This window comes from Paenibacillus allorhizosphaerae, from assembly GCF_042659105.1.
GTDB classification, from domain to species: domain Bacteria; phylum Bacillota; class Bacilli; order Paenibacillales; family NBRC-103111; genus Paenibacillus_G; species Paenibacillus_G allorhizosphaerae.
In genome coordinates this window covers 1,844,835-1,902,505 of the sequence record NZ_JBHSRV010000001.1, presented here as the reverse complement: position 1 = coordinate 1,902,505, position 57,671 = coordinate 1,844,835, and the positions used below count along the sequence as shown (strand labels likewise).

The 57,671-nt window shown below is 53.3% G+C and carries 51 protein-coding genes (1 of these 51 only partly in view); 43 read left to right on the top strand and 8 right to left on the bottom strand.

The window, feature by feature from the left end; all coding sequences use genetic code 11:
• Positions 1-92 precede the first annotated feature (92 nt).
• From ACFQI7_RS08350 to ACFQI7_RS08320, 7 genes are all read left to right on the top strand, one after another.
• Positions 93-860: an alpha/beta fold hydrolase gene (locus ACFQI7_RS08350; RefSeq protein WP_218098823.1), complete on the top strand. Its 768-nt coding sequence runs from the start codon at positions 93-95 to the stop codon at positions 858-860.
• A gap of 14 nt (positions 861-874) precedes the next feature.
• Positions 875-1,357, top strand: coding sequence for a GyrI-like domain-containing protein (locus ACFQI7_RS08345; protein WP_218098822.1), 483 nt, complete (start codon positions 875-877; stop codon positions 1,355-1,357).
• A gap of 114 nt (positions 1,358-1,471) precedes the next feature.
• On the top strand, positions 1,472-2,266 hold the full coding sequence (locus ACFQI7_RS08340; protein ID WP_218098821.1) for a Nif3-like dinuclear metal center hexameric protein: 795 nt from the start codon (positions 1,472-1,474) through the stop codon (positions 2,264-2,266).
• Between the two features lie 110 nt (positions 2,267-2,376).
• Positions 2,377-3,033, top strand: a complete 657-nt coding sequence (locus ACFQI7_RS08335; RefSeq protein ID WP_218098820.1) for a carboxylesterase family protein — start codon at positions 2,377-2,379, stop codon at positions 3,031-3,033.
• A 435-nt stretch (positions 3,034-3,468) separates the two neighbouring features.
• Entirely contained in the window at positions 3,469-7,914 is a 4,446-nt protein-coding gene (locus tag ACFQI7_RS08330) for a copper amine oxidase N-terminal domain-containing protein (protein WP_218098819.1), read from the top strand.
• 300 nt (positions 7,915-8,214) lie between these two features.
• A complete protein-coding gene (locus tag ACFQI7_RS08325; protein WP_218098818.1) occupies positions 8,215-8,649 on the top strand; it encodes an SRPBCC family protein in 435 nt (144 codons plus the stop codon).
• Between the two features lie 58 nt (positions 8,650-8,707).
• The gene (locus ACFQI7_RS08320; RefSeq protein ID WP_218098817.1) at positions 8,708-9,139 is read left to right on the top strand and encodes a VOC family protein; all 432 of its coding nucleotides are present in this window, start codon (positions 8,708-8,710) and stop codon (positions 9,137-9,139) included.
• 182 nt (positions 9,140-9,321) lie between these two features.
• Here the strand turns inward: ACFQI7_RS08320 and ACFQI7_RS08315 are convergent, their stop codons facing one another.
• A complete protein-coding gene (locus ACFQI7_RS08315) occupies positions 9,322-10,584 on the bottom strand; it encodes a 3D domain-containing protein (protein ID WP_218098816.1) in 1,263 nt (420 codons plus the stop codon).
• A 198-nt stretch (positions 10,585-10,782) separates the two neighbouring features.
• On the opposite strand from ACFQI7_RS08315, the gene ACFQI7_RS08310 reads away from it, so the two are divergent.
• Together ACFQI7_RS08310 and ACFQI7_RS08305 are read left to right on the top strand one after the other, a co-directional pair.
• Entirely contained in the window at positions 10,783-10,971 is a 189-nt protein-coding gene (locus ACFQI7_RS08310; protein WP_377516737.1) for a WG repeat-containing protein, read from the top strand.
• 263 nt (positions 10,972-11,234) lie between these two features.
• Positions 11,235-12,191, top strand: coding sequence for a Gmad2 immunoglobulin-like domain-containing protein (locus ACFQI7_RS08305; RefSeq protein WP_218098814.1), 957 nt, complete (start codon positions 11,235-11,237; stop codon positions 12,189-12,191).
• A gap of 42 nt (positions 12,192-12,233) precedes the next feature.
• Here the strand turns inward: ACFQI7_RS08305 and ACFQI7_RS08300 are convergent, their stop codons facing one another.
• Complete coding sequence (locus ACFQI7_RS08300) at positions 12,234-13,100, bottom strand: sigma-70 family RNA polymerase sigma factor (protein ID WP_218098813.1); 867 nt, start codon at positions 13,098-13,100, stop codon at positions 12,234-12,236.
• A gap of 202 nt (positions 13,101-13,302) precedes the next feature.
• Here ACFQI7_RS08300 and ACFQI7_RS08295 point away from each other — a divergent pair, with 202 nt between their 5' ends.
• Together ACFQI7_RS08295 and ACFQI7_RS08290 are read left to right on the top strand one after the other, a co-directional pair.
• The gene (locus ACFQI7_RS08295) at positions 13,303-13,755 is read left to right on the top strand and encodes a carboxymuconolactone decarboxylase family protein (RefSeq protein WP_218098812.1); all 453 of its coding nucleotides are present in this window, start codon (positions 13,303-13,305) and stop codon (positions 13,753-13,755) included.
• Between the two features lie 5 nt (positions 13,756-13,760).
• On the top strand, positions 13,761-14,402 hold the full coding sequence (locus tag ACFQI7_RS08290) for an NAD(P)H-dependent oxidoreductase (RefSeq protein ID WP_218099029.1): 642 nt from the start codon (positions 13,761-13,763) through the stop codon (positions 14,400-14,402).
• A 95-nt stretch (positions 14,403-14,497) separates the two neighbouring features.
• Here ACFQI7_RS08290 and ACFQI7_RS08285 read toward each other — a convergent pair whose 3' ends face one another.
• The gene (locus ACFQI7_RS08285; protein ID WP_230414906.1) at positions 14,498-15,046 is read right to left on the bottom strand and encodes an HXXEE domain-containing protein; all 549 of its coding nucleotides are present in this window, start codon (positions 15,044-15,046) and stop codon (positions 14,498-14,500) included.
• A gap of 152 nt (positions 15,047-15,198) precedes the next feature.
• On the opposite strand from ACFQI7_RS08285, the gene ACFQI7_RS08280 reads away from it, so the two are divergent.
• The 3 genes from ACFQI7_RS08280 to ACFQI7_RS08270 all read left to right on the top strand — a co-directional run bounded on the left by ACFQI7_RS08280 (position 15,199) and on the right by ACFQI7_RS08270 (position 19,358).
• Positions 15,199-15,930 (top strand): phytanoyl-CoA dioxygenase family protein, encoded by a 732-nt coding sequence (locus tag ACFQI7_RS08280; protein ID WP_218098811.1) that lies wholly within the window; start codon positions 15,199-15,201, stop codon positions 15,928-15,930.
• Positions 15,931-16,076: 146 nt separating this feature from the next.
• On the top strand, positions 16,077-16,934 hold the full coding sequence (locus tag ACFQI7_RS08275) for an AraC family transcriptional regulator (protein ID WP_218098810.1): 858 nt from the start codon (positions 16,077-16,079) through the stop codon (positions 16,932-16,934).
• Between the two features lie 78 nt (positions 16,935-17,012).
• A complete protein-coding gene (locus tag ACFQI7_RS08270; RefSeq protein ID WP_218098809.1) occupies positions 17,013-19,358 on the top strand; it encodes a polysaccharide lyase 8 family protein in 2,346 nt (781 codons plus the stop codon).
• 303 nt (positions 19,359-19,661) lie between these two features.
• On the opposite strand, the gene ACFQI7_RS08265 is transcribed toward ACFQI7_RS08270, so the two are convergent.
• Complete coding sequence (locus ACFQI7_RS08265) at positions 19,662-19,850, bottom strand: hypothetical protein (protein WP_218098808.1); 189 nt, start codon at positions 19,848-19,850, stop codon at positions 19,662-19,664.
• 97 nt (positions 19,851-19,947) lie between these two features.
• Between ACFQI7_RS08265 and ACFQI7_RS08260 the strand changes: the two genes are divergently transcribed.
• Together ACFQI7_RS08260 and ACFQI7_RS08255 are read left to right on the top strand one after the other, a co-directional pair.
• Complete coding sequence (locus ACFQI7_RS08260) at positions 19,948-22,602, top strand: OmpL47-type beta-barrel domain-containing protein (protein ID WP_218098807.1); 2,655 nt, start codon at positions 19,948-19,950, stop codon at positions 22,600-22,602.
• 18 nt (positions 22,603-22,620) lie between these two features.
• Positions 22,621-22,779, top strand: a complete 159-nt coding sequence (locus ACFQI7_RS08255; protein WP_218098806.1) for a hypothetical protein — start codon at positions 22,621-22,623, stop codon at positions 22,777-22,779.
• A gap of 148 nt (positions 22,780-22,927) precedes the next feature.
• Here ACFQI7_RS08255 and ACFQI7_RS08250 read toward each other — a convergent pair whose 3' ends face one another.
• Positions 22,928-24,646 (bottom strand): ABC transporter ATP-binding protein, encoded by a 1,719-nt coding sequence (locus tag ACFQI7_RS08250; protein WP_218098805.1) that lies wholly within the window; start codon positions 24,644-24,646, stop codon positions 22,928-22,930.
• Positions 24,647-25,311: 665 nt separating this feature from the next.
• Between ACFQI7_RS08250 and ACFQI7_RS08245 the strand changes: the two genes are divergently transcribed.
• The 6 genes from ACFQI7_RS08245 to ACFQI7_RS08220 are packed head-to-tail and all read left to right on the top strand — an operon-like array spanning position 25,312 to position 30,271.
• Positions 25,312-26,283 (top strand): iron-hydroxamate ABC transporter substrate-binding protein, encoded by a 972-nt coding sequence (locus ACFQI7_RS08245; RefSeq protein WP_230414904.1) that lies wholly within the window; start codon positions 25,312-25,314, stop codon positions 26,281-26,283.
• Positions 26,284-26,304: 21 nt separating this feature from the next.
• A complete protein-coding gene (locus ACFQI7_RS08240; protein WP_218098804.1) occupies positions 26,305-27,348 on the top strand; it encodes a FecCD family ABC transporter permease in 1,044 nt (347 codons plus the stop codon).
• Between the two features lie 2 nt (positions 27,349-27,350).
• Complete coding sequence (locus ACFQI7_RS08235) at positions 27,351-28,379, top strand: FecCD family ABC transporter permease (protein WP_218098803.1); 1,029 nt, start codon at positions 27,351-27,353, stop codon at positions 28,377-28,379.
• 23 nt (positions 28,380-28,402) lie between these two features.
• Entirely contained in the window at positions 28,403-29,254 is an 852-nt protein-coding gene (locus ACFQI7_RS08230; protein WP_218098802.1) for an ABC transporter ATP-binding protein, read from the top strand.
• A gap of 11 nt (positions 29,255-29,265) precedes the next feature.
• Entirely contained in the window at positions 29,266-30,027 is a 762-nt protein-coding gene (locus tag ACFQI7_RS08225) for a sucrase ferredoxin (RefSeq protein ID WP_329958229.1), read from the top strand.
• 40 nt (positions 30,028-30,067) lie between these two features.
• Positions 30,068-30,271: a hypothetical protein gene (locus tag ACFQI7_RS08220; protein WP_218098800.1), complete on the top strand. Its 204-nt coding sequence runs from the start codon at positions 30,068-30,070 to the stop codon at positions 30,269-30,271.
• Here the strand turns inward: ACFQI7_RS08220 and ACFQI7_RS08215 are convergent.
• Positions 30,249-31,169, bottom strand: coding sequence for an iron-hydroxamate ABC transporter substrate-binding protein (locus ACFQI7_RS08215; protein WP_218098799.1), 921 nt, complete (start codon positions 31,167-31,169; stop codon positions 30,249-30,251). The two genes, ACFQI7_RS08220 and ACFQI7_RS08215, sit on opposite strands and share 23 nt — an antisense overlap.
• A 205-nt stretch (positions 31,170-31,374) precedes the next feature.
• On the opposite strand from ACFQI7_RS08215, the gene ACFQI7_RS08210 reads away from it, so the two are divergent.
• From ACFQI7_RS08210 to ACFQI7_RS08155, 12 genes are all read left to right on the top strand, one after another.
• Complete coding sequence (locus ACFQI7_RS08210; RefSeq protein ID WP_218098798.1) at positions 31,375-32,424, top strand: NAD(P)/FAD-dependent oxidoreductase; 1,050 nt, start codon at positions 31,375-31,377, stop codon at positions 32,422-32,424.
• 46 nt (positions 32,425-32,470) lie between these two features.
• Positions 32,471-33,406, top strand: coding sequence for an ABC transporter substrate-binding protein (locus ACFQI7_RS08205; RefSeq protein WP_230414900.1), 936 nt, complete (start codon positions 32,471-32,473; stop codon positions 33,404-33,406).
• Positions 33,407-33,668: 262 nt separating this feature from the next.
• Positions 33,669-34,565, top strand: coding sequence for a MurR/RpiR family transcriptional regulator (locus ACFQI7_RS08200; RefSeq protein ID WP_218098797.1), 897 nt, complete (start codon positions 33,669-33,671; stop codon positions 34,563-34,565).
• Between the two features lie 42 nt (positions 34,566-34,607).
• Complete coding sequence (locus ACFQI7_RS08195; RefSeq protein WP_218098796.1) at positions 34,608-35,441, top strand: transporter substrate-binding domain-containing protein; 834 nt, start codon at positions 34,608-34,610, stop codon at positions 35,439-35,441.
• A 45-nt stretch (positions 35,442-35,486) separates the two neighbouring features.
• Positions 35,487-36,167: an amino acid ABC transporter permease gene (locus ACFQI7_RS08190; RefSeq protein WP_230414898.1), complete on the top strand. Its 681-nt coding sequence runs from the start codon at positions 35,487-35,489 to the stop codon at positions 36,165-36,167.
• Positions 36,164-36,937 (top strand): amino acid ABC transporter ATP-binding protein, encoded by a 774-nt coding sequence (locus ACFQI7_RS08185; RefSeq protein ID WP_218098795.1) that lies wholly within the window; start codon positions 36,164-36,166, stop codon positions 36,935-36,937. Before ACFQI7_RS08190 ends, ACFQI7_RS08185 begins: the two co-directional genes overlap by 4 nt.
• A 137-nt stretch (positions 36,938-37,074) precedes the next feature.
• The gene (gene solA, locus ACFQI7_RS08180; protein ID WP_218098794.1) at positions 37,075-38,211 is read left to right on the top strand and encodes an N-methyl-L-tryptophan oxidase; all 1,137 of its coding nucleotides are present in this window, start codon (positions 37,075-37,077) and stop codon (positions 38,209-38,211) included.
• A gap of 46 nt (positions 38,212-38,257) precedes the next feature.
• Positions 38,258-39,511 carry a Zn-dependent hydrolase gene (locus ACFQI7_RS08175; protein ID WP_218098793.1) on the top strand — a complete coding sequence of 418 codons (1,254 nt, stop codon included), beginning with the start codon at positions 38,258-38,260 and terminating at the stop codon, positions 39,509-39,511.
• Positions 39,512-39,567: 56 nt separating this feature from the next.
• Positions 39,568-40,887: an amidohydrolase family protein gene (locus ACFQI7_RS08170; protein ID WP_218098792.1), complete on the top strand. Its 1,320-nt coding sequence runs from the start codon at positions 39,568-39,570 to the stop codon at positions 40,885-40,887.
• A gap of 4 nt (positions 40,888-40,891) precedes the next feature.
• Positions 40,892-41,839 (top strand): agmatinase, encoded by a 948-nt coding sequence (speB, locus tag ACFQI7_RS08165; RefSeq protein ID WP_218098791.1) that lies wholly within the window; start codon positions 40,892-40,894, stop codon positions 41,837-41,839.
• Between the two features lie 283 nt (positions 41,840-42,122).
• Complete coding sequence (locus ACFQI7_RS08160) at positions 42,123-42,752, top strand: HutD/Ves family protein (RefSeq protein ID WP_218098790.1); 630 nt, start codon at positions 42,123-42,125, stop codon at positions 42,750-42,752.
• A gap of 392 nt (positions 42,753-43,144) precedes the next feature.
• Positions 43,145-47,152: a rhamnogalacturonan lyase family protein gene (locus tag ACFQI7_RS08155; RefSeq protein WP_329958228.1), complete on the top strand. Its 4,008-nt coding sequence runs from the start codon at positions 43,145-43,147 to the stop codon at positions 47,150-47,152.
• Positions 47,153-47,276: 124 nt separating this feature from the next.
• On the opposite strand, the gene ACFQI7_RS08150 is transcribed toward ACFQI7_RS08155, so the two are convergent.
• A complete protein-coding gene (locus tag ACFQI7_RS08150) occupies positions 47,277-47,807 on the bottom strand; it encodes a TlpA family protein disulfide reductase (protein WP_218098788.1) in 531 nt (176 codons plus the stop codon).
• 20 nt (positions 47,808-47,827) lie between these two features.
• Entirely contained in the window at positions 47,828-48,898 is a 1,071-nt protein-coding gene (locus ACFQI7_RS08145) for a YVTN family beta-propeller repeat protein (protein ID WP_218098787.1), read from the bottom strand.
• A gap of 139 nt (positions 48,899-49,037) precedes the next feature.
• On the opposite strand from ACFQI7_RS08145, the gene ACFQI7_RS08140 reads away from it, so the two are divergent.
• The 9 genes from ACFQI7_RS08140 to ACFQI7_RS08100 form a co-directional block, all read left to right on the top strand.
• Positions 49,038-49,991, top strand: coding sequence for a sulfurtransferase (locus tag ACFQI7_RS08140; RefSeq protein ID WP_218098786.1), 954 nt, complete (start codon positions 49,038-49,040; stop codon positions 49,989-49,991).
• 13 nt (positions 49,992-50,004) lie between these two features.
• Positions 50,005-50,400: a rhodanese-like domain-containing protein gene (locus ACFQI7_RS08135; protein ID WP_218098785.1), complete on the top strand. Its 396-nt coding sequence runs from the start codon at positions 50,005-50,007 to the stop codon at positions 50,398-50,400.
• The gene (locus tag ACFQI7_RS08130; RefSeq protein WP_218098784.1) at positions 50,397-50,657 is read left to right on the top strand and encodes a sulfurtransferase TusA family protein; all 261 of its coding nucleotides are present in this window, start codon (positions 50,397-50,399) and stop codon (positions 50,655-50,657) included. Before ACFQI7_RS08135 ends, ACFQI7_RS08130 begins: the two co-directional genes overlap by 4 nt.
• 25 nt (positions 50,658-50,682) lie before the next feature.
• Positions 50,683-51,795 (top strand): YeeE/YedE family protein, encoded by a 1,113-nt coding sequence (locus ACFQI7_RS08125; RefSeq protein WP_218098783.1) that lies wholly within the window; start codon positions 50,683-50,685, stop codon positions 51,793-51,795.
• Between the two features lie 371 nt (positions 51,796-52,166).
• Entirely contained in the window at positions 52,167-53,141 is a 975-nt protein-coding gene (locus ACFQI7_RS08120; RefSeq protein WP_230414896.1) for an ABC transporter permease, read from the top strand.
• 19 nt (positions 53,142-53,160) lie between these two features.
• On the top strand, positions 53,161-54,027 hold the full coding sequence (locus tag ACFQI7_RS08115; protein WP_218098782.1) for a carbohydrate ABC transporter permease: 867 nt from the start codon (positions 53,161-53,163) through the stop codon (positions 54,025-54,027).
• 56 nt (positions 54,028-54,083) lie between these two features.
• Positions 54,084-55,625 (top strand): extracellular solute-binding protein, encoded by a 1,542-nt coding sequence (locus tag ACFQI7_RS08110; protein WP_218098781.1) that lies wholly within the window; start codon positions 54,084-54,086, stop codon positions 55,623-55,625.
• Between the two features lie 85 nt (positions 55,626-55,710).
• Positions 55,711-56,637, top strand: coding sequence for a TauD/TfdA dioxygenase family protein (locus ACFQI7_RS08105; RefSeq protein ID WP_218098780.1), 927 nt, complete (start codon positions 55,711-55,713; stop codon positions 56,635-56,637).
• Positions 56,638-56,717: 80 nt separating this feature from the next.
• Positions 56,718-57,671 carry the 5' portion of a sulfatase gene (locus ACFQI7_RS08100; RefSeq protein ID WP_218098779.1) on the top strand. Its footprint extends 453 nt past the window's final position, so only the first 954 of its 1,407 coding nucleotides appear in the window; its start codon is at positions 56,718-56,720; its stop codon lies beyond the right edge, outside the window.

Sequence of the window (57,671 nt, the reverse complement as noted above, 5' to 3'; positions counted from 1 at the left end):
GAAGAGCTCGCCGCCTATAAAATCATTGACACAGGAACATCAGTTCGATATCTTGAAAATAAGGGAATAAATTACAAAGGAGTAAGTTATCCATGCCATATGTACAATGTAACAATCTGGAAATGTATTATGAACAAATGGGCGTCGGTGATCCGGTTTTATTCTTACATAGTGGATTTTCGCGAGGAATATTAGCTTTTGCAAGCCAAATACTAGACTTTCAAAGTAAGTATACATGTTATTTTCCGGACTTTCGAGGACACGGGCGAACGAGAAGTCACAGTCTTGAATGGAGTACACCGCAGCATTCCGAAGATATTATTGCATTCCTTGATCAGCTAAATATTCCCAAAGTGCATCTTATTGGGTATGGTATGGGAGGAGGTGTCGCGCTTTATTGCGCAGTTAATCATCCTCAAAGAATTGCATCACTAACTTCTATTGGCCAAAGCGGCTTTATCGCCTCAATGGGATCTGAAGAGTTCGAACCAGAGTGGCTGCTGCAAAACGATCGCAATGCATTTATTAATTTGATGAAAGAAAGACATATGGAAGCTCATCGAGGGAATTGGCAACAATTCTTGAGGCAAAAAGTAAGTGATTGGCGGACGTACCCGCAGCTCAGCGATGAGCAATTAAGCGACATAAGCTGTCCTGCCTTGTTTATTGCCGGACAGCATGATCCGTATGCTCCTGAGGAGGCACTTAAGCGGGTTACTACCTTAATTCGTGACTCTCGCTATGTTATTGTACCAGGTTGTGGCCATAGATCCCATATGAATAGAGAAAATCCCGTTTTTGTTAATGATACCATCTTGCAATTCTTAGAGTTACTAAAGAATGAAGTAAGGGCAATATAGCAGGAAAATAATGGATGTATCTGGAATTACAATTACAACCACGAATTGTAAAGGAGACTAACGCACGGATTGAAGTAGTTCAACTAGGTGAAAGAAAATATATCGGTACTGCGGTAACTTCTCCCTTAAAAAACGTTAAAGGTATCGGCGAAGCACGCCAACTTTTCATGGAAAGACAAGGAGAAATTCAAGGTAAGGCAGATGAAAGCACTTATGTTTGTGTTCATTTTGCAAACGAAGTGCTATTCACCTATATCTATTGTATGGAAGTCACTGAGCTACAACTAATACCTGAGGGGATGATTGGTTTTGAAGTGCCTAGTAACCACTATGTAAAAGTACAATCCTATGGCGAAGAACCTTATGGACTTATTGATAAGTTTTTACGGAACAAAGGAATGCGAAGTAATTTACATTCTGTGTCATTTGAAGTGTTTCAGTTTGGAAAAGAGGAAAGTAAGTATAATGCTGAAATATTAGTTCCAGTTGCTGTATGACGGGTCATTTCCAATTAGTGGAACCTACTTTTTCGTTCATGGAGGCGGTCCAGTAAAGGTAGTGCATACAGCCGTACATAAACAACATAATCCATTTATAAGGAGGTCTCACACATGATCATTACTGTGCAGATGGTGCTGAATCGCCTCATCGAACCGGTTGGCCATTTGGAACCTACAGTTGATACGCTGAAGAGCGGACGCTTGAATGCAGAGGTCCGGAAAGTGGCCGTTACGTTCATGGCGACTTATGCTGTAATCAAGCAGGCGGTTGAATCGGGTGTTGATCTGATCATCACACATGAGCCGACGTACTACAACCATAAGGATGAAGTGGAGTGGTTGGCAGGGGACCCTGTATATGAGAGGAAGCGGATGCTCATCGAGGAGTCAGGTATTTCGATCTTCCGACTGCACGATTATGTCCACAAATACAAGCCGGACGGCATTTTAGTAGGCATGCTTAAGAAGCTGAAATGGGAAGCTTACGCCAATCCAGAGAAGATGAATCTACTTACGATCCCCTCTGATGAGCAGCATACCGTCCGTACCATAGTCACTCATCTGAAAAATAAACTCGATATCGATAGCGTGCTGGTCGCCGGAGATCCGGAAATGCCAGTTAGGCGATTTGGATTGATGCCCGGTGCGTCAGGCGGCCGTTCGCATATCAAATGCTTTGAGAGCAAAAATATCGATCTCCTAATCGTTGGCGAGACGAATGAATGGGAGACGAACGAATACGTGAGAGATGCCATGGATATGGGACTTTCAAAGGCGCTGATTATTACAGGACATCAGAACAGCGAGGAGGCAGGGATGCTAACAGTCGTAGAGATGATGCGTGAAGCACTCCCTGATCTTCAAGTGGATTTTATCGCGAGCCCTCTCGCGGTAAAGCGCATTTGAGTGTTGACGGCGGCAATATTCTCAGATTTGTTATCGACGTAGATAGCTAGCTGGTGCACTAACATTCATTCTTATATTATTTTCGTAACGAGAGATAAGGGGAAAAAGAGATGCCAACATTACATCAATATCGAAAAGAAAATAGGCAAGAGTTAGGATATCAATTGTTTTTGCCAGCCAACTATGAAGAATTATACGAAAAAAAATGGCCTTTAATATTATTTCTCCATGGTTCCGGAAGAAGAGGAGCGGATATAAGAATTCTTGATGGTTATGGACTTAACGGGATTGCTGAGAATAATGAAGATTTTGAGTTTATTGTGTTGACCCCTCAGTGTCCTTCATCAGAGGTATGGGCGAACCAACATGGTTCGCTCTTGTATCTTCTAGATAATATAGTTTCAAAATACCGTGTTGATACAGATAGGATATATTTAACTGGTTTTAGTATGGGTGGTATTGGTTCTTGGAGTTTAGCTGCACATGCACCACAACGATTTGCTGCAGTAGCTCCAATTGCTGGTTGGTTTGAACCCGAGATGGCTCATAGTCTGATGAACGTACCTATTTGGAATTTTCATGGGCAAGAGGATGAAACAGTGCCGTTTCATAGATCAGAAAAGATCGTTTCAAGATTAAGTGAAATCGGTGGTAACGTTAGATTTACGAGATATCCAAATGCAGGACATGGGGTAATGAATGAAACATATAGAAACCCAGATTTGTATAAGTGGTTTTTAGAACATACGAAGAAAGTCACTTTGTAAGTAATTCAATGGAGGCATGGATTGAAAATAGGACAGGCTTAACCTGACGGGTAATACATAGCATAACAGCCTTTGGCTTTTCGCATAGACTTGAGGGAATGTAGTATCAAGCAGAGAAATAACAGATATATTTGTCAAAAAAAATGTGAATGTTCAGTAAGAAATAATTTCATTACAATGATGACGAGTCCGCCCCACAAATGAATTGAACGGTAGACGACTTGGGGACGGCGGGAGAAGAAGAAGGAGGGAGGCTGTACTATACGAAGCCGCGCCCAGCGGCAGCGGATGACATTCAGGTGATGGAAGGGCGAGCGGCGCTGCGGAAACGGTAAGATGTAAGCGTTTAACCGAAGCATGGATCAGATGAAAGCATGCGATGCGAAAAAGCCCGACTCCTATTCTGAACGTTTTTTTCAAGGAGGGAACCTATTAATGAAAAGAACGACGGTTTTGCTGCTCGTGCTATGTATACTGCTAGCCTTGCAAGGCTTCGGCTTTGTTCCCGTGATGGCTCAAACGAGCGATTTGAGCGAAGCGAGCGTCACCTCGCAGCTGCCCGATACGAAGCCGGACAAGCACTATATCGTGCTAACGGCGGCCAGCTTTGCTTCCCATATGGGCAACTGGACGAAACCGGCCGACAAGAGAGGAAGCCTGCTCCCGGATATTATGATGGGAGGGGCCGACGGGAAGGACCACAGTGCCACGCCCGCCACGGCAAAATACGGGATTCCGGCTGACGGCATTTATAAAATGATGGTGCATTCCCGCGATTTCTCGGTTAGCCCCGGCACCCGGCCGTTCAAGCTGAAGCTGGACGGGAGCGAGCCGGCGACATACGGTGCTCACGGCACGGAGGGTTGGCGATGGGAAACCGGTGGCCCGATGCCGTTGATCCGCGGAGAGTTTGACCTCTCGGCGATCGATTTCCGCGGGAACTTCGCGCGGTTCGACATGATCGTAATTACGGACGATTTGAGCTTTACGATCGAGGACAGTTCGACCGCGCTGCAATGGCTTGCCTCCCAATATACCTATGTGCCCGGCACGATCGTAAACGGGCAACCCGATCCGAACCGGCCGCCGGTTGATATTGCGATGAGGCTGAACGGGCAATACGTAAATTTGAACGCACAGCCCGTTCTGGAGCAATCGACGGTTATGGTACCGTTTGCGGAAATATTCGCTTCGCTGGGCGCGGCGGTCACTGTCGATGCAGCGACCTATCAGGAGACGGCAAGCAAAAATGGAAAGCGCTTTCGAGTTATAACGGGGCAGGATTCGGCCTCGATTAACGGCAAAAGCATTTTGCTGGAGAAGCCGGCGATGAGCCATGGGGGCATTACGCTTGTGCCGCTCAGCTTCGTGAAGCAATACTTTGGCGCGTTTACTTATTGGGACGAAGGGGGGAGGACGGCTGTGATCGTAGCGAATATTCCGCCTAACGCATTATTGTTCCGGCCTGAAAGCTTTGACGATTTCGGCACATGGACGATGGAGGCGAATGTCGACGGCGCGTTCGAGAAATCCGTCCTCCGCGGCCTCATTCCGAGCGCGGGAGGGGCTACTCCGGATATGGCCGATCCGTCGGGCGCGCAACCGGCGACCGCAACGTTTCAGGCGGAGCAGGCCGGAACGTACAAAGTTTGGGTGCGTTCCCGCGATTTCGAAACGAATCAGCAAGGATCGCGGTTTTTCAACGTCGGGCTGAACGGCCAAATGCTCCCGCAGCGGCTCGGCACGCACGGGCAGGATGGCTTCAAATGGGCGGAAGCCGGAGTCGTTCAGCTGCAGCCAGGAACGAATACGCTGGAGCTTTATGATACGTCGGGCTTTTACGCCCGCTGCGACGCGGTGCTGCTGACGGCCGATTTGCAAGCGGCTCCATCGGAAGATTACGCGCAATTGCTGCGGACCGCCGTGCCGCTCGGAACGGATACGGAAAGCTTCCCGGCCTGGGCGCTGTCACAAGGCGAGCCTTCACAGAGCGTTACGCTAGAGAACGCCTCTACACGGGTTGTTTTCTATAAGGTGCCGACACCAAACGGGCAAGTTGTGCAAAACGCAGTATACGCCCGTTACGAAAACAGCTGGGTCCAAACGAAAAACCGCTCGGAGGAGCTTGGCTATCTCATATTGGCCGCCGATTCAAGCTCTACGGTTTCGACCTCGCAGGACTTTTATTCGTACAAAAGTAAATATACGACGGCAAACGGCAACGAAAGAAGCTATTCGGGCACCGATCTGTATAAGGCGGGCCGGTTCCATTGGTTTATTCCGAACGACTACGTGATGACGCCGGGCGGCGGCGTGAAATTACTGTTCAACGAGCCGCTGACCGACTTCAGCTCCGAATGGGAGATGGACGGCGACAACCCGGCGCCGAAAGTAACCGTCCGCGCGACCTTCCATCAGGCCGGCACATATTCAATCGGGGCGTGGGAAGGACGCGGGTTCGCCGACGAGCAGTACGACTTCGCGCTGGCACCGTACCGGGTGATGGATAAACGAATCGCTCCCGGGGCGGGACTGATGACCGAGCAATATTTATTTACGCCGATGGGGACGCTTACTTTGAACGCCAACAATTCGTACTTGCCCGGACACGCCGTAACGAAAGGCGTCGCGGCGGAGCCGTCCTGGATCCCGCTTCGCTGGGTGTACGGCAGCAACGGAAAATTCGGCATCTCGATGAGGGGAACGGGCTACAATCCCAAAGGTTCGATATTCGCCCCCGTGCTCGGCTCGACCGATGCGAAATTCACGCCCGGCCAAAGCTATACGATGCAGTACCGGGTTATAAGCCGGGTATCGGATTGGTACGATGCCTACAAGTTTGTGGCGCGGGACTTGTTCGGCGTTCACGATTACCGTCAAAACGTATATGGCAATTTGAACGAAGCAATCTTTAACGCGCGTTCGCTGATGATGGACGATCAGTTTGGCGGGTGGGACATCTACGACAAGGCGCATTACAATATGGAAGGGAAAAACGTGACTTCCTCCGCCAACCCGATGCAAGCCCTGCAGGAATATTTGCTCACCGAGGACAAAGAAATTTTGACCCGCAGAACAATACCGACCCTGGCCAATTTCTTGACGCGCAAAGAGCTGCATTTCAACCGGACACCGGAGTGGGGCGGAACCGAATCTTGGCAATCGAACGATTTGCCGAAATCGATCGGTTCTCCGATTAACGGCTACAACCTCAATGTAGTCGGCGGGATGTACGAAATGACGCACGGGGCCGTTCCTTATTTGTACCAATACGGTTTGGATAAGGGCAAGGCGACGGTGACCAATGCGTACGGCTCGATTCCGACGTTCTCGAACAACCTGTATTTATATAAGTATACCGGCGATTCGCAGTATTTGACTAAAGCCCGGCAACAAGCGCAGCAATACGTGACCGATGTCGTCTACAAGCCCCAGACGGAGCCCGTCGGCTGGTCGAGCTTCATTAACATCTCGTATTTTCCGAACGTTGCTTCCTTGATCGACCTGTACGAGGTCACGCACGATCCGGCCGATTTGGCCGCGGCCGAGGAAGCGGCGCGCTGGCTCACGGCGACACTGTGGGTGCCTGGCATTGACGGCACCAAGGGGAATCAGCCGATTACGGTCAACGACATGACGCAAATTCGCGCCAATTTCCACTACGGCAACGAGGCGAGTGGCGGCTTCTGGTGGCACGGCGACCAGCAGGAACGCCTTGGCCGTCCGCCGGGCGATCCGGGCAACCTCTCGAGCAACTACTTGATCGAGCAGCAGCAAGCTCAGGTGCCAGGCTGGATTCCATCCCGTGTCGGGCTTGGCCTGGAGCAGTCCTCAACGTTTGGCCGCAGCTCGAACATCATCATGTCGAGCTGGGCAGGCGACCTTCTGAGGCTTGCAGACTATACGGGAGACAAGTATTTTGCCGATGTGGCGCGCAATGCGATCGTTGGACGGTTTACCAATTATTCGGGCTATTACCAGAACGCGCTGACGACGTTCCAGCAAAAGCCGGATTATCCGCTGCAAGGACCGGACTATACGGGCATTTACTGGCACCACCTGCCACCGTTTCTGGCGATGCTGGAAGACTTCTTGATTAATTTGACGCAGCATTGGTCGGATGACCGCATCCAGTTTCCTTCGCTGCGCCAGCAAGGATACGCCTACTTTAATTCGAATCAATATGGGCACGCGCCCGGACGGTTTTTCGACGAGCAGGGGATGTGGCTGTGGCTGGACGAAGGTATCGTGGACACCGACAGCGTGCAGATCGATTGGCTTGCCGCGCGCAAAGACGGCGTGCTCGGCATCGCCCTGATCAATGAAAGCGATGCAAGCGTGACCTCCACCGTCCAGCTTGGAAGCAAGGTGCCCGGCGGCAGCGGTTTTAACGGGACGGTCGAGCTGTACGCCCCGGACGGCAGCAAGGTGCTCGCGAACGTAACCGCCGGCAGCTTCAACGTCACGATCCCGGCGAAAAGCTTGAAGGGTGCGGTGCTGCGCATTCCCGGCGTGCAGAAGCCGGCGTTCTCGCAGATGACGTACGAGCTGAACGGTCAGCCGCAGCTCGGGCAAACGGTGACGGAACATACTTACGGCAGGGCGATGGTGCTGCAGATGAGCCCCGAGTCGTATTACGCTTACGTCTATGTGACGGATAAACCGGATCAGACGCAAAGCGTCTCGCTTATTTACAGCATTGGCAACGGACCGGAGCATACGGAGACGACGAACGTGTATCCGTACGAATTTATTATGGAGGTGCCGGATGCTTCACAGAGCTTTACGTACCGATTGGAGGCGACGACCGTCTCGGGAGGCGTGCGGAGCATCGCCGGAGGGACCATAGCGCCGCTGCAAGCTCCCGGTTCCAGTCCATAACAAGCGTTAGGAAAGCATAGAATAGTTGGTTTTCCGGATTCGCTTAAATGGGCAGCCAAGAATCAAAAGCGCGAGTGGTGTGGGCTATGTGGCCTGCAAACTCGCGCTTTTGGTTGGCCTAAAAAAGTACATGATTATGATTATTTGGGGAATATGGACTCCATATAAGGATTGGCGAATAACTTCTTCTGCTAAAAATTCGTAAATCGGCTGTGTACAATAGCAATCGAAAAGAAATCTAGCTGCCAATAATATGCTAATATAGGTGTAGGTAAGATATTCATATGAGGAGGTTAAACTATGGGAACAGGTACTCCAGTAACAATAACAGTAGAAACGATTGTTCATTCTCCCGTCGAAAGCGTATGGAAATATTGGACGGAACCGAAGCATATCATGCAATGGAATAACGCTTCCGATGACTGGCATACGCCATACGCCGAAAATGATCTAAAGGCCGGCGGTAAATTCGTCTCCAGAATGGAAGCCAAAGACGGCAGCTTTGGATTTGATTTTGGCGGAGTATACGACGAGGTGAGCCTTAACGAGAGCATCGCCTATACGCTCGGAGACGGTAGAAAAGTGAAGGTCGCATTTATTCGCCAAGACAACGACACGAGAATTATCGAATCGTTCGAAGCGGAAGAGACCAATGCGATCGAGATGCAGCAAGCCGGGTGGCAGGCGATTTTAGATAATTTCAAAAAATACGCGGAAAAGGCAAAAGATGAATAAGAAACTTTCGCTTCCTTAAATGCAAGTTATCCAAATGATTCCAAAGGAGTGTTAGACGATGTCAATCACGTTGAACCCGTATTTAAATTTTGACGGAAACACGAAAGAGGCGGTCTATTTTTACGAGAAAGCGCTGGGCGGGAAATTGATGGGTCTCATGACGTTCGGAGATATGCCGGCGGACCCGAATCATCCGTTGCCGGATCAGATGAAGGATCGCGTTATGCATGCGCACTTGAAAGTAGGCGACGCGGATCTCATGTTTTCCGATACGTTCCCAGGCATGCCTTATCAGCCGGGCAATACGGTTCAGATTGCCATCCATCCGACAGAAGAGGCAAGGGCGAGAGCAATCTTCGCCGCTTTGGAAGACGGCGGGCAAGTCGTCATGCCCCTTCAGAAGACGGATTGGAGCCCCTTGTACGGGATCGTAAAGGACAAGTTCGGGGTTACTTTCCAAGTGAATGTCCCAGGGGAGCTGCCGCAGTAATAGCGCTTAGACTTCCGCTCCGCCAACAAACAAAGCCTCCTGTTCGCGAATGGACAGGAGGCTTACTGTTATTCCGCCGGTCTCCCTCAGCTAAGGCAAGTACCTTTGAGCAAATATAGCAAAGCTTGTTACCTATGCACATGAAAACGAGATCGAGCGGCCTTTTCCTAGCGTCTTTCCATTCATGACAGTACGTAAACGGTGACGCCTATTTGCAACCCGAATTGCTTCGCTTCCTCTAGATCTTCGAAGTATACATCCAGGCGGCTTCCGATGATCGCAGAACCCGTATCTTCAGCGGTTCGATATCCAACCCCTTCGATATAAAGCTTTGTCCCAAAAGGAATGATCGAAGGGTCAACTGCGACGGTCCGTCCTTCCTCCACATAGGCGCCGCTTTTAGTGACGCGATAAGCCGGATGCGAGGGGGATTTGCCGGTGGATTCGTAGCCGGCTGTGTAAGCGGTCAAGGTGGCGTTAAGGACGTGGCTGACAATGATCTCGCCTTCGCCTTCGGGCAGCTGAAAACCAGGGATATACAATAACTGGCCGGCAGCGATTTGTTCCGGATCGGCAAGTTGATTGCTTTCGGTTAGTTCCTTTATACTTGTACCAAACATTTTTGAAATTTTGTAAAGGGTTTCTCCTTTTTTAATTTGATACAATATTCGTTGAGGGACAGGCGTGTGCTCAGTATTGTCCTGCGGGGATTGGGCCGATGCAATTATGTCGGCAGCATCGCCGATGCTGCCCTTGGCTGTCTCGGCCAAACTATCTTCCGCACGTTTGGGCTGTTTGCAATAAGCCTGTACAATAGCGGATGATGACAAAGAGGAGCCTCTTGCCGTCAATTGGTTCAAAACAGGCTCGGAGGGCCGACACACCTGCCGAACCTTTGAGCGCTTGATGAGCTCTACCGCTTCCGCTCGGGTGATCGGATCGGCTCCTCGGTAGCTTTCCACCGTGAAGGAGTCATCCTTGCCGTCGGCCAAATCATTAGCCATAACGAAAATAATGGCGTCATCGCCTTGATAAGCATAACCGTAAGCACCGGCCATAATTTCAGCAGCATGCAAACGCGAGAGATATGTGTTGCGCTTCGCAACATCGTCTATGCCCGACACCGGATACCCAAGTTTGGCCGCTTTTTCATATAAGGGATCCGCCCAATGTCGTTGTGCATTTAAAACGGGTTCGGTGGGAGCGGGTCCGCTCACGGAATAAACCGCTTCCGTTACAGGCGTGGAGCGAAAGAGCATAGCCAGAAATTCCGCTTCCGCTACCGGATTGTTCGGTTGAAAGGTGCCGTCCGGATACCCTTGAGTGATATTGTTGTGAATCGCCCATTCTATCGCTTCGGATGCCCAGTGATCTGTCGTGTCTGCAAAACGGGCGGAAACCGAGGCTTGCGCGGCCGGAGCGAACACGGCTCCGATCAGCAGCAAGCCCGAAAGCGCAGTCGGGATCATTTTCGCAGCGTTCATAGCTTCTCCTATCTAATGCCTCTATTACTGATAATGAGATTCGTCGAATATTTTAATGGAATATTATGGGTTAGTCAACAAAGAAACCTGTTTGGTCAATTTGAAAACTTTATGTTGTATTTTAGGCTAAGGGGAAAGATGCTATGAAAAAGCTAATCAGTGTTGCTAGAAGGATTGGCCGCAGTGAGGGCCGATTTAGGCTGGACATATATCGATGCGGATGGTAATTGGTTATTTGAACCCATTTTTGATCGGGCAGGGCCGTTTAGCGAAGGGGTAGCTTACGTTGAATTGAAGGGAAAAGACAGTTTTGGTTACATTAGTAACCCGATCGTACGGTCTAATTGATTCAGGCTTTAATATGGAGAACCATCAGCTGCCCCGGATGTGCATCTTGCCTTTGTATGAGGGTCCACAAGCTTGCGGTAGCGGACTTCACCCATTTCCGAATCAACCGAGTCAGCGGCAGTAGGGTAAAGAGATCCAGTCTTCGCTGTCTCCTAAACCGTTATCTTGCCTATTACAGACGGATCAGGAGTTATATAGTATTAATCAATTTTGAAACATTTCAAGCTCATCCTGCGTCTTCCCTGTCAAAGGAGTTGAGAAGCTTGAGACATCGAAAAGCGTTTCTTATTCTCGCTATGCTTTGCAGTATGATGCTCACGGCATCATGCCAACCGGGAAGCCGTTCAACGGACTCCGCGGCAAATCAAACCCCAAGCCAAAAAACAACGGCAGTCAAGGCTCTTGACAAAGGGAACATCGTACTAAAGGACGGAAACCGCTGGTTAATTACAGCATATGTGAATAAAAATGGCACCTCTTCTATCGACGCGTTTTGGTTTACGGTGAATGAGCAGACCGAGTTGCTGAGTACGGGCGGCCAAAAGATTCAGCCCGAGAACATGGCGATCGGCGCAGAAGTGGAGGCTTGGCATACGGGAAAAGTCGCAGAATCGTATCCTGCTCAAACCGTTGCCGCTAAAATCGTCATGCATGATGATACGCAGGCAGTACCAACGGGCATGATCGGTCAAACGAAAGCCGTGCAGCAGGCAATGCAATCGCAAACGAAGCCAACCGCCGCTAAAGCCGTCAAATCGGCCTTGCTAGATGCCGATAAGGGGGTTTGGAAAATAGAACTCGTCCAACACGAAGCCGCCGAACAACCTATGACGATACAGGTTGACGCCCGCTCCGGTCAAATCATCCGGACACCGGTTGCGGAAAATGATGCCTTCCGTATATTTTCGCCTATCCCCGGGACGAAAGCCGGTCCTGCTTTCACAGTCGAAGGCGAAGCACGGGTATTCGAAGCCGCTTTTAGCTGGACGCTGGAGGACGGGCATGCCATTTTAGCCGAAGGGCACGAGAGGGCAGACAAAGGCGCCCCGGCTTGGGGACGTTTCCGCTTCGACGTCAATTATGAGCAAGCTTCGCAGCCCAACATGATGCTAATCCTGTTCATTCACAGTGCCAAGGATGGAAGCGTCGAGCATGAACTGATCATCCCATTGAAAGTTCCCGAGGATCGAATCCATTACTCGGTTGAGGCGAACAAGTAACATTCGATTCAGCAGCAGGAACGACCCATGCTTCGAGGGGGCTCAGTCCCCGAATACGGCAAGATCGAGCCGGCGTATGCGCGCCGGGTCGGAAATCAAGTCGACCTCGGCGATTTTGTCGTTTTTCATCGTAAATTGGAGTACGTAAAGCAGCCTTCCGCGTGGAGCTACGATGACTCCTGCCGATCCGTTCACGAGGGCGGATTGCGCAGCGTTTGCGCGCCCGGCAATCTGCTTGGCCAGCGCGTTTGCGCCGCGAGTTACTTGCGAAGCCGCGGTTCGGCGATCGTCTCGAAGCACAACATCCGGATCAAGCGCCGCGACCAGCGCATCAAAATCTCCGGCGTGCGCCGCGGCAAGAAAGGCGTCGACCAATTCCCGTTGGCGAGCAAGGTCGGTATCGGACGCCGCTGCCGCCCCTTGCACCCGGCGGCGCGCACGACTCGCCAATTGTCTGGCTGCCGTCTCGGATTTTCCCACAATCGGGGCAATCTCGGTGAAAGGGATAGCGAATATATCGTGCAGCACGAACGTGATCCGTTCGGCAGGATTCAGATGGTCAAGCACGACGAGCAGCGCGAGGCCGACAGAATCGGCCAGCAGAGCTTCTTGTTCGGGATCGAACCTATCCTCATGGCTGACGAACATATCGGGCAAGTGCGTTTCTATCGATTCCTCGCGCCTCGATTTTCGCGACCGCAGCATATCGAGGCATATCCGCGAGACAACGGTCGTTAGCCATCCCCCCAGATTCTCGACTTCCCTCGTATCCGAACGGCTGAAGCGCAGCCAGCACTCCTGTACCGCATCCTCCGCCTCGCTCAATGAACCAAGCATGCGATAAGCTACTGCCTGCAGGTGACTTCGGTGCGCTTCAAACTGCTCCGCCGACCATGTATGTCCGCTCATTCTCCACATTCCTTCTTCATAATATAATTAGTCTTCATAAATACTGACGAACGGAATTGGTCCAATGTGACAAAAAGCCAAGCATTCGATCATGGTTCCCATCCTTTTTGCCAGCATGTCACACTCCAGAGCTTCGTTCCGTCATCGTAGTGTAGGGCCGAATCCCAGGCTCCAATCACAATTATGAAGGAGTGTTTTTCTCGTGCAAAAGAGAATGAATAGCCCGGTTTCGATCGTACCGGAAGCGACGCAAGCGTTGCAAGCTTTAGGCAAAGCCCTGTTCGCGTCTGCAGAAAAAACCGGCATTCCAAGCCGTACGCTCTTCCTTGCCTATCTTCGGGCCAGCCAAATCAATGGAGACCGTGTGTGCGTTGAACTTCATTCGCGCAATGCCTTGGCTGCGGGTGAAACGGCAGACCGGCTTTTGGCCGTGTCGGCATGGCGTGAAACGCCGCACTTCACCGACGCCGAACGTGCTGCCTTGGCACTCTGCGAGGCGGCTACCCGGATGAGTGACCGAACCGATCCGGTGCCGGACGAGATCTATAACGAAGCGGCGCGGCATTATGACGAGCAGGCGTTGGCTACGCTGATCACAGGCATCGCTACCGCCAACCTCTGGAATCGCCTCAACGTCACTACGAGGCAGGTATGATCCGTATGGCAACCGTATTATATATTACCGCACACCCGCACGATCACGAACATTCTTATAGCATGGCAGTAGGAAAACAATTTGTACAAGCTTACCGCTCCGCAAATCCAGGGGATGAAGTGATTCATCTTGATCTGTACGAAATGGATATTCCGCAACTGGACGCCGATGTTTTTAGCGCTTGGGGCAAACTTGGTGCCGGCGCCTCCATCGAGCAGTTGACCGATACCGAGAAAGCGAAAGTACGTCGCCTCGACGAACTGGTAGATCAGTTTGCGGCCGCTGACAAATATGTATTTGTCAATCCGATATGGAATTATTCGTATCCTCCCGTAATGAAAGCATATATTGACTCCATCTGCATAGCCGGCAAAACTTTCAAATATATTCCAGGGAAAGGTCGAACCGGCTTGCTCAGCGATAAAAAAGCCGTTCACATTCAAGCGAGCGGAAGCGTATTGTCTCAAGGCTCAACTTCTGAAGACATGGAAATGGGCCATCGCCACCTGAAGGTGATTATGGATTTCCTCGGAATTACCAGTTTCGAAGCCATCTTTGCGGAAGGGATGGCTGCGGCTCCGGATCAAGCGTTAGCGATAAAAGAAGAGGCGATGGAGCGAGCGCGCGAAGCGGCTCGTAGCTTCTAGCCGCTCGGTAGGCAGATATTAAATAGAAGAACTCTCCGAGTATGGAGAGTTCTTTTCTATGAGGTACAGCGAATCGTTAGTTCCCTGTCATGGCGTTATTTCTTAGCCGGACGCGGCATAAGCTTCTCTCCAAGCAAATGTCCGAGCCATACGATGGGGAGCAATAAGAATCCGTAAGGAAGACTGATCCATATATCGTGCCAGTCGATGATACCTTCCCTCAGCAATCGCGAGAACAAATACAGCGAGTAGGGAAGCGTAATCGCTACGGCGGTGATGACGCCGGGCACAAGCTTATTCACAATCCATGCTTGACCCAGATGCATAAACACGTGCAGCAGCATGACGGCATTAAAACCGAGAAACAACAAGTACGAATGACGTTCGGCCGCCATGAAAGTTACCGGGAGAAAGATAATGAATTCGAGACATACCGCAATGGCGAACTGGGAGGTTGTCACCTGGGAAAAAGTCTGTACGGTCGGTCGAAATGCGGCGGGCACTTTGCCGTAAACGACATCAACATTTTTGCGAAACCAAGGTTCGATGCGAATGATTTCTTCAAAATCATGGAGCATAAATGCCGCAAGGTACAGCCAGATAAGCGAGTTAAGACTTATGGATGAATCCAGCCATTCGAGCAAGGATGGAATCCTCCTTTCCTGTTGTAGACAAGATGAATATAGCATCATTCGTAAAATATGCATACTTCTTCTTTGAATATGCGAAGAACCGAATTCGCGCTTGTGACACAATGAAGGAGAGATGAGGAAGCTACGAGGAGGCCTGCGGCCGTATGAGCAAACTGACGCAAGAGGAAGTTGCCTTTTACAAGGAGCATGGATATTTGCTGTATAACAAACCTTTGTTTTCGCCGGAAAAGCTGCAAGGGCTGACGGAATTGTTCGAGGAGCAGCTTGCGCAAAAAGGGAAAAAGCTTTCGGATGAGCTGGATACGCCTCATTTTCGCGAAGAACGGCTGCTGGATTATTTATTGAGCGGGGAAGTGTTGGATCTGGTCGAGCCGATCGTGGGTCCAAACATCGGGCTGTGGTCCAGCCATTTTATATGCAAGGACCCGTACGTCGGCCGGGCGACGCCCTGGCATGAGGATTCGTCGTATTGGAAGGGAAGGGTCAGCAGCTTCCATAATATCGTTACGGTTTGGCTGGCGATTGATCCGAGCAATAAGCAAAACGGCTGCATGCGGGTCATTCCCGGAACCCATACGAACGGCTTCTCGGAGTATGAGCCGGTAGACCGGTCCAACAACTTATTCGGCTCCCAGGTTAAGAAGGTGGACGAAACGAAGGCGGTATATTTTGAGCTGGAGCGGGGCGAATGCTCGCTGCACGATTCGCGGATTATCCATGGCGCGGAACCGAACACAAGCCCATATCGGCGGTGCGGCTACACGATGCGGTATTTTTCGACGGATATCGAGGTGTACCCGGACAAAAATAAAAATTTCAAGGTATGGCTGGCGCGGGGAAAAGATTTGGCAGGCAATGCATACGCCAATGTATAATAGAAGAAACAGCGGCAAGACCCGGAGGATAAAGGCCGGGAAACGAGAATGCCTGTTACGGTAGAGAGGCGTTAGCGCCGGTTTCAGCGTTTTGGTGCTTGCCAGTATGGTTACAATATGCATTCTGCGGATCGGGGGGTGGAGCGGTGAAGAAGAAGGAGCCTATAAGACTGCTGAATGACCGCTACGTCGGATCAACCTTCCCGCTGCAAATGTATTCGCAGGTGATCGATTCGCATTTTGATGTGCATTGGCATGAATTTTACGAGCTTTGCTATATCTTAAAAGGAAACGGTACGAATGTGATTAACGGTTTGCCGGTATCGCTGCGGGAGGGCAGCTTGTTTTTGCTGACCCCGGCCGATTTTCACGAAATTTATTCGGTTGGTCACGTACCCATGGAGCTGTACAATATCGTGTTTTCCGAGGAACTGTTGACCGGCGAGCTGCGATCCCTTTTATTTGCCGGTCAAACCGCTTATTCCGTGCAGTTCGACAAGGAGAACGACGTATCGGTTGTGCAGGAGTTTCGACGGATCGAGGCGGAAATGGGCGTTCGCACGACCGGTTATCCCATTGTGGTGAAAGGGTCGCTTGAGCGGATACTGGTGGAAATGTTCCGCAAATCGAGCGCTGCCCCGAAAGAACGGGAGCGCGATATAACGCAGCATGCCGCGTCTATTCGCAGAGCGCTTATTTATATGCAGCATCATTTTCGCGAGGAGCTTAAGCTGGAGGACGCTGCGCGGGAAGCCCAGATGGCGCCCAATTATTTTAGCGCGTGCTTCAAAAAAACGGCGGGCATTTCATTCCAGCATTATTTGCAAGAGCTGCGCATTTCGTTTGCCAGCTCCTTACTGCGCGCGTCGGTATTGCCCGTGACCGAAATTTGTTTTGCATCGGGGTTCCAGACGCTGACGCATTTTGAGCGGGTTTTCAAGCAAAAGCACAGCAAATCGCCCAAGGCATACAGGCAATCGTTTGAAGAAGCTTTAACCCAATAAGGCAAGGTGCCGGCCGCACACAAAAAAACATCGCTAGAGCAAGACGACAGCCTGACTGCCGGCAGAAAAGGAGTTGCTATGGAACCGTTGCGGTCCAGATGGGCGTTGTTGCTAACCGGCGGCGGGGGTACGGATCCCGGCGATCCGGATGTGGCAAGCCGGATCATGCAGTTGACCGATCAAGCGCGGGACTGCTGGGAAAGCATGGATACGGGGAAGAACCGAACGTATCTTTGGAGCGACGCGGCAAGCGTCACGGATTCAGGAGCACTGACGACGAATTACAACAGGCTGTATCAAATGGCAATCGCTTTCAAGACGGCGGGGTCTTCTTTGGAAGGCAGCGCGCTATTGGAACGGGACATTAAGGAAGGGCTCGACTGGATGCTCGCGAACCGGTATAACCGGAGCGTTCAGACTTACAGCAACTGGTGGCATTGGGAGATCGGGGCGCCGCTGGCTTTAACCGACACGGTACTGCTGATGCATGAACACTTGTCCAAGCGGCAAATCGCCGCTTACATGGACGCGGTCGACCGGTTCGCGCCCGACCCGGCGCTGTATCTCGTTTCCCGCTGGCCTGCCAAAGTATCCACCGGGGCGAATCGGGTATGGATCTGCAAAGTGATTGCGATCCGGTCAATTTTGCTGGATGACGAGCCGATGCTTCTCCAAGTTCGCGATGCCTTAAGTCCGCTCTTCGAATATGTAACCGAAGGGGACGGATTTTATACGGATGGCTCATTCATTCAGCATGATTCCCACCCGTATACGGGAGGTTACGGCAAATCGCTGCTGTCTGAGTTGGTACCGCTATTGCACCTGCTCGAAGGCACTGCGTACGAAGTGAGAGACCCGAACAAGCAGAGGATTTACGATTGGGTGTACGATGCGTTCGAGCCAATGATGTTTCGCGGGTCGCTTCTGGATATGGTGAGCGGACGCGAAGTTTCGCGGGATGGAACGCAAAACCACGAGTCGGGACTTACCGTCATCGGCGCGGTGCTCGCGTTGTCCGCCTTTGCGCCGCAGCCGCATGCGGACACACTGAAGGGAATGGCGAAGGCTTGGATGATGGCCGATACCGCCAAGCCGTTCAAGCGCCACGCCTCGCTTTACTTGATCGGACTTGCGTCGGAGCTGCTGCGTGACGAGCGCATCGCGCCGCAGGAAGAGCGGGCGGAGTACAACATGCTCGCCAATATGGCCAGAGCGGTTCATCGCCGTCCGGGATTTGCTTTCGGCATCAGCATGTATTCAAAGCGGGTGTCGACGTACGAATCGATCAACGGGGAGCATTTGCACGGCTGGTATACTGCTCATGGGCATACTTCGCTGTATGACGGCGACCTCGTGCAATATTCGGACGGTTACTGGCCGACCGTTGATCTATACAGGTTGGCAGGCACCACGGTGACGAACAAGCGCAGGGAAGACGGGTTCGGCCATCGCTTCCTCAGCAGCGAAAGCTGGACGGGAGGCGTGGAGCTGCTCGGCCGTTACGGCACGGCGGGCATGATGCTTGAAGATTATCCGGCGGATGGCGGGTGTGCGCCGCTGCGTGCGCGAAAATCCTGGTTTTTGTTTGACGACGAAGTGGTGGCGCTCGGCACGGATATATCGACGGAGGAGCCGGTGCAGGTCGAGACGATTGTGGAAAACCGCAAGCTGGAGGCGGAGGGCGCGAACCGTTTCGTTGTAAACGGCCGGCTGATGCCGGGCTCCTTGGGCTGGTCAGGCGAGCTGGAAGCCGAGTGGATGCACCTGGAGGGCAACGCGCCCGGAGCCGGAATCGGGTATTATTTCCCGGAAGCGGCAGCGCTTCAGGCGAGGCGTGAACGGAGGACCGGCCGCTGGAGCGACATTGGCGGCGGGCCGCGTACCGAGCTTGCAAGACATTACTTAACGCTTTGGCTGAACCATGGTTTCGCCCCGAGCCAGGCGCGTTACGCTTACGTGCTGCTGCCCGGCAAAAGCGCGGCGGAGACGGAAAGCTATGCGCGCCGTCCGCAAGTGAAGATCGTCGAGCAAAGCTCGGCGGTTCACGCAGTCTCCCACGGGCCGTCTGGAATCGTCGGAGCGAACTTTTGGACGGACGGCACGGCGACAGCCGGCTGCATCACTTGCACGGGGAAAGCCGCCGTCATGCTGAAGGCGGATGCCCTTACGATCGACATCGCCGTAAGCGATCCAACGCATGAGAACGATGGCGCGATTGTGCTGGACGTCGGCTTGGAAGCGCGAGACGTCATCGAAGCCGACCCTCGCATCGAAACGATTCAGCTACGTCCGACCGTCAAGCTGAAGTTTCACGCCAAAGATGCCCGCGGCGGCACGGCGTCTATCCGGCTCCGTAGGGCAGATACGTCAACAAGCGATATGGGTGAAACGGCGAATGGAAGGATGGAACAATCATTGCAATGAATAAAGGCGATGCGTCCCTGGGGCGGCGGCATGCTCTTCGATGGAAGGAGGGCTGCTGCGGACAGGGGACTGCATCGCCTTTGATTAAAACTTGACTTAATCTTAATGATACATTATGTATACATGTATTGTGCTATTAATACAATATTGATACAATTCGTTTCGTGTTTCCTGTTTATCAAAAAAGTTTACAAAGGTAGGGGGTGTTACTAACGACTTCCGGATTGCTGAATGGTAAATGGTCATAGTAATGAACAACCATTTGTACTCGTAGACAATTCGATAAACAATTGCCAGACTCAATCAGTCGTAGGCCCGGATTATGATTACAAGCTTGTAATACGGAACGGATGTCGGAAACAAATATTTGATCAGCAGCCGCGATGACGCGATCTCCTGTCTGCGGTCCGTGATGACGAAGCGAAGGATCGTCAGGCTGGGGGTGAACGTCAAGGCACGAAGCAAGGAGTGGGCAGCGAGTGAAGGCAGCAATTATGCGATCTTGGGAGGAACATTTGTGAGTCGGTACAGGCAAATAACCGGAAAATGTATTTCGGTCGGTTTAGTATTTTTAATGAGTTTATTTTCATTGTTTCCATTCGTTGCGTTGGCGGAACCGGAAAAGCCGCAACCCAAAGAAACGCCATTTCCGCCTATTCATAATTCCATTGCGGCTCTGGCACTTCCGAACGGCCAGATTGCAAACGAGCATATCCAGGCTCTCATCGGCTCGAGCGGAAGGTTTAATATGGGGATCAAGGATTTGTCGGCGGCAGATCGTTGGTACAATATTATTTACAATTGGCCTTCAGCGCCCAATACGTCGTTTACTACCGTAAAGGTGGATGGGGCAGACCGGGTTTTCGGCCAGGACGGCGCTTTTACATCGGCACCGCATAATGTGGATGATTCGACGAACGAAGCGATATGGAAATTTGGCGATATCTCCGTAAAACAGGCGCTGCAAACGGGGATCAACCCGGCGACCGGAATCCCCGACGCGGTCAAAATTCGCTATACGATGACCAATACCGGCACGCAAAATCACAACGTCGGATTGCGCATGATGATCGATACGATGGTGAACGGCAACGACTCGGCGCCTTTCCGGGTACCGGCGGCAAGCGGCGGCATCGAATCGGTGAATACGGAAAAAAATTATTTGAACGATCAAGTACCTGCCTTCTGGCAAGCGTTCAACAATTTTAACAACCCGGACATTAGCAGCCAATACACGATGAGGGGCAATGGGGCCACCCCACCCGACCGGTTTACGATTGCGAACTGGAACTCCATTCAGGCGACGCAATGGGATTACACGATCACACCGAACCGCCAGACTGGCGATAGCGCTGTCGGCATGTGGTGGAACCCGGAAACGTTGGCGCCGGGAGAAACGAAGACGATTACGACGTACTACGGGAGACCGGGTGTAGGCGGCAATCAGACACTCGTACTGAGCGGCCGGCAGCGTCTGTCGTATCCGGAATGGTCTGCTTCTCCGCTCAATTTGATCGCTTACCTGAATAACAATCTGGGAAGTACCCTGAATAATGTCACGGTTAAGCTAGTTCCCAGCTCCGGGTTAACGCTTGTGGACGGCGATGCGGTTCACACGGTCGGCAACCTTGCGGTAGGCGCGAATGCTCAAACGACCTGGAGAGTGAAGCCTACTGCGGAAGGGATACATCAACTGACGGTGAACGCGTATCGGGACGGTGCGGCAGACCCGTTTGCCACGGCCACTTACCAAATTGAAGCGTTAGCGCCGGTCGTTCCTCCTAATGTTTCGCTGGGTGGAGACCGCGGCAATCAAAATGACGGTACGCCGATCGCCGGAAGAACGTCTCCGTTAACCGTCAACGCATCCTTCAACAATCCGCAAGCGTCCAGCGTTACGCTCGTTGCGATCGATGCGACCGGCGACCGCTATCAGGCGGAAATGCATACGACGAACGGCATCGATTGGACGCTGACGTTTACCCCAAGCCAGGTGGGGCTGTGGGAAACGCCTTTGACGATTGAAATTACGCCGCATTATCCCGATCGTCCTGATGTAACGCAGCATTTCGAAATCGTCTTGATCGATCCGAGCGGCATCGTATACAATGCGGAGCGCGGAGATCAAACAGTTTGGCCGCTGCCGGGAGCGACCGTCGTTCTGCAATACAACGATCCGGAGCTTGGCGCATGGGTGAACATGAGCGAGGAAGCGTATCCCGGCCGATTGGATCCGATCACGAATCCGCAGACGACGGGGCAAGACGGGCGCTATGCGTGGGATGTAGCGGCCGGACAATATCGTGTCCTTGTCAGCCGCCCCGGATTCCAGTCCGCTACGAGCCGCGTAGTTACTGTACCGCCGCCGGTAACGGATCTGCACGTCGGATTGACGCCTACCGACAGAGTGGCGCCAACCCTTCAAGTGAACGGCGTGACCGAGGGAGCGACATACACGGCACCGGTTACGGTTCAATACAGCGCATCGGACAATGAAGCGGGCGTCCGCAGCGTAACTTACCGTCTGGATGCCGGAGCACAGCAAAGCGCAGGCACAAGCGGTTCTTTCCCTGTAAGCGCGCCGGGAGCTCATACCGTCGACTTCCTGGTTGTCGATCATGCCGGCAATGAACTCGCGAAGCAAGTCAAGTTCACGATTGCCGAGCCGCCGGATACGGTAGCGCCTGTTTCCACGTTGACGGCCAATCCTGCCGCACCGAACGGCACAAACGGCTGGTATACCAGCAATATTACCGTGACGTTCAGTGCAGTTGACAATGTGTCCGGTTCGGGCGTGGACAAAATACAATATCGCATGAACGGCGGGACGTGGAACGATTATACCGTTCCTGTGGTCCTGACGGCGGACGGCAGCTACAACGTTGAATATTTCAGTAAAGACCATGCCGGCAACAGCGAAGCCGTTAAATCCGTTACCTTAAAGCTGGATAAAACCGCACCGGTGACAAGATACAATCTGGCTCCGCTGAGCTCCGTCAGCCCGTCGGGCAAAACGTATATTTCCGGATTCAAGGTGACGCTGACGCCAAGCGATAACGCGTCTACCGTAACGGGAACCGTGTACCGCATTAACGGATCGGCGTGGAGCCCGTATACGGGAGCATTCGATATTCAGGCGGCAACGACGCAAACCGTGGAATATTACAGCACCGACGGCGCCGGGAATAAAGAAAAGTTCAATCTGATGGATTTTATCCGAGGCATCTTTACAGGAAATCAGTAGAAGGGAGAATGAACGGCTATGGAGCAAAAGAAGAAGACGTATACGTCACCGAAAATCATCACGCACGAACCAATCCTGTTTGAAACGGCTTTAAGCGGTGCCAGCTGCCCCGGCGGACATTGGGAGTTCCAGATGTCGGATACCGGATTCTGGAAAAGAGTATGCGTTAAAGACTGATGATTTGGTAAAAAAACGGCTACCATAAACGACCGCTCAGCCGAGCAAATGTTTGATGTTCATCGGCTGGGCGGTTTTTTGCATGCAGACACGAGGAAGGCTGTCCTTTGTTAGCCATGATGGCTATGTAAGGACAGTCCTGCTGTTCTTAATAGGATCCGAATTGGGCTTGGTGCAGGCGGGAATAAGCGCCTCCCGCGGTCACAAGCTCCGTATGCGTGCCGTCTTCGACGACGCCCTGCTCGGTGACGACGATAATGCGGTCCGCATGCTTAATCGTAGCGAGCCTGTGGGCGATAATGAGCGTAGTGCGTCCTTTCGAAAGCTCGGCGAGCGACTGCTGAATCGCCAGTTCGGTTTCCGTATCGAGCGCCGATGTGGCTTCGTCCAGGATCAGGATCGGAGGATTTTTTAAGAACATGCGGGCGATAGCCAGACGCTGTTTCTGCCCGCCGGACAGCTTGACGCCTCGTTCTCCGATGACCGTATCCAGTCCTTCCGGCTGCGATTGAATGAATTGGTCCAGCATTGCCCGGTGCGCGGCTTCCCAAATGTCCACTTCCGATGCTTCCAGCTTGCCGTAGGCGATGTTCTCGCGGATGGTGCCCCCAAACAAGAATACGTCCTGCTGGACGATGCCGATCTGTCGGCGCAGCGAGGAAAGCTTCATATCGCGAATGTCGATGCCGTCAATCGTAATCCGGCCTGACTGCACTTCGTAGAAGCGCGGAAGCAGGGAACAAAGCGTCGTCTTGCCGGCGCCGGATGGTCCGACAAAGGCAATCGTTTCTCCTGCGCGAATGGAAAGATCGATCCGGTTCAGCACATTCGGCTGATCGCCGTATCCGAAGGACACGGCGCTGTAGCGAATTTCTCCACGCAGCGTACCGGCGTCGACCGCGTCCGGAGCATCGGTTATATCCGGCGCCAGATCGAGCAGCTCCGTATAGCGCTTGAAGCCGGCCGCGCCTTTCGGGTAGCTCTCGATGACGGTGTTGATTTTCTGAATCGGCCCGAGGAATACGTTGGTCAGCAGGACGAATCCGATAAATTCCCCGTACGACATGTTTTCATTCAGCACGAACCACGTTCCGCAAATAAGCACGAACAGCGTGACGAGCCGCATCAGCATATAGCTGACGGACGTATTCCACGCCATGATTTTGTAAGCGAGCAGCTTCGTCAAGCGGAACCGTCCGTTATTGACCGCAAACAACGATTTTTCATGCTCCTCGTTCGCGAAAGCCTGAACAACGCGGATACCGCCCACATTGTCTTCCACCCGCGCATTGAAATCGGCGATATCCGAGAACATGCGGCGGAATGCTTGCGACATACGGCTATTGAAGAATGCGGCAAAAAAGATCAGGAAAGGCACAACCGCGAACGTAATCAGCGCCAGCTTCCAATTGATCCCGAGCATGAGTGCGAAGGCGCCGACCAGCGTCATGCAGGCGATGAACAAATCTTCGGGACCGTGGTGCGCCACTTCCCCGATCTCCATCAAATCGCTCGTCATTCGGGAGAGGAGGTGGCCTGTTTTCTGATTATCGAAGAAACGGAACGACAGCTTCTGCACATGGTCGAACAGCTTCTTGCGCATGTCCGTTTCGATGTTAATGCCGAGCATATGCCCCCAGTAGGTCACGACAAAATTCAGGAAGGTATTCATTGCATAAATCGCCAGCAATCCTGCGCACGCCCACAGGATGAACGTCCAGTTGCGGCTGGGCAGCAGATCGTCCACAACCCGATTGACGGCAAGAGGAAATCCGAGCTCCAGCAGCGCGGCGATCACGGCGCAGGAGAAGTCGAGCAGGAACAGTCCTTTGTACGGCTTATAATAACTGAAAAATCGGCGAAGCAAGGATCATCACATCCTTATTGGCAGCGTTTATAGAGTATCCGATCTATATAAACCATCTATGATTCCATATTTTGGACAGCTCGTCAATTGTAAATTACGGCCTGGCGGGTGGGAAGCGCTCCATTCGATGGGTTTTTCCGAGAGCGTCACTTTGTCCGCTTTGACGGTGCGCAGCTGCTTCCAAAACTCGTTTTTCTCAAGCTCGTTGAACGATGCCTTCTTGCATTTAAATGATAATGATTTTCATTATCGATTATTATAGTCGGCTTCCGCGCTTTTTGTCTACCCAAAAAACACCATTTGGGGAGAAACGGCGGGTGCCTCGGTTGACAGCACTCGGATACGTAAAGACGAAATGCGCAAACAACACGGACCCGATCATCTTGCATCTACGGCGATAATCGTACCCGGACTCCGGACATCGACACAGTTGCCGATAACGGTACCGGATATGAGACATTAGCACATGCCAAGCCCACGAAATAAACTCCGGGCTTCGGCGTTACAGCGCAAACCCGAACGTAGCCTCCGGACATGATCACATCTGTAGACGCCGGATCCGAGCACAGGCCGCTTGACATATACTGGCCAACGTGCTAGGTTTTTTATTGATTATGATAATCATTATCAATTACACTTAATTCATACCCAAGATGGAGGAGCCTATGCTGCCGTTTCAAAAACGCTCGACCTTTTGCATCGCATTATGCATTGCGTGCATGCTTTGCATTCTTGCTGCTTGCAGCTCGAATCAAGCGACGAGCGAAGTCAAGAAAAATGAGGTCATTACATATGAAGGGGCGAAAGGGCCTATTCAGCTTCCGGCGAATCCGCAGCGAGTCGTCGTAGCGGTTCAAGACTATGTAGGTGACGTGCTGGCTTTGGGCATAAAACCGGTGGGTGCTGCAGGATGGGTGTTTCAGACGCCTTATCATCAAAGCTTGTTAAACGGCACCGAAACCGTCGGAGACACGTCGGGTATCTCTTACGAGAAAATTTTGAGCCTTACTCCCGACGTCATTATTACGTATCAGGAAGATGCGTATGAGAAGCTGTCGCAAATCGCCCCCACCGTCCTGATCCCGTACGGCAAATATAACTACCGGGATCGGTTGCTCGAAATCGGCAAAGCTTTGAACAAGCAAAATGAGGCGAATCAATGGCTTAACCGGTTCGATCAGAAGATGCAGGAGAAGAAGAAGCAGTTATTGCAAAGCGTGAAGCCGGATGCGAAAGTCGCCATCGTCGAGATTACCCCGAAGGAATTGTTCATTTACGGGAAATCGTACGGCAGGGGAGGCGACATTATTTATAACGGGCTCGGCCTGCGCGCTCCGGCCAAAGTGGAGCAGGACGCTTTTCCGCAAGGCTGGGCCAAAATCTCGCTGGAGGCGATACCCGACTATCTCGGGCAAGCCGATCAGCTGTTCCTCGGCGTACGCGATGCGGCAGTCGGGGGAGCCGACGCTGAAGCCGAGAAGCGCAAAGCGGAGGTAACCTCTCTCGCGGTATGGAACAATTTGCCCGCCGTGAAGGCGGGGCGCGTGCATGAGTACAGCGTACAGTCGTTTTATTTTAACGACCCGATCGCGCTGGATAATCAGTTGGATTTCATAGTGAACCGTCTGACGAAATAAGATGGAAGAGGGAGAACGGCAATGAACACAACTACCGAAGCGTCTTCATCGCATCGTTCCGAACTGCGAACCCGACCCATTGTCGCCGTCATTATCCTGATCGGGGGGCTTGCGGCGCTTGCACTGGGGCTGGCGGCTTCCATATCGGTCGGAGCGGCGGATATTCGTCTTCAGACGGTATGGGAGGCGCTGTACCGCTTTAACCCGGATCTGACGCAGCACCAGATTATTTGGGAGCTTCGCCTGCCCCGGGCGTTGGCGGGAGCGATGGTTGGCGTCGGCTTCGCCGTGTCCGGCGCGATCATGCAGGGGATGACGCGCAATCCGCTGGCCGACCCGGGGCTGCTTGGCATCAATGCCGGAGCCGGGTTTGTGCTGGCCTTGTGCTTTGCTTTTTTTCCACAGCTGCCGTTTTCCCGGCTGATCCTGTTCTCGTTTCTCGGGGCGGCGATCGGCACGGGTCTCGTTTACGGCATCGGATCGGTAGCCAAAGGCGGGCTTACCCCGGTGCGGCTTGCGCTCGCAGGCGCTGCGGTCAGCGCGCTGCTGGTCGCTTTAAGTGAAGGCGTTGCGATTTATTTTAAAATTTCGCAGGATCTTGCTTTCTGGTATGCGGGAGGCGTATCCGGCACCAAATGGATGCAAGTCAACATTATGTGGCCGTGGATCGCGATAGGCGTTATCGGCGCATTGCTGCTTTCCCGCTCGATCACGGTATTAAGCTTGGGCGATGAGATCGCCGCCGGTCTCGGTCAAAGAACGGGCATCGTGAAGCTGGCCGGGGCGCTGTTGACGCTCATTATGGCCGGCGCATCCGTCTCGGCCGTCGGTTCCATCGGATTCATCGGCCTGGTGATCCCTCACGTGTCCCGCGCGCTTGTCGGCGTCGACTACCGCTGGATCATTCCGTGCTCGGCCGTGCTGGGCGGGCTGCTGATGGTGCTCGCCGATATGGGGGCGCGCATGATTCACCCGCCGTTCGAGACGCCGATCGGCGCCTTGATCGCATTGATCGGCGTGCCGTTCTTCTTATACCTGGCGCGCAGGGAAAGGAGGGGATTGTAGCGATGCAGCCGCTCCAAGACCTGCACAAAGCACGTGCCATTCGGGCCTATGCGGTACTATCCGCGTTCGTCGTGTTGATTTTGGCCGTATTTGTGGTCAGTATGAATACGGGGTTCACCCGGTTGTCTCCGTTGGAGGTGTTCTCCACTTTATTCGGCGGAGGAACCGATAAGCAGAAGCTTATATTGTTCGAGTTCCGGCTGCCGAGAATCGTGATATCCGTTCTCGTCGGTTGCGGTCTTGCGCTATCCGGCGCAATATTACAAGGATTGTCGCGCAATCCGCTCGCCGACCCGGGGATACTCGGCATTAATTCCGGAGCGGGCCTTGCCGTCGTACTGTTTATTTCATTTTACCCGGTGAAAACGGCGGCTCCCGCATTTATGCTGCCGGTGCTTGCGCTTGTCGGCGCGGGACTGATCGCTGCTCTTATTTATGCGCTCTCGTATAAAAGAGGGATCGGCATTTCTCCGACCCGTCTTATCCTGGTCGGCATCGCCGTAGCAGCGGGGATCGGTGCGGCAATGATCGTCCTGACGATCAGGCTTGAACCCCAAAACTATCAATTCGTTGCCATATGGCTGGCCGGAAGCATCTGGGGCACCAATTGGAAGTTCGTTCTGGCGCTGCTGCCGTGGATAATCGTTCTCATCCCTTACGTAATCTATAAAGCAAATGTGCTCAATGTGCTCAATTTGGGCGATCAAGCCGCCGCCGGCTTGGGGGTTCGGCTGGAGCGCGAGCGCCTGACGCTGCTCGCTTCCGCGGTCGCGCTGGCCGCCTCCTGCGTCGCCGTCGGCGGAGGCATCGGCTTCGTCGGTTTGATCGGCCCGCATCTGGCCAGACAGCTGATCGGCCCGAAGCATCAATTTCTGCTCCCGGCTTCCGCGCTGGCCGGGGGGCTGCTGCTGATCATCGCCGATACGATTGGCCGCACGATGCTTCAGCCGAGCGAAATCCCGACCGGCATTGTCGTAGCGGTGATCGGGGCGCCGTATTTCTTATACCTGCTCGCCAAATCCAAAGCGTAATGCAAATAAAGGAGGAACGAACGATGATCCGTTTGTATACACAGCAGCTGGACGTCGCTTACGAAGACCGTGTGATCGTCAAAGGATTGAACTTGTCGATACCTACCGGCAAAATTACGGCGCTGGTCGGCTCCAACGGCTCGGGCAAATCGACGATTCTCAAATCGATGGCGCGCATCATGAAGCCGAAGGGCGGCCAAGTGCTGCTGGACGGCAAATCGATTCATCAGCAAACGACCAAGGAGGTCGCCCGGCAGCTTGCGATTTTGCCGCAAAATCCTACCGCTCCGGACGGGTTGACGGTCAGCGAGCTCGTCTCTTACGGCCGATTCCCGCATCAGAAAGGATTCGGCTCCTTGACCAAAGAAGATAAAGATGTGATCCATTGGGCCGTAGAGATGACGGGCATGTCCGAATTTGCCGATCGCCCGGTCGATCAGTTGTCCGGGGGACAACGGCAGCGGGCGTGGATTGCGATGGCTTTGGCGCAGCAGACGGACATCTTGTTTCTTGACGAACCGACGACGTTTCTCGATATGGCCCATCAGCTTGAAGTGCTGAAGCTGCTGCAGAAGCTGAACCGGGAAGAGAACCGAACGATCATTATGGTTGTGCACGACCTGAATCATGCAACCCGTTATGCCCAACACATGGTAGCGATTCAGAAGGGCCAAGTGGTAAGCGAAGGCGCACCGGAGCAGGTAGTAACGAAAGAGGTCCTTCGTCAAGTGTTCGGCATCGAAGTGGACATCGTTCCCGACCCGCGGACCGGGGTTCCGCTGTGCTTACCGTTCGAGCTGGTAGGGGCGGCTGCAGCCGATCTTGCTTCGAACGACAATACAGCCGTTGAAAAGGAAGTGGCGGTCGTGCGGTAGACGGGCGGGGAATCGGCCGTTTCACCCGACCGTACCGGGAGCTTAGCCTGACATGCAAGGGCAAGCTCCTTTTTGCCGTTATTCATCCATTTCGACAGGTGCACAGGGAGGAACTGAACGCACTTACGGGAGCTTTGCTGCAAGAAGACGGGGATCTATCCCCGTTCGAAGCTTGTCTTGTCACGGATCGGGAGTCCAGGGATTTGTTCGTTTGCACCCACGGCAGCCATGATGTGTGCTGCGGTAAATTCGGGTATTTCATCTATAAGGAGATCGACGACCGCTACGCGCTTCATTCCGGGGGCAGCTTGCGCGTATGGCGCACGAGCCATTTCGGCGGACACCGTCATGCGCCTACGATGATCGATTTTCCCGAGTGCCGCTATTGGGCGCAAATCACCCCCGGTCTTCTGGATGCGCTGCTTCTCCGCAAAGGCGGCTTCGAGCATATTGCCCGGAACTATCGCGGTTGGGGCCGCATCGGGACGTTCGAGCAGGTGGCGGAGCGGGAAATATTCCTTCGTGAAGGCTGGGACTGGATTAAGTACAAGAAACAAGCCGTGCTGCGGAGAAAAGACGATACATCGGCCGTCGTGCGGCTGAGCTTTTGGCGGAGCGAAGACGGTGCGGAGTGCGAAACTTACGAGGTTGAAGTCTGCATATCGGGTAAGGTCGAGACCGGCGGCTGCGGCCATGGCTGGGGCGAAGCGAGGCAGTTTACGGTATCGAACGTCGCGAAAGTGAGCGCGAGCGATACGGAAACGACCGTCTGAACGGTGCGCGCGCTATCTTGAGCAGAGCAGAAGCTGCCCAATGCCCATAAGAAAACTCGCTTTCGGCTGCTTTCCCCGGTATGCTGTCATGAAGCTGCATGCGAAAAGACGCTTTCATCCCCGCTTGGATAGCGGTTATGTAGGCGTCTTTGAACATCATCATGTGGGGCTGCCGATTGCCGGCACCGCCTATGGGAGCGGGCGGCCGCATGACGCTTGTATTATCGGCCGAGAAAACTTTTGATAAAGAAATCTAACTGATAATCAAGCGTCAGCGGATCGTTGAAATAAAACTCTTTGGCGTTGACTTCGAAGACGCGGTTGTTTTTGACGGCCGGGATGCCTTTGTACAGCTCCGTTTGCTGGAATGCGTTGTCAGCATCTTTATTTTTGCTGAATATGACGTAATCGCCGGCGAACGCCGGAAGCACTTCCAGCGACAGCGCGTAGTAACCGGGTTTCAGCGCCGTCTCTTTCACTTTATCCGGCATGCTCAATTTCATTTCCCGGTAAAGAATTTCGGTCCCCCGTCCCCAATTATCGCCGAATACATAGATTTGCTTATCAGAGCTTTCAAAGACGGAGACGGTGGCGTTCTCGCCGATTTTTGCTTTGATGTCTTTTCCGGCTTGCTGCGCGCGCTTTTTGAAATCGTCGATCCAGGCTTGCGCTTCTTTCTCTTTATTGACGAGCTTGCCGATCTCCAGCTGCTGGGTCAAGTAATCCACGCTGCCGTACGTATATGTCACGGTGGGAGCGATCAAGTTTAATTTATCGGCGTTTTTTATCGTGGACATACCGATGATCAAGTCCGGCTCCAGGGCGGCGATTTTCTCCAAGCTTTCGTCCGATACTTCCTGTACGGAGCTTAGCGTTTTTTCAAAACGCGGATTCATCTTCGACCATGTATCGACGCCGACGAGATTGATGCCGAGCGCCATCAGATTGCCTGCGAACGATAGGGCGACGACACGTTTCGGATGAGCGGGTACTTGGATCGGTCCATGTTCCGATGGATACGTAATGGTGTCCGGTCCGCTCTGCTGCACCGGAGCTGAAGTGCCCGGCTGTCGCGCCGGACTTGCGCAAGCGCTGGGCAGAAAGATAAGAGCAACGGCAATAGAAAGCAGCATTTTATTCATTCGTTTTACCTCTGAAAAGTGGAATGTTGATACATAAACCTAAGATGGGGCAACTACAATATGATAATGATAATCATTCTCGATATCATTTAAGATAATGCGGATTTTTTCCGTTGTCAATCGATTGTTGTAAAAATAATGAAAAGAAGGTATAGTTACTAATAATGATAATCATTATCAATTAGGAGTGAAGGAGAAAACCGAGATGAACCAAGAGTTATTCGACGTCACGATCATTGGAGGAGGCCCGGCCGGGCTGTATTCCGCCTTCTATAGCGGGCTTAGGGAAATGAAAACGAAGCTGATCGAGTTCCAGCCCCGGTTAGGCGGAAAAGTGCATGTCTACCCGGAAAAAATGATTTGGGACGTTGGCGGGCTGACCTTGACGTCAGGCGCGAAGCTTATCGAACAGCTCGTGCAGCAAGGGCTGACGTTTAACCCGGATGTCGCGCTGAATGAAAAAATACAATCGATCTCACGCAGTAAAGAAGGATACTTTGTATTGCGCGCCGCCTCCGGTCGCGAGCATTGGTCCAGAACCGTCATCGTTGCCGTCGGCGGCGGAATCCTGAACCCGCAAAAGCTGGAGATCGAAGGCGCGGAACGATTCGAAGTGACGAATTTGAACTATATCGTCAAGTCGCTCAAACGGTTCAAACAAAAGACGGTCGTCATTTCCGGCGGAGGCAATTCCGCTATCGACTGGGCCAATGAACTGGAACCGATCGCCAAACAAGTATATTTGACGTATCGCAAAGACGCTCTGACGGGTCATGAAGCGCAAGTCCGGCAGCTCATGAACAGCTCGGTCGTTTGCCATTTTAATACGTCGATTACGAAATTGATCGCCGGCGCCGATCATGAAACGATCGAACGGGTGCAGCTCACCAATCATGAAACCGGGGAGATTACATATGTTGAGATCGATGAAGTTATTATTAATCACGGTTACGAACGCGATGCGGCGCTGCTGAACAACAGCGATCTGAATATTGAAATTGCCGACAACTATTATATAGCGGGCAATGCGTGCAGCGAATCCTCGATCCCCGGCCTGTACGCCGCCGGAGATATTTTGCGTCATGACGGGAAGCTGAACCTGATTGCCGGAGCGTTCCAGGATGCGGCTAACGCCGTGAATAAAGCAAAGCAACACATCGAACCGGATGCTAACAAAATCGGAATGGTTTCTTCGCATAACGAAATTTTCAAGCAGCGGAACCGCGAAATTGTGAAGCAGCTGATGGAGCTGTAGCTGACCGGCTTCATACGATTATGCCCACCCGGAGGATTGGATTTCCATGATGGATATGTATAAAAAAACGGTGTCCCGTTGTTTTTGTTTTATTGCCGTGTGCGTCATTATTATGCTGTCGGCCTGCGGGAATAAGCAAAGCTCGCCCGTCGGGCAAACGGTGAAAGACAGCATGGGACATGAAGTGAAGTTGCCGGTGAATCCTCAGCGCGTTATCGCCTCCTATTTGGAGGACCCGCTGCTCGTTCTCGGTATCAAGCCGGTGGCGCAATGGTCCGTCAAGGAAGGCAACGTGCAGGACTATTTGCGCAGCGAGCTGGAGGGTGTGCCCGCGATCCCTTCTACGCTGCCACCGGAAGTTGTATTAAGCTTTAATCCCGATTTGCTCATTATCGGGCAGGAATCGGCTGTGGAGAAAGGACTTTACGAGCAATATTCGAAGATCGCGCCGACCTATGTGCTCGGCAGCGAGACGATCAACGACTATCGGAAAACGCTGAATAAAATGGCGGAGCTGCTGAACAAAACGGACGTCGCTGGTAAAGCTTTGCAGCAATACGATCAGAAGGCGGCCGAAACGAAGGAAAGGCTGAAGCCATCCATCGGCGACAAAAAGGTTGCGATACTTTGGCTCAGCAAAAAGAACTTCTACGTGGTAAACGGAAAAGTGGCGAGCGGGGCTGTCGTCTATGGCGATCTCGGTCTGAAGCCGCCGAATATTCTCTCCGTGCTGCCGGAGGCGAAAGCGAACTGGACGCCGATCTCGCTCGAGAAGCTTGCGGAGCTGGATGCCGACTATATTTTCCTTGTGAATAGCGATAAAGGGCAAGCCGGCAACCTGGAAGATCCGTTATGGCGCAACATACCGGCCGTACGAGCCGGTCATGTATATGAGATGGATTCAAAAAGCAGCTGGCTGTACAACGGCGTCATTGCCGGACAAAAAGTAATGGACGACATTGTAAAATCTATATCCGGCTAGCAACACACGTCATAAAGAATGACAAGTACCCATCCAATAACGGATAGGGTGCTTTTTTTGCGTTTGCGACACTGGATAAAAAAGGTCGATAAAACATTTTTATTTAAATAAATGTAATATAATATAACATTAAAAATCGAAACGCCTATTAAAATTGTGGATTTATCGAAAATTAATGTTAGATTACTAGACATATTACTGACGTATACTGTATAATCATATTCATTAACTGGTTGAATGAATTATTTTATACGGGGTGGTGATGAATTTTTTGATACAGACGCCTACATTGTCCGCAGAACAGCTCAAAGAAATGCTTAACAATGTCATACTTTCTGACGCGTGTACGCCGAATAACCGTAAAATTGCCGAGTACATTCTTGTGCACTACAAATCGATCGCTTTCATGACGGCATCGGAAATCGCCGAGCAGGTAGGTGTCAGCCAGCCGGCGGTGACCCGGTTTGTAACGAACAGTCTCGGATTTCAAGGCTTCTCGCATTTTTTGAAAGTCGTTCAGGACATTATCCGCAATGAAGTGACGGGGGTGGAGCGGTACCATATTTCCGGCAAGACGAAATCGAACATCGAGTTATTGATCGGTCAGGAAATCGACAACCTCAATAAATTGATGGAGTACACGTCGGAGGAAAAATTGATTCGCGCGGCCGAACGGATCGCAAGCCACAAAACGATTTTTATTATCGGCTTTCGCACGGGCGCCCCGCTCGCAAGCTATTTCTCCTTTTTTCTAAGAAAAATCCATCCCGATATCCGCGTCTGTACAAGCGGCGGCAGTGAAGCTTACGACATGCTTCATCACCTGGATCGCGAAACGACGCTGGTGCTGCCCTTTATATTTCCGCGGTATCCGCGCGAGATGATCGAGGTCATTCAGTACATGAAGCAGGAGAAGTTTCAATATTTGTCGGTCACGGACAGCTATACGCTGCAGGTGGAAGGGATATGCGATTGCGAGATTGTGACGCCGATCGTCATTACCGCTTTTACCACGCTGTTCGACTCGTATACGTCCAGCTTCTGCATTTTGAATATTTTGCTCGATATGATCGGTCGGGTCCAGCTCGACCAGACAAGGGATATGCTCGGCAGCATTGAGGAAATGTATCAGAAAAATCGCGTGTTTTACCGAAAATAGCCATCCGCTAGAACCAGTCATTTAATCCAGGGAGGAATTCATATGAAACGCAGGATGAAACAATCGTTTGTGATGGTAGCCGTTACGATGCTGTTCCTTTTGACGGCGGCATGTGGAAGTAAAGCTGATACAAGCGGCTCCACAGGTCAAACGAACCCGTCGAATGCAGGCGCCAGCGCAAGCAAGGATGACGTGCTGCAAAAAATCGCCGGCTCCAAAACGCTCGCCGTCGGCTTGGACGCCACCTTCAAACCGTTCGAGTATAAAAGCGGAGACAAGTTCGATGGATTCGACGTGGATCTCATTCAAACGGTAGCCAAAGAGCTTGGAGCCGATAAGGTGGACTTTGTCGACACGGAATTCAAAGGTCTCGTTCCCGGGCTGCAGGCGAAGAAATTCGATATTATCGCCTCCGCGATGTATATTACGGACGAACGCAAGCAAACGATCGATTTCTCGGACACGTACTTTCCCGGCGGATTGTCCATCATGGTGAAAAAAGACAACGAATCGATCAAAGGGCTGCAGGACTTGAAAGGCAAGAAAGTTTCCGTGCAGATCGGCACGAAGTCGGTCAAGTTTTTGGAGGATAACGTCAAGGATGTTCAGCTCGTGAAAGTCGAGAAAAATACCGAGATGTTTCTGGAACTGGAGACGGGGAAAGTCGATGCGGTCGTAACGGGATTGCCGGCGGCGAAAACGTACACGAAAGAAAAAGGAACGACGAAAGTGCTGCCGGACACGTTGACGGAAGAGTATTACGGCTACGGCATCCGTAAAGAAAACGCAGAGTTCAAAAATGCAGTCAACGCGGCTTTGAAAAAAGTGAAGGACAGCGGACAATACGATCAAATCGTGAAAAAATGGTTTGAATAAAGGAGCGGACGACGATCCGGCTGCGGTAAAACGAGAGGGGGGAGCATGATGCAGCACTTTGATTTTTCCGTACTTGGACATTGGGACAACATTCGCCTTTTATTAAAGTCTTTGTGGCTGACCGTCGTTTATACATTGGCCGGATTTGCCGTCAGCCTCATGCTCGGAACAATCGTTTCGTTCGGGCAGATGGCGAAGCTGAAAGTCATCCGGTTGATTTCCTTGGCGTACCTTTCCTGGTTCCGCGGAACGCCGCTGCTCGTACAATTGTTTCTATTATATTACGGTCTTCCGATCGTGTTCGGCATCGATACGGTACCCTGGGTGTCGGGGGTCATTGCGCTCGGCATGTACAGCGGCGCTTACGCTTCGCAAATTATAAGGGGTGCCATTCAATCCATCGACAAAGGCCAGATGGAGGCCGGAAGAACGCTTGGCTTCTCACACCTGCAAACGATGTACAAAATCGTCATTCCGCAAGCGGTCATCCGCATGCTCGCGCCGATGACCAACGAACTCATTTCCTTGACGAAAAACTCATCCTTATTATCGACGATTACCGTCGTCGAGCTGTTCCGGCAGGCGAATCTCATGATCGCCGATACGTACAAAACGATGGAGTTTCTAATCGCGATCGCTATTTTGTACTATTTGGTAAATAATCTCATTGGCGTCATCGGTCTTGCCCTCGAAAAACGATTAAGCACAGGAGATGATTTACGATGATACGGATCACCGGACTCAATAAATCGTTTCGCGACAATCACGTACTGCGCGGCGTGGATCTGCAGGTCAACCGCGGAGAAGTGGTCGTTATTCTGGGGCCTTCCGGCTCTGGGAAAAGCACGCTGCTGCGCTGCATCAACTACCTCGAAACGTTCGACCAAGGGGAAATCCGAATCGACAATGAGCCGATCGGGCGCCAGGTCGTCGGCGGCAAAGTCCGCGAGATGCCGCAAAAAGAACTGAACCGGATGCGCCGGGAAGTCGGCATGGTGTTCCAGTCGTTCAATTTGTTCCCGCACAAATCGGTCATTCAAAATATTACGATGGCGCCGGTTTCGCTGCTAGGTTTATCGCGGGAGGAGGCGGACCGGCTGGCGCTCGATTTGCTTCGCAAGGTCGGCTTGGAGGAAAAGGCGTATGAACGGCCGTCCAGCTTGTCGGGCGGGCAAAAGCAGCGTGTCGCCATTGCACGGGCGCTGGCGATGAAACCGAAAGTGCTGCTGTTCGACGAACCTACATCGGCGCTGGATCCGATGACCGTCGGCGAGGTGCTGCAAGTGATGAGAACTTTGGCGCAGGAGGGCATGACGATGGTCGTCGTAACCCATGAGATGGGATTCGCCCGCGAAGTTGCCGATAAGGTCGTGGTGATGAACGGCGGCGTCATTATCGAAGAAGACCGCCCGGAGAACATCTTCACGAACCCGTCGCACCCGCAAACCCGGCTGTTCTTAAGGCAAGTATTGGAGCAGCAGGCGCATGTCCTGTAACTGCAGCGGTTCGGCAGCCGCATGGTGGCGACTTGCGGCCGCACGTCTGGAATGCGCGCGTAATATGATTTTATCCACACACGTGACAACTGACATGCTTTGCGCATGTAACAGTTGCACACCGGGAGGCACGCAGCATGTCAGCTCATTATGAAGTGATCGTACTTGGCGCCGGCGCCATGGGGATGGCAGCCGGTTATTACTTGGCGAAGCAAGGGGTGAACACGCTGCTGATCGATGCGTTTGATCCGCCGCATGGATACGGCAGCCATCACGGCGATACGAGAATCATTCGCCACGCTTACGGCGAAGGCCGGCAATACGTTCCCCTTGCCCTGCGGGCACAAGAACTGTGGGAAGCGCTCGAACGGGAGAGCGGCCAGAAGTTGTTCCGCCGAACGGGAGTTCTCGGCGTTGGGAGCAAGCAGTCGAAATTCATCAAAGAAGCGATCGCCAGCGCGAACAAATATCATTTGCCCTTGGAAGTGCTGTCAGCGGATGAAATCATGCAGCGGTGGCCGGGTATCCGCATACCGGAGCATTTCTTCGGCAGCTTCGAGACGAGCTCGGGCGTGCTGTTCAGCGAAGAATGCATCCGTGCGTACCGCAGGCTGGCCATCGAGGCGGGAGTGGTTGTGCGTTTCGACACGCCGGCGGACCGCGTCGAGCTTCATACGAGCGGCGCGTCCGTGTATACGGCGGAAGGCGTCTTTCACGCCGACCGGCTGATCGTCACAAGCGGCGCCTGGATCGGCAAGCTGCTGGCATCGTTGAAGTTGCCGTTGCAGCCCGTACGCAAAACCGTCGCCTGGTTTCAGTCGGAGGAAACGCTGTACGGTGAAGGCCGGTTTCCCGCGTTCATCTTCGATCTGGAAAAAGAACGGTATTACGGCTTCCCCAGCTTCGACGGCTGCGGGGTCAAGCTCGGGCGCAACGATGCCGGTGAGTGGACCGACCCGGATCAGGTCGACCGCGAATTCGGAGCATACCCCGAGGACGAAGGCGATGTGCGGCGGTTTTTGGAAACTCATATGCCGCAAGCGGCCGGGACGCTCAAACAGGGGAAAGTTTGTCTGTTCACGTTAACGCCGGATGAACATTTTGTGATCGACCGGCATCCTGAGTATGCGCACGTCGCCATTGCCGGCGGCTTTTCCGGTCACGGCTTTAAATTCGCAAGCGTGGTAGGCGAAATCATAAGCCAACTTGCGATAGGCGGCGAAACCGGATTTGACCTTTCCGGATTTTCGATTGCGAGGCCGGCCATCCGGTAAGTAACAGTGGACTAATATTTATTTGTTCAGGAAGGAGCGGCATCCTATGGAATTACTGCACATTGATCCCGAAAGGTTACAGCGACGGCTCGAGGAGCTTGGAACATTCGGTCGCAACGAAAGGGGCGGACTGGACCGTACGACGTTTACGCCGGCAGAGCTGGCGGCTAGAGGTTGGCTCAAGCAAAAGCTCGGCGATCTGGGGTTGGATGTACGCGTCGACCCGGCCGCCAATATATGGGCAAGACGGGAAGGGAGCGATTCGTCGCTGCCGGTCATCGCCTTCGGCTCCCATATCGACACCGTTCCGAACGGGGGGATGTACGACGGAGCGCTCGGCGTGCTGATCGCACTGGAGGTGATGCAGGTGCTCGAAGAGCGACGAATAAGGACGCGCCATCCGCTGGAGCTCGTTTCGTTCAGCGCGGAAGAGCCGAACCCGTTCGGACTGTCGACATTCGGCAGCCGGGCGGTCACGGGCAAGCTGAAGCGGGAGCATCTCGCGGGCGTCACCGACGACCAAGGGAGGCCGATCGACGAGGCGCTGCGCAGCGCCGGAGGGGACCCGGAGCGATTCGAGGAGTCCCGGCGCGATCCGCAGCAGCTGGCTGCGTTTCTGGAAGTTCACATCGAGCAGGGCAAGCGCTTGTTGAAACGCGATATCCCGGTAGGCATCGTCACGGCCATTACGGGCATTTACAGGGAAGAAGTGACCGTTCACGGTCAAGCCAATCATGCAGGAACGACGCTGATGAACGACCGGAACGATGCGCTTATGGCCGCTTCGGAGATCATGCTCGCGTTCGAAGCTGTTTGCCGCAGCCATCCCGCCGATGAAGTGGTGGGCACGGTCGGCAAAATCGTCAATTACCCGAATGCGGCCAACATCATCCCTGAGAAGGCGGTATTTACGATGGAGATCCGGGGAAAGACGCGCGAGGAAATCCAGGAAGTTTTGGATAGCTGGCAGCAGCGGCTGACTGCGATTGAGCGCAGTCGAAACTGCAAAGCGGAGCGCCGGCTTCTGCTCGATCAAGCGCCGGCAGCAATGGATCGGGAAGTGATCGACATTTGCCGGGAGAAAGCGCGTGACCTGGGGTTTGAAACGCTCGACCTGGGTAGCATGGCCGGGCATGATGCGACGCACATGGCGGCGCTGTCGCGGTCGGGCATGCTGTTTGTGCCGAGCCTTGACGGCAAAAGCCATTGTCCGGAGGAAGAAAGCCGGTTGGCGGATATCGAGAAAGTGGCCAACGTGTTGTTGCACGCCATTATAGCGCTCGACCAAGCGCTGGAATAACACAATAATAGGGACGTTCCGCACGCATACTGACTACGAGCTTCGGGAGGTTAATTATGGAACGAATATTTGCAGCGGATTATGTATATACGAAGGACGCATTTGTACCGAAACAGGCGGTTGTCGTCAAGCATGACAAAATCATAGACATCGGCTCCCAAGAGGAGATCGCGGTGCGCTATCCCGGCGTAGAAACCGTTCGATGGGACGGCAAAGCGATTGTCCCGGGAACGGTGAATTCGCATAACCACTCGTTTCAAAGCTTGCTGCGCGGCATCGCCATCGACAAGCCGTTTCTGGAATGGCGCGATCAGGCGCTGTACCGCTATACCCCGCTTCTGGACGAAGAAGCGATCTATACCGGAGCGCTGCTGGCTTTCGGCGAGATGCTCCGCTACGGAGTGACGACCGTCAGCGACTTCTTCTATGTGCATAACGGCGGGACGGCGCATAACGAAGCGGTGATCCGCGCAGCGAACGACCTCGGCATCCGGCTCGTATTCGCCAGCACGATGTACGATTGGGAAGGCGCTCCGATGGCGTACAGGGAGACAGTCGACGAAGCGGTTGCCCGGACGCGTAAGCTGGCGGTCAAATACCAGGGCAATCCGATGGTGACGGTACACCCAGCGCCGCACAGTCCTCATGCCGCCTCGCCTGAGATGATCAAGGCGGGACACCGCTTGGCGCAGGAGCTCGACACCCCGTTCCACATTCACGTCGCGGAAGAAATGTTCGAGGTCGAGGAGACGCTGCGCGACTACGGGCTGCGCCCGGTGCATTATTTGGACTCGCTCGGCGTGCTCGACGAGCGGATGATCGCGATTCATCTCGTGTGGCTGGACGATTCGGAGATCGAACTGCTCGGGAAACGGGGCTGCTCGCTCGCTTATTGTCCGTCCAGCAACATGATTCTCGCCGACGGCATTACGCGTATCCCGGATTTGCTGCAATCCGGCGTCAACATTACGCTTGGCTCGGATGGAGCGTGCAGCAATAACCGGATCAGCGTATTCGAAGAAATGCGCATGTGTTCGCTGCTGCAGAAGGTGGCGCGTCTGGACGGCACATGCGTTACGGCCAAGCAAGTGTTTGACATGGGCACGAAGCGGGCGGGAGACATTTTGCGGCTGCCTGTCGGGACGATTGCAATCGGGATGCATGCCGATTTCGTCGCTCTGGATATCAACGATTTGTCGCTTGCTCCTAAAAACGAGCTGTTCGCGAATATGGTGTATTCCATGCAGCCGAATGCGATCTCGCATGTCGTCGTAGCAGGCAAGGTCATTGTCGAGAACGGACGGGTCACAACGGTTCGGGAACAACGAATCGTCGATCGGGTAGACCGGTTGTTCGCCAAATGGGCGGAGGTGTAAGGTCGTGAGCAAAGTAAACTCGCCGATTACCGGCATTTGTTCGTTTGCCAAGTATCCGATCTGCACCGACCTGAACGAGCTGCAAGCCGACATGGCGATCTTGGGTGTTCCTTACGATTTGGGGGTAGGATTTTTGAGCGGAACGCGGCTGGGACCGCGGCGCGTGCGGGAAGCATCGACCCAATACGGCCGTGGCGATGCGGGTTTCTATGATCCGGAGCGGGATGAAGTGTATCTTGCCGCTCCCTGGAAAATCATTGATGTCGGCGACGCGGACATTATTAATGGCGATATTCAGGGGTCTTTCGACAACATCGAGTGGGCCGTCCGCAAAATGATCGAACAAGGCGCAACGCCGGTCGTCATTGGCGGCGACCATTCGATCTCGATCCCGGCGGCGCGCGCCTTGGACACGCTCGGACCGGTGACGGTGGTTCAGTTCGATGCGCATCTGGACTGGTCGGATGCCCCGGGCGGCCAGCGATACGGCAACGGCAGTCCGATGCGCCGCATGTCGGAGATGGACCATATTCAGGGCATGGCGCAAATCGGCATCAGGGGGCTAGGCAGCAGCCGTAAAGTCGATTTCGACGATGCGAGGGAATACGGAAGCGTCATCGTGACCGCTTCGCAAGCCCGGGAGCTCGGCGTGGACGGGGTGATGGAACGAATCCCCGCGTCGGAGCGGTATTATGTCACTATCGATATCGATGCGCTGGACATTTCCGTTGCTCCGGGGACCGGTTCGCCGATGCCGGGCGGATTATCGTTCACGGAACTGAACGCATACCTTGAAGCGTTGACCCGCAAAGGAGAAATTGTCGGTTTCGATTTCGTCGAAGTGGCGCCTCAGTACGATCCGGCAGGAGTGACGGTCAGAGTTGCCGCCATGACCATTCTCAGTTTCATGGGCCATATTTTAAAACGAAGGGAACAGAAGCGTGACGTCTAGTTGTCTAGTTGCACAACATGAATCTTATCCCAATAATTTAAGGCCATTCCCCTCCGAATAATAAGGCCAGCGCTACTGCACGGCAACAGACGGTCTTTTGCGTAGCCAATAGTTGGATTAGCCCAAGTTATCGTTAGTCAAACTATTTTCGAACGGAAAGGCCGTTCTGTGCATCTCATGCAGGAAACGATCGGTCGCTTCCGGTTTGGCTCGTTAACTTCCGCGAGCCATACTGAACGTGTGGGAAATTATTCGAAAGGCGTTGATGCGTATCACTTACTCAATGCGAATGTATAGAAAAGCGGACCACGTAACCCGTTCCTGGTCGGGAGGAACCACAACCGAAATTGCCATTTCTCCTGCCAATGCGGGGTATGCGAAACGCAATTTTGCGTGGAGGATCAGCACGGCAACGGTTGAAGCGGAAACTTCCCTGTTCACGCCGCTGCCGGGTGTGCGGAGAATAACTATGGTCATGGACGGAGCAATGACACTTGAACACGTAGGACGGTATCAGGTACATTTAACGCCTTTCGAACAGGACAGCTACAGCGGAGAATGGACGACAAGAAGTATAGGAAAAGCTCGCAATTTCAACTTGATGATGACCGAAGGCTGCGAAGGAGCGCTTCAGGCTGTCCGCATCGATGCCGAGACTTCGCTCCCGTTGCATTTCGGCAATGAACGCTTTCGCCAATCAGCGGAAGCTTTGTATTGTGTAGACGGGGAGATCACCGTAACCGTTAACGGCGACGAGTCTTATGACTTGGCGAGAGACGATATGATGCTGTGCACCGGAGTGAATGAATATGGTCTCCTGCGTTTGAGGGTGTGCGGCAAAAATAATCGTACGGTGCATATCATTAAGGCAAGCATATATGCATGTGGAATGCATAGCATTGGAACGGCGTAACCAGTCTGGTCGGCGAGCCGATAAACGTACTGCGGTTGCAGGTACCGGGTTTGTAAAACCTCTCATCGATTCGTACGATATCATAATCCGAACAACAGGCAGCAACTGCAGCTCGAATTTGCAATTGGTGCCGAAGGAATGGGATTCGCAGTCAGGTTGTTTCAAATATTGACAATCGATTCATATATTAAGATTGATATGCCCGGCGTAAATACTTACTCTTAAGTAAGATGCTGCGCAAATGACGAAGAGACCATCGCTGATATAGGTTTCAGATTCCCTTACGTTTCATTTGTCCGGCAGCATGGAGTTCGTATGAGAGGGGGCTATTCATTCCCCAAAATGTAAACGCTTACTTTTTTTAAGGAGATTGTGCGGGAGGGATTGGATTGATCAAAAGATGGAAAGCGCACTTATCCGCTTTTCTCAGCGCGGCGATCGTCGTATCGTCCGTCTGCGGATTTGGACTTATGAGCGCGGATCGGGCGGAGGCAGCCGTACCCCAAAATGTAAAGTTCGATTTCGGCTCGGAGTCAAGCCCGGTGGCGGCAGGCTACAGCAAAGTGTCCAATACGACGCTTTATACGGCTTCCAGAGGCTACGGGCTGGATAAAACGGTTGATTTTCGCGACCGCGGCGGGGGTGACCCGCTCCTTGGGGATTTTGTCATTAGCAGCAGCTTTTCCTTTATGGTCGACCTTCCGAACGGGGATTATTCCGTCAAGGTGACCGCGGGCGACTTGATTGCCTCCAATAAAACGGACGTGAAGATCGAAGGCGTATCGTACGGCACGCTGAGCTCGAGCACGGGCAATTTCAGTTCTCTAACAAAAACGATTCGTCTCATCGACGGACAAATGACGTTTCAATTTTCCAATAACGGCCGGGTAAATGCCATTGAGATTGCGCCGGCGAACGCCCCGACGGGACTGACGGTGACGGCTATGACCTATTTGCCGGCCGCTTCGGTCAGCTTGGTCTGGGATGCAGTGTACGGCGCCGCCGGATATAACCTATACCGGACCGGAGACAATGACAACGACTTCGCGAAAATCGGAAGCGTGGCCGGCACTTCATACATAGATGCAGGAGTAGCTTTGGCAGGTACATATCAATACAAAATAACGCAGCTGACCGCCGAGCAGCTCGAATCGGTAGCCAGTGCGCCGATTACGGTATCGGTTAAAGACGCGTCCGTTCCGGTTCCGGCAGCGCCGACCGGGCTTTCGCTCAAAGGCATCTCGAAGGAGCAGCTTACGATTGGTTGGGAACCGGTTCCGGGTGCCAGCCTCTACTACATTTATCGCGCCAAGTCTCTGGACGGCCCTTATGTCAAAGCGGGCAGCTCGGCGGGCAATGAATACACGGATACGCAAGTATTTACGACCGTTCCTTATTTTTATAAGGTGGCGGCAGTCGGTCCCGGCGGATTGTCCGCTCCGTCCGATGTGTTGAACGTGCCGGCCGCAACGGTATTGTATCGGCAAGCGGAAACGCTGGATCGCAGTCCGGTCGCGGTGAAAGTGGACGGAGGCGTGTATATCGGCTGGCGGTTATTCGGTACCGATCCGGCGAATATCGCGTTCCAATTGTACCGGGACGGAAAGCTCATCAGCAGCGCGCCTATTACTGCGGTGACCAACTACCTGGACGCGGAAGGCACAGCCGATTCGTTATATGAAGTGCGGGCTGTGACGGGAGGCGCAGAAGAGCCGGGAACGAAACCGTTCGGCGTATGGAATCAAAATTATTTGGACGTTCCGCTGCAAAAGCCGCAGGAAGGCGTTGCGCAGGATGGAACGGCGTATACGTATTCCGCCAACGATACGAGTATCGGAGATCTGGACGGGGACGGGAAGTACGAACTGATTGTGAAGTGGGACCCGTCCAACTCGCGCGATAACTCCCAAAGCGGCTATACCGGCAACGTCTATTTGGACGCTTACAAACTGGACGGCTCGCTGCTCTGGCGCATCGATCTTGGACGAAACATACGCGCCGGCGCGCATTACACGCAATTTATGGTCTTTGATCTGGACGGTGACGGCAAAGCGGAGGTCATGTTCAAAACGGCCGACGGCACCATCGACGGAAGCGGCGTCGCGATCGGAGACCCAAGCAAAGATTACCGCAATAGCAGCGGCTATATTTTATCCGGCCCCGAATATTTGACCGTATTCGAAGGAGCGACGGGCAAGGCGCTAGCTACGACGAACTACGATCCGCCCCGCGGCAAAGTCGCAGACTGGGGCGATACTTATGGTAACCGCGTGGACCGGTTCCTTGCCGGCGTCGCTTACTTGGACGGCGAACGGCCGAGCGTCATTTTCGCCCGCGGTTATTATACGCGCACCGTACTGGCCGCTTACAACTGGCGCAACGGACAGCTAAGCCAGCTATGGAAATTCGACAGCGACAATCCGGGATATGGCGAGTATACCGGGCAGGGGAATCATCAGTTATCCATCGCGGATGTGGACGGCGACGGCAAGGATGAAATCATCTACGGGGCCATGGCGCTGGACGATGACGGAACGCCGCTGTTCAATACGCGTTTTGGTCATGGGGATGCGCTGCACGTAGGCGACCTGGACCCGAGCCGGCCCGGTCTGGAAGTGTTCAAAGTCGACGAGCATACCGATTCTCCCTACGGAGCCGTTGTGTTCGACGCGCAGAGCGGCAAGGCTTTATGGGGCCTGAGCACCGGCCAGGATACCGGACGCGGAATGTCCGCCGATATCGATCCGCGTTACAAGGGCGAGGAAGTATGGGCCTCCAACGGCGTCGGTCTGAATAGCGTGAGAGGGGAAAAAATCGGCAGCTCCACGCCTTCGATCAACTTCGGCATTTGGTGGGACGGCGATTTGCTCCGCGAGCTGCTGGATCACACGTATAACAGCAGCATCGCTGCAGGCGTCGGCAAAATCGACAAATGGGATTACATCAATAATAAGCCGGTTAGAATATTGACGGCTACCGGCACCTATTCGAACAACACGACGAAAGGCACGCCGAACCTGCAAGCGGATTTATTCGGGGACTGGCGGGAAGAAGCCGTATGGCGGACGGAGGACAGCAGCGCTCTTCGCATCTATACGACGACGGATAAGACGGACCACCGTCTGTATACGCTGATGGATGATTCGCAGTACCGCCTTGCAGTCGCATGGCAAAACGTCGGCTACAACCAGCCGCCGCATCCAAGCTTTTTCCTTGGCGACGGGATGGACGCTCCGCAGCTACCTAAGCTCAAGCGGATCCCGATTCCAATGACCGCGATCGATCTTTCCGGAACCGCAACGGAGGTTGCGGCTGGCAGCGATCTCGCGGTATCCGCGGTCGTTGCGCCGGCGGCTGCCACAAACAAGTCGCTTCGCTGGTCGGTCACCGCGGAAGACGGCTCGGCGACGGACCTGGCCGTCGTCGACGCCCGAGGTGTTTTGCACGCCAAGACTCCGGGCAAAGTAAAGGTTACGGCGGCCGCCATGGACGGCTCCGGCGTTTCCGGCGGCGCGATGGTGACGATTAAGCCGGTGCTTGTTACGGCCATTGACGTAAAGGGAACCGCTCAAGCGGAATGGCTGCCTGTAGGCGGGACGCTGCAGATGAACGCCGACATAGCGCCTTCAAGTGCATCCGACCGATCGGTCGCCTGGTCGGTTAGTCCGGCCGATGATACGTCAACGGTCGCCGCTATCATCGACGCAAACGGCGTGCTGCGCGGGTTGGCGGAAGGGGCCGTCAAGGTGATTGCCGCGGCTCGCGACGGATCAGGGGTCACCGGCAGCATCGTCATGCAAGTCGTCGCCTCGAAGGTAAACGGCGGGACGATCGACCGCTACGTCATCCCGGACGGGCAAGGCCGGGTTACCGCGGACATCAAGCTGTCCGATTTGGAGCAAGCTGCGGCAGGGTCGGGAACCCATGCGATTGAGATCAACGTTCATTCCGCTCCAGCCGCCGTTTCGGTACAGGCGAATATTCCGGCCTCGTTCGTATTTGACGCCGAGAAACGAGCTGCTTCCCGGATCGGTATTCGGACGGAGATCGCGCAGATTGCGATCGATCCCGACTTGTTCAAGCGGCAAAATATCGATCACGGCGCAGCGAGCGTGCAGGTGAAGATCGCGCTGGCTAATATTTCACTGCTGAGCCACCGCGAAAAGCAGGAAATACAAGGTCATCCGGTGTATGAATTTGGCCTGAGCTTCGATGGCCGGGAAGTGAGCGGCTTCGGCAACGATGTACGGGTGACCGTTCCATACGTGCTGAAGGACGGGGAGGACCCGAAAAAGATTGTCATTTATGTGCTGGATGACAATGGCAAGGTTCGTGCATTGAAGAACGGAGTATATGACGCCGCGACGGGGACGGTTGCTTTTCAACCGGGCAATTTTTAAAGTAGGAAACACGGCGCCAGCAATGAATTCGTAATAATAAAAGCCTGACGGGGTACGCTGCGCAAGCACTCCGTCAGGCTGTTTGTTTTCTCTGCATTTTTCTCGAATGGATGATTACCATAACTCAATCGCTTATCAGTTTCTTTATCTTTTGCTCCAATTGCTCGCGTTCCATTACGTACAGCACGTCGACGACTTTGCCGCTTTTATCGATCAGAAAGCTTGTGGGGATGGCCCGCACCTGGTATGAGCCGGTCGCGTCTCCTTTCGGGTCGAGCAGGATCGGAAAGCGGAAGTCGAACTCTTTGACGGTCTCCCTCACATCCGCGATCGTGTCCTGGTGGGTAGCGTTCACGGCGTAAAGGTCGAGCCGGTCTTTATATTGATCGTACAGCGCTTTTAGATCCGGCGCTTCCTGCCGGCAAGGTCCGCACCACGAAGCCCAGAAGTTCAAGAGCAGCGGTTTGTCCCGGCTCCCGCCCACGCGATACGGCTGTCCTTCAAGCGAGGCCAGCTCGAAGGATGGCGCAAGATAGCCGGCTTGGGGCGCGGTATCCGCCGACTTCGCTGCGTCTTTGGACTGAAACATATTCAAATATACGGTCGCTCCGGCGAATAACAAAATGATCATGGCAATAATCCGGTTACGCATCATACCCGTTCCCCCGCCCGCAGTCAGCAGCTGCCGCCGATGCCGGGCAGCGCTTTAAGTTGGATGCCGTGAGGCTGCGCGCCGACGGTAATCCGGTCGACGACTTCCTGTTTCTCGGTATCGATCACAGCTACCTGATTGGAGCCGCTGAGCGTCACATACGCTTTCGTTTGCTGCCGGTTGAACGAAATATGCTTGGCGCCCGGCAGACCGGTGATCGTCTTCGATGCTTTATTGCTTTGCAAGTCCACAAACGTGACGGCGTTGCCTTCCATTCCCGTGACGATCGCGGTCTGGCCATTATCGCTTACGACGACATCCGTCGCTCCGTCCGCCACGTCGATTTTGCCAAGCAGCTTGCCGTCGGCGGTATTGTATATTTCAAGGGCGTGGTCGCCGGCCGTCGGAACGTACAGCTTTTTCCCGTCGTCGCTTACTTTGACAGCGCGCGGAATTTTCCCGGTAGCGATGGTGCGTTCGACCGTCTTCGTTTTTACGTTGACGATGTAGACTTTGTGGTTCTCATGGTCACTGACATACAGCTTGTCGCCGAGCAGGGCAACATAATTCGTTTTGGCGCCGGTGCCCAGATCGATCGTTCCCGCCTCTTTCCCTTCCTTCGTGTTGACGATATAAATAAACTGATCAGCTACAGTTGCCGCATATAACGTTTTATTATCGGGGGAAAGCACGATGCCGTGCGGCATGGGGCCGACGGGCACTTCCTTAACGACTTTTAACGTCTGCGTATTGATAATGGAAATCGTGCTGCTGTGCTGATTGGCCGCATAAGCTTCGCGCATCGTACTCGAGAAGATGACGGTCGACGGGGATTCCGACACCGGGATGTTCCCGACCACCTTGCCGGAGACCACATCGATGACGGAGATGCTGTTCTCTTTCTCGGAAGGGACGTAGAACTGGATGCTCGTCAATTTGCCGGCCGCCGGCGGATTGGCTGCCGCGGATTCGGCGGCGTTCACAGACTTCCCGTGCAGGCGCTGTTCCGCCTCCTGCTTCGTTTCCAGGGCGCATCCGCTTAACAAGACGGTTAGCGATGCGGCAACGAGTAAACCTTTTTTGTACGTATTCATTGCAGGCTCTCCTAACTTGAACAACATTTTCATGGACTCTAAAAATAATCATTGTATTTCTATCGGAATTAATGATATTATACAGTGGAATCGGGAAGGAAAGCAATCATTCATTTTCAACTTGTAGGGGGAAACATCAATGAAAAGCAAATGGATTACCGTAACCTTATTGGCTGTGGCCGTATTGTCTGCAGCTTGCGGTAAAAAAGAGGCACCCGCAGCGGTGAATGCAGGGGACGCCAAGACGAACGGATCGGCAGCGGTGGTGAAAACGTCCGATACGTATCCGAACGCACAGCTGCTTGCGGATGTGAAATGGGTGGAAGAGCATGCCAAGGATGGCAAAGTGAAAATATTCGACGTTCGCGCCAAAGGTTACGAACAAGGCCATATTCCCGGCGCGATCGCGTTAAACTCCGGTCAGCTTAAAGATGCCAAGAACAATACGATCCTGGCGACCGAGCCGTTCACCGAGCTGTTCCAGAGTCTCGGCGTGAACAGCGACACGACGGTGCTGCTGTATGATGAGGGCAATGCATTGAATGCGACGCGCGTATTTTACGCACTGGAATATTACGGACACAAAGACAAAGTGAAAGTACTCAACGGGGGATACGCAGCGTGGGCTTCCGCGGGCAAAGACGTATCGACCGACAAGCCGGCGGTGACGAAAGGCAATTTTGTCGCTAAGCCGAACGATAAGCTGGTCACTACGAAGGACCAAATCAAGGAATTGAACAAACAGCAGTGCGTGCTGCTCGACGTTCGTTCAGCCAAGGAGTATACGGGAGAAGACGTTCGGTCCCAGAAAGGCGGACATATCGATCAAGCAGTCAACAAGGAATGGAGCGATGCGATCGACGCGAGCGGGGCGGACGGCGTACCGAAATTTAAAAGCTACAAAGATTTGAAAGCGGCATTCGATCAAATCGGCATCGTGCAGGACAAAACGGTCGTCCCGTACTGCCAAACGAACGTGCGCGGGTCCCACACTTACTTCACTCTGAGACTACTCGGGTTCTCCGATATTCGTCCATATGAAGGCTCTTGGGCGGAGTGGGGCAATGCGGCTGACACGGAAGTCGTAAAATAAGGAGCGGATCTCATTGGCACAAATCATCGAAAATATATCCCATCTCGATACACAGGAACTGCTAGCTTTATCGGCTGACCCCGATCGTCAGGCCATCTTCATCGATGTACGGGAGCCAGAGGAGTACGAGGCGGCCCATATTCCGGGCATTCCGCTCATCCCGATGGGCGAGATTATAGATTTGATCGAACAGCTCGACCCGGACCGGGAGTATGTGTTCGTTTGCCGGAGCGGGCGGCGAAGCCTGGAAGTCGCCAAATTTTTCAGCGCGAACGGGTTTGAAAAAATACACAATTATTTGGGCGGCATGCTGCAGTGGCAGCAGGAAGCGCATAAGGTTGCTGCCGGCCGTGAGCATATCATCGATGCGTTTACATTAGAACAACTGGAGAGGAAGATTAACCTATGAGCTTGAGCGAACAACAATTACTCGAATTGAAAGCCGATATTACCGTCGATGCGGTGGGCGAGGTGTGCCCGCATACGTTGAATTTGGCGCTGGACGGCCTGAAACGGGCGAAGCCGGGCGAGATTGTCGTTGAAGTTACCGATCATACGATCGCAACCAAGACAATACCGGCAGCAGTGAAAATGAACAAGTACGGGGAGTTTCTCGGCGTTGCCAAAAAGAACGGGCAGTATCATATTTTCGTTAAAAAAATATAAGAACTGAGCTGGAAGGGGAAGACCGATGGCATACACATTGGATGTCTTTATACTGGCCGCTGTCTTCGGGTTCCTGTACGGGTTTCTATTGCAGAAGGCGGATTTTTGCTTCGTTGCCTCCATTCGCGACTGGATCAGCGTAAAAGATAACCGGATATTGAACGGCGTACTCGTGCTGATCGCTACGGCGCTGCTCGGGTGGGGACTTGTGCTGACGCTGGGCATCAAACAAGTGTCCGACGTCTGGACGGTACCGCTTGGAGGAGCGAACCTGCTCGGCGGCATTTTGTTCGGCATCGGGATGACGATTGCAGGCGGCTGCGGCTCGGGGACGCTGTATCGGTGCGGCATGGGATATGTGCAATTTTGGATCGTGCTGCTGTTTGCGATCGCAGGCAATCTGCTATTCGCCTTCTTTTACGACCCGTGGGCTAGGGATGCGCTGCAGCCTTTAACGCTGGTCAAGAACGGGTATACGTTGTACTCCCTGCCAATCCCTTACTGGGTCATTCCCGTCGTACTAATTGCGGCGATGCTTATTATTGCCATTTACCGGTACGGCGCGTCCGAATTTTGGGGCGGGGTGAAAGCGGCGCTCACCGATTGGGAGAAAAATCCGCTGAAGCAATCGCACTGGGACATTCGGCTGGTCGCCTTCCTGATCGGCGTCGTCGCGACGGTTCAATTCGCGCTCATGTCGAACGTGGGCATTACCGGGCCGGAGACGCGTATCGGAGCCGTTGCTTTGGCGCAATTGCTCGGCGACGACGTCGTATTCAACAACACCTATTTGAACGCGCTGTTTGCCGATTTTCCACGGGTCGGTTTGGGGCCGGAGGAAACGCTCGTCATTTTCCTCGTCATTGGCTCGCTTGCGGCATCGCTGCTGAGCGGAAGCTTTAAAATCCGCATTCCGCGCTCGTCCCGCTTGCCGTATGCGATCGGCGGCGGCTTGTTGATGGGCATATCGTCGCGGATCGCGCCGGGCTGCAACATCGCGAACGTCATTACGGGCGTTGGCGGGCTGTCGCTCAGCAGCGTATTGGTCATCATCGGTATGATGATCGGAATCTTTATCGTCGTCGCCTTCGTATTCAAAATGCCTTTGATGCTGTTCCAACGCTATGACTCGATGTAACGCCAAAAACACGGTTCTCTAGGAGAGTCGTGTTTTTGGTTCATAGATTTGCGTAAAAAAAGCGCTGCAACGGAATTGTAAATCCCGCTTAGGTCCATACGCTCATGCAAGAAAACCGTGGCTGCACGTGTACAATTCCTCGATAATTTTTTTTCGAAATTGGCATTGACAAAGATAGGCTGCAGGTGCTACGATCCATTTATGAATAAAACATAGTAATCACATCGGAATAAACAAATTACTTTTCATAAAGCCCGGCCGTCTACTGGTCCACCAGAGACACGACATTGAGATTTCATGTTGTGTCTTTTTTTGTTGCTCGTACGGGCCCGACGACAAGAGCTTTTACTTACGAAGGAGGGATAGACGGCATGTCCGTTATGAACAGCGATTATCGGGTCGAAACCGTCAACCGTGCTCCGAGACAGGCGGCAAGCAGCAAGAAAAAGCTTTGGCGTTACGTATGGTTTCATCGTTATTTATATTTGATGCTCGCCCCGGCGCTCGCCTACTACTTGATTTTTCATTACATCCCGATGTACGGCGCAATCGTCGCGTTCAAAGATTTCAGCATTACGAAGGGCATACTCGGCAGCGACTGGGCGGGATTCAAGCATTTTGCGTACTTGTTCTCTCAGGATAAGTTTTGGCAGGTGATCAAGAACACCGTCATCATTAGCCTGTACCGGCTCACCTTCGGATTTCCGGCGCCAATCATCGTCGCCTTGCTGCTCAACGAGGTCCGATCAAGGCTGTTCAAGCGTACGGTGCAAACGGCCATCTACCTTCCGCATTTTATTTCATGGGTCATTCTCGGAGGCTTGCTGCTCAATCTGCTGTCCACGGACAACGGCGTCGCCAATAACATCATCCGCACATTCGGCGGGACACCAGTCGGTTTTATGAGCGATGAATCCTATTTTCGCAGCACGCTCGTGTTCTCGATGATTTGGAAAGAGTTCGGGTGGAACACGATCATTTACATGGCGGCGCTGGCGGGCATTAACCCCCAACTGTACGAGGCGGCCCTGATGGACGGCGCCAACCGATGGCAGCGGCTGCTGCACGTAACGCTTCCGCTGATGCGGGGCACGATCATCCTGCTGCTCATCCTGAGGCTGGGCGGCATTATGGAAGCCGGCTTCGAGCAAATCTTCGTGCTGTATCATCCCGGCGTCTACAGCGTCTCGGACATTATCGATACGTACGTCTATCGCATCGGCCTGACCGAAGGACGGTTCAGCCTGGCGGCGGCGGTCGGATTATTCAAGTCGTTGATCAATTTCGTACTGCTCGTCCTGGCGAACCGGTTAGCGAGGATGATGGGAGAGCAGGGAGTATATTAATGAAGAAAGAGGAAGCGATATGCACCGTACGGGAACCGCAGGCAAACTGTTTGACTCCTTCAACTATGTGCTGCTGGCATTGCTGGCGCTCATTACACTGTATCCTTTCTGGGATACGCTCATCGTCTCGATCATCCCGCTGGATGAATATTTGAACGCAAGCATCCATCTGATTCCGAAAAGCATTACTTTCGGATCGTATCAATACTTGTTTTCTATGAAAGAATTGTGGAACTCCTACGGCGTAACGATATTCGTAACGGTTGTAGGCACGGCGATCAACATGCTGCTGACGGTCATGGCCGCCTATGCGTTGTCGAGAACGGAGTTGAAAGGCTACCGCGTCATCATGTTTCTCATCGTATTTACGATGATGTTCAGCGGGGGCGTCATTCCGACGTACCTGATCGTCAAAAATCTGGGCATGATGAACACCGTCTGGGCGTTAATCATTCCGAGTGCGATCAATACTTACAACTTGATCATCATGCGAAACTTTTTTTCATCGCTGCCGGACGGCCTGATCGACGCTGCGCGAATCGACGGCTGCAACGACGTGGGTGTGCTGTTCAAAATCGTCGTCCCGCTCTCCATGCCGGCCATCTCAACGATCACGCTGTTTTACGCCGTGTCGCGCTGGAACGAATTTTTTAACGCCGTCTTCTTTATCAGCGACAAAAATTTATGGCCGCTGCAGCTGTTTTTGCGCAGCATGCTGTTCGAGAACGAATCGTCGTATTCCGGCGGCGGAGACAGCCTGTTTCTGCTGGGGCCTTCCATTAAGATGGCGACGGTGATGGCGGCGACGATTCCGGTCATGCTCGTGTATCCTTTCTTTCAAAAATATTTCGTCAATGGGGTCATGATCGGCGGGGTCAAAGAATGACCGGCCGGTTCAAAACAAATACAACCTAATAAAGTTGATGGTGGAGGAAACGTACGATGGGGACAAACAAAGGAACATGGAACAAATGGATTGCGGGCGCAAGCGCAGCTTCTATGCTGCTTGCGGCCGGCTGCTCGAATAAGCCGGCAGGTTCCGAGGCGGGCAGCGCTAACGAACCTTACGAGCTGACGTATTTGACGACGGGAGACCAGGGAGCAAAGCCGCTCCAGCCGAACGACCGCATCATCGCGGAAATTAACAAACGGCTGGGCATTAAGCTCACCGTGAAAATTGTGCCGGAATTTTCATATGACAAAATCAATGTAGCGATCGCCAGCGGAGATTTGCCCGATGTCGTCACGACCCAATATCCGTCCGAATCGGTGTCGCAGTGGATTAAGGAAGGCATTGTTGTGCCGCTGAACGATTATTTGAAAGATACGCCGACGCTGAAAGGAAAGCTGGAGGGCGACTTGAAATGGACGGCCGTCGACGGCAAATTTTACGGCTATCCGTTCATCAGCGGGGTGGAGCGATCGAACTACACGCTGCAATTTAGGCAGGATTGGCTCGATAAGCTCGGGTTGAAGCCGCCGCAAACACTTGAAGAGCTGCATACCGCGCTTAAAGCGGTAGTGGAGAAAGACCCGGACGGCAATGGCAAAGCCGACACCTACGGTTTCATTACGAATAAGCCGAACGCAGGCGATGCGCTGACCGCTTTCGATTTTGTATTCTACGCCTATGGCTTGCCTAACGGTGACTATGCCAAAGATGATAAAGGGAATATCATCCCGAAATTCGAGCATCCCGCCTTCAAGAAAGGTTTGGCCGACTTGAGGAAATGGTACGACGAGAAGCTGATCGATCCGGAATTTATCGTATACGACCGCCCGACGAAGGAGCAAAAATTTTTCCAGAGCAAGGCGGGCTTTATGGACGGACCGTTGTTCCGCCATGTGAGCCGGATCGAGGGCAGCCTGCAGCAGGTCATTCCGTCGGGAAAACTCGGCTATACGGCGCCGCCCGCCGGACCGGAAGGGAAGCAGGGCATGGCTACGAAGTCGAAAAACGCCCTGTTCACCTCGGTGACCAAGAAGGCGAAAAATCCGCAAAAAGCGGCGCAATTTGTTGACTTTTTACTGTCTAAGGAAGGTCGCGAGCTGCTGCAGCTCGGCATCGAGGGTGTCCACTACACGAAGCAGGGGGACAAAATCAACTACAACGAGCCGGAGCGCGAGAAAGACGGCTTCGCACCCAACGGCTGGGCGCATCCGATCGCGTGGGGCAACGTCACCTGGCCGATCGACGAGAGCTATTTGCCGCAGACGGAGCCCAGAATCGAGCGGGCGCTTGATTCCGTGAAGGTGGCGTCCAAATACATTATGCCGAATCTCGTCAATAAAAAGACGGACGCCGAGATCGAATTCGGCAAAGCGGCCAATGAGGTTTATAACCAGTACCTTGTCAATTTGCTGAACGGTAAACTCGACGTCGACAAAGGGATCGCCGAATTAGGGCAAAAGTGGCGCCAGGCCGGCGGAGACAAAATTTTGAAGGCCGTCACGGAGGAATACAAGAAAAACGGCGGTAAATAATACGGAACCGAAGCGTGCAAAACGAACCATAGGTTCACTGCCGAAAGGCGTACCGATAATCGTCTATTTGAGAGGAGAATGTCATATGTCTGAAGTAGTAGCAAATCATGAACGTCCTTTGCAATTGCCGGATCGCGGCCTCAAAACCGGACCGCGCATCGTTCGCCCTCTGCCGGAAGGGGTGGAAGCTCAGCCGTACACGCTATTCGCCGTAAAGCCGCTCGGTCCGATCATCGGCGCAGAAATCGAAGGCGTTGATTTAAGCAAGCCGGTAACGCCGGAGCTGCAGCGGGAATTGAACCGGGCTTTGCTTGAATGGAAGGTGATCTTCTTCCGCGATCAGCATATTACAAGCGAGCAGCAGCGTACGTTCGCCCAGTTGTGGGGCGAGCTGGAAACCCATCCGTTCCTGCCGGTTGGGGATTCCGACGAAGTCGTCCGGTTCGCCAAAAACGAGAATGCCGTCGGTAGGGAAAACAGCTGGCACTCGGACGTGAGCTGGCGGCTCAATCCTGCGCTCGGCGCGGTGCTTCGGCTCATTGAAGTGCCGGAAGCGGGAGGAGATACGCTGTGGGCCGACATGGGGGCCGCTTACGACAACTTGCCGGATGAAGTGAAGCGGCGCATCGACGGCCTGACGGCGATCCATGATTTCACGCATGTGTTCGGGGTGAGATTGCCGGCGGATCAGCTGGCCGTGAAGCAGGCCGAATTTCCGGCAGCCGAGCATCCGGTCGTGCGCACGCATCCGGAAACCGGACGAAAGACGCTGTACGTCAATCCGAACTTTACGGTGCGGATCGTAGGGCTGGAAGCGGAGGAAAGCGAAAAGCTGCTGCAGTATTTATTCAGGCAAGCGCAAATTCCCGAATTCCAGGTGCGTTTCCGCTGGGAAGCGAACACCGTTGCATTCTGGGACAATCGCGCCACCCAGCATTATGCCGCATCGGACTACTATCCAAGCCCCCGCATTGCGGAGCGGGTCGCGATTGTCGGGGACCGTCCTTATTGATAAAATCAAAATAGCAAGCAAGAGCAGGGGAACCTGGCGGTATGCCGGATTCCTTTTGCTGCCGAAGGGAGCGTTCAGCATTGACCGATTTTGCAAGTAAGCCGCAGCCAAACCTTATTTTTATCCTGATCGACGATATGGGCTGGACCGATCTCGGGTGTTACGGAAGCTCCTTTTACGAAACGCCGCATCTGGACGCCTTGGCAGCAGAAGGGGTACGGTTCACGGAGGCGTACGCCGCTTGCCCGGTATGCTCGCCGACGCGGGCAAGCATCCTGACGGGCAAATATCCGGCGACGCTTGGCGTAACGAACTGGATCGGAGGAAAGGCACGGGGCAAGCTGATCGATTCTCCTTACGTCGACCACTTGTCCCTGGAAGAAAAGTCAATCGCCGCAGCGCTGAAGGAAGGAGGTTACCGTACGTGGCATGTGGGCAAATGGCATCTTGGCGGACGTGAGCATTATCCCGACAAGCACGGATTCGACGTGAACATCGGGGGCTGCGACTGGGGTTCACCGAAAAAAGGATATTTCAGCCCGTACGGGATCGAAACGCTCGAGGAAGGGCCGGAAGGCGAATATTTGACGGACCGGCTGACAGATGAAGCGATCCGGCTCATACGGCAAAACGACGGTTCGCCGTTCTTCCTGAACTTATGGCATTATGCGGTGCATACGCCGATTCAAGCGCATCCGGAGCTGACTCGGCGATTCGCAGCGAAAGCGAAAGAACAGAGACTGGATGAGACCGAGGCGATCGTGCAAGGGGAGCTGTTCCCCTCCGAGCACAAAAAGCATTTGCATGTGCGAAGGCGAGTCATCCAGTCCGACCCGGTCTACGCGGCGATGGTGCACAACCTCGATACGAACATCGGGCGGCTGATCGAGGCGTTAAAAGAAACCGGGCAGTACGAAAATACGGCGATCGTCTTCACCTCGGACAACGGGGGGCTGGCGACGGCGGAAGGGTCGCCGACCAGCAATCGTCCGCTGCATGAGGGGAAAGGATGGATGTACGAGGGCGGCGTCCGG

Bases quoted from the DNA above. Each gene is read 5' to 3' on its own strand.
- ACFQI7_RS08245 (WP_230414904.1), top strand. From the start codon at position 25,312: ATGCTGCCGTTTCAAAAACGCTCGACCTTTTGCATCGCATTATGCATT.
- ACFQI7_RS08325 (WP_218098818.1), top strand. From the start codon at position 8,215: ATGGGAACAGGTACTCCAGTAACAATAACAGTAGAAACGATTGTTCAT.
- ACFQI7_RS08270 (WP_218098809.1), top strand. From the start codon at position 17,013: ATGGAACCGTTGCGGTCCAGATGGGCGTTGTTGCTAACCGGCGGCGGG.
- ACFQI7_RS08235 (WP_218098803.1), top strand. From the start codon at position 27,351: ATGCAGCCGCTCCAAGACCTGCACAAAGCACGTGCCATTCGGGCCTAT.
- ACFQI7_RS08130 (WP_218098784.1), top strand. From the start codon at position 50,397: ATGAGCTTGAGCGAACAACAATTACTCGAATTGAAAGCCGATATTACC.
- ACFQI7_RS08230 (WP_218098802.1), top strand. From the start codon at position 28,403: ATGATCCGTTTGTATACACAGCAGCTGGACGTCGCTTACGAAGACCGT.
- ACFQI7_RS08140 (WP_218098786.1), top strand. From the start codon at position 49,038: ATGAAAAGCAAATGGATTACCGTAACCTTATTGGCTGTGGCCGTATTG.
- ACFQI7_RS08170 (WP_218098792.1), top strand. From the start codon at position 39,568: ATGGAACGAATATTTGCAGCGGATTATGTATATACGAAGGACGCATTT.
- ACFQI7_RS08215 (WP_218098799.1), bottom strand. From the start codon at position 31,169: ATGAATAAAATGCTGCTTTCTATTGCCGTTGCTCTTATCTTTCTGCCC.
- ACFQI7_RS08345 (WP_218098822.1), top strand. From the start codon at position 875: ATGTATCTGGAATTACAATTACAACCACGAATTGTAAAGGAGACTAAC.
- ACFQI7_RS08200 (WP_218098797.1), top strand. From the start codon at position 33,669: ATGAATTTTTTGATACAGACGCCTACATTGTCCGCAGAACAGCTCAAA.
- ACFQI7_RS08195 (WP_218098796.1), top strand. From the start codon at position 34,608: ATGAAACGCAGGATGAAACAATCGTTTGTGATGGTAGCCGTTACGATG.
- ACFQI7_RS08150 (WP_218098788.1), bottom strand. From the start codon at position 47,807: ATGATGCGTAACCGGATTATTGCCATGATCATTTTGTTATTCGCCGGA.
- ACFQI7_RS08160 (WP_218098790.1), top strand. From the start codon at position 42,123: ATGCGAATGTATAGAAAAGCGGACCACGTAACCCGTTCCTGGTCGGGA.
- ACFQI7_RS08210 (WP_218098798.1), top strand. From the start codon at position 31,375: ATGAACCAAGAGTTATTCGACGTCACGATCATTGGAGGAGGCCCGGCC.
- ACFQI7_RS08300 (WP_218098813.1), bottom strand. From the start codon at position 13,100: ATGAGCGGACATACATGGTCGGCGGAGCAGTTTGAAGCGCACCGAAGT.
- ACFQI7_RS08185 (WP_218098795.1), top strand. From the start codon at position 36,164: ATGATACGGATCACCGGACTCAATAAATCGTTTCGCGACAATCACGTA.
- ACFQI7_RS08220 (WP_218098800.1), top strand. From the start codon at position 30,068: ATGCCCATAAGAAAACTCGCTTTCGGCTGCTTTCCCCGGTATGCTGTC.
- ACFQI7_RS08335 (WP_218098820.1), top strand. From the start codon at position 2,377: ATGCCAACATTACATCAATATCGAAAAGAAAATAGGCAAGAGTTAGGA.
- ACFQI7_RS08110 (WP_218098781.1), top strand. From the start codon at position 54,084: ATGGGGACAAACAAAGGAACATGGAACAAATGGATTGCGGGCGCAAGC.
- ACFQI7_RS08105 (WP_218098780.1), top strand. From the start codon at position 55,711: ATGTCTGAAGTAGTAGCAAATCATGAACGTCCTTTGCAATTGCCGGAT.
- ACFQI7_RS08115 (WP_218098782.1), top strand. From the start codon at position 53,161: ATGCACCGTACGGGAACCGCAGGCAAACTGTTTGACTCCTTCAACTAT.
- ACFQI7_RS08340 (WP_218098821.1), top strand. From the start codon at position 1,472: ATGATCATTACTGTGCAGATGGTGCTGAATCGCCTCATCGAACCGGTT.
- ACFQI7_RS08145 (WP_218098787.1), bottom strand. From the start codon at position 48,898: ATGAATACGTACAAAAAAGGTTTACTCGTTGCCGCATCGCTAACCGTC.
- ACFQI7_RS08190 (WP_230414898.1), top strand. From the start codon at position 35,487: ATGATGCAGCACTTTGATTTTTCCGTACTTGGACATTGGGACAACATT.
- ACFQI7_RS08330 (WP_218098819.1), top strand. From the start codon at position 3,469: ATGAAAAGAACGACGGTTTTGCTGCTCGTGCTATGTATACTGCTAGCC.
- ACFQI7_RS08350 (WP_218098823.1), top strand. From the start codon at position 93: ATGCCATATGTACAATGTAACAATCTGGAAATGTATTATGAACAAATG.
- ACFQI7_RS08120 (WP_230414896.1), top strand. From the start codon at position 52,167: ATGTCCGTTATGAACAGCGATTATCGGGTCGAAACCGTCAACCGTGCT.
- ACFQI7_RS08205 (WP_230414900.1), top strand. From the start codon at position 32,471: ATGATGGATATGTATAAAAAAACGGTGTCCCGTTGTTTTTGTTTTATT.
- ACFQI7_RS08320 (WP_218098817.1), top strand. From the start codon at position 8,708: ATGTCAATCACGTTGAACCCGTATTTAAATTTTGACGGAAACACGAAA.
- solA (WP_218098794.1), top strand. From the start codon at position 37,075: ATGTCAGCTCATTATGAAGTGATCGTACTTGGCGCCGGCGCCATGGGG.
- ACFQI7_RS08290 (WP_218099029.1), top strand. From the start codon at position 13,761: ATGGCAACCGTATTATATATTACCGCACACCCGCACGATCACGAACAT.
- ACFQI7_RS08125 (WP_218098783.1), top strand. From the start codon at position 50,683: ATGGCATACACATTGGATGTCTTTATACTGGCCGCTGTCTTCGGGTTC.
- ACFQI7_RS08280 (WP_218098811.1), top strand. From the start codon at position 15,199: ATGAGCAAACTGACGCAAGAGGAAGTTGCCTTTTACAAGGAGCATGGA.
- ACFQI7_RS08175 (WP_218098793.1), top strand. From the start codon at position 38,258: ATGGAATTACTGCACATTGATCCCGAAAGGTTACAGCGACGGCTCGAG.
- ACFQI7_RS08255 (WP_218098806.1), top strand. From the start codon at position 22,621: ATGGAGCAAAAGAAGAAGACGTATACGTCACCGAAAATCATCACGCAC.
- ACFQI7_RS08240 (WP_218098804.1), top strand. From the start codon at position 26,305: ATGAACACAACTACCGAAGCGTCTTCATCGCATCGTTCCGAACTGCGA.